The sequence below is a fragment of the Rathayibacter iranicus NCPPB 2253 = VKM Ac-1602 genome (assembly GCF_003149025.1).
Lineage (GTDB): Bacteria > Actinomycetota > Actinomycetes > Actinomycetales > Microbacteriaceae > Rathayibacter > Rathayibacter iranicus.
In genome coordinates this window covers 1-57069 of sequence record NZ_QGDV01000001.1, presented here as the reverse complement: position 1 = coordinate 57069, position 57069 = coordinate 1, and the positions used below count along the sequence as shown (strand labels likewise).

The window sequence follows — 57069 nt, the reverse complement described above, 5'->3', positions numbered from 1 at the left end:
GGCGGTGAGGGACTGCTCGCGATGCAGGCGCGGGCTGTCGCGTCGATCCGACGTCATGACGCGGCGGTGGCCAAGGAGCACGGCGCCGACGCGGTGTGGGCGGCGGTCAGCCACGGGGACCCGATCAAGGCGATCCTTGCCGACGCGCTCGGGATGCACCTCGACCTGTTCCAGCGGTTGAGCATCGGGCCCGCGTCGGTGTCGATCATCCGTTACGGCCAGGGACGGCCCGAGGTCGTGGCGATGAACACGGAAGCGGGCGATCTGGGATGGCTGAGGGTCGCCTCGACCGAGGCGACGGTCGGCGGAGGCGCCGGGCACGACTAGGGCGCGGAAGGTCTGCTCGTGCGGAAGGGGCACACCGCAGAGGGGGCAGTCTCAGCACGACCACGTCGCCCTCGCACGAGGGTGCATCGTTGCCCGCTCGTATCAGAGATCCCGCCTGATACGTCAAAGAATGGCGGCGCGAAATTTTACCCGGCCAATGGACAGGGATCTGTTCACCCATCAGCGGGGAGTAGTCGCCGCACGCTTCGCAGGTTCTCGCCGCTTTTCCCGCGGATTATTGCCGCCTTCTCGCCGCCTCCCTCAGCAAGCGAATGCGCACTGAGTCGATACTCATGCCACGAACACGGTTCCTTCCTCTCGGAGGCGATAGCGTCACGCATTAATCAACCGCGCACAGGACCCGCGACAGACACGCCCTCTGCTGCGCAGTTCACGAAACCCGAGAAAGAGAACCATGACCGTGACCCGTTCTTTACGCCGCCGAGTGGCACTTCTCGCCGCCCTCTGCGTGATGGCGACGCTCACGTCCCTCTGGACGACCACTACGGCGGCGAACGCCGTCGATCTTCGCGATCAGATTCCCATTGTGGCAGGCACGGGATTGGAGCTACAAGGCGGCCGTCAGTGTGCGGTCGGCGCTGTGCTCAAGTCCAGAAACTGGATGTCATTCGCGACGCCATACAGACAAGCGACCCGCTACGCCGTCATGGCGAAGCACTGCGTCTGGGTAGGAGCAGAAGTGGAACTCTGGGGCCGGAACGTCGGCACGGTGACCTGGGAATCGCCGACCTACGACTTCGCTCTCGTCACCATTCGACCGTCGACCGCGCAACGTCCGGTGTGCTCCGGCGCCTCTCAGCTGCACCACTGCACCATTCCCGCCGCCACACCGAGAGCAGTCGGCAGGATCATCATCGACAGCCCCTCGGGGCCGCGGTCGGTGCCGATCTCGGGTATCGGAAGTCCCACGCCCGGCGAGCGCTTCTGCACCAGCGGCTCCATAACCAACGTCAACTGCGGATTCCACCCCGCAGGCGTTCCGCCAACGGGGTGGGAAGCCGGCCAGCTGGCGGCCCGATCGACCAACGGCCGAAACGTCGCGCCGGGAGACTCGGGAGCTCCAGTCATGAGCATTGGCGGCACGCTCTACGGAATCGTCATTCAAGCCGGGTACCCCCTCCACCGGGATCTTTTGGCCTATCTGTCGATACACGCCATCTTCCAGGACCTCGACAACGCTTACGCCATCGCGCCAGCCTAGGGACCGCGCAGGTGGGATAAGCGCTGCCGCCCACGGGCGACAGCTATCCCGTGGCGGACGAACACACCTCAGAAAGGCAGTCATGACGTTCACGCGTTCCGTGAGTCGCGCAGTGGCGCTTCTCGCTATTCTCTGCAGTGCGGCTCTTGCGCTCCTTGGTCCGGCCACTCCCGCAGCACGCGCCCAAAGCCTTCGTAATTCAGATCCCGATCGTGGCTGGTACGGCACTGGGGCCGGTCGGCGCTCGCCATCGCACCGTGGGTGCGGTCCTCAAGTCCAGGACGTGGATGTCACTCGTGACGCCGTTGAGACAAGCGACTCGCTGTGCCGTGCTGGCCAAGCACTGTACCGGCGTCGGAAGGGAAATCAGAGTCGGCGGGGAGGTCGTCGGCACGGTGACCTGGGCCTCGCCGACCTACGACGTCGCACTCGCCACGATTCCTCCGTCGATGGTGCAACGTCCTCGATGCGCCGGAGCGTCACAACTGCACCATTGCACCATTCCCGCCGCCACACCGAGAGCAGTCGGCAGGATCATCATCACCAACTTCGCGCGACCAGAGGCGGTTCCGATCTCGGGTACCGGAAGCCCCTCCCCCGAAGAATTCTTCTGCACCAGCGGCGCCGTGAGCTTCGTCAACTGTGGCTATCTTCCCACCGGCGTTCCGCCCGTCGGCTGGGGAGCCGGTGAACTGGCCGCGCGAGCCACCAATGGTCGAAACGTCATTTTCGGAGATTCGGGAGGTCCCGTCATGAGTATCGGTGGCACGCTCTACGGAATGATCGCCTTGGGCGGCTATCCCGTTTATCCGGACATGATGGGCTACCTGCCGATAGAGACCATCTTTCAAGACCTCGGTTATGAGTACAGCCTCGCGCCCGCTGAGGACTGTAGCTCTTCATCGAACGACCGACCAGCACTCAACAGAAAGGCGTCCCATGCAGTCCCTCCGACCACTGCGACGCAGTACGGCACTCCTCGCGGGCGTCTGCGGCATGGTCGCTCTCGTGACTCTCGGTCCCGCTGTACCGGCCGTGCACGCACAGACTCTTCGCGACCAGATTCCGATTGTCTCCGGCACCGCCCTGGAACTGCCGGGAGCCCGATGGTGCAGCGCGGGTGTCGTGCTCGAATCGCGTAGCTGGATCTCACGGGCCTCACCTATTGCTCGCGCCACTCGCTATATCGCACTGGCTCAGCACTGCGGCTCGCTCGGGAATGCCATCAAGGTCGGCGGTACTGTCGTCGGCACAATCACCTGGGTGTCACCGGTCGATGACCTCGAGATACTGACGGTGCCCCCGTCGACCGTGCAGAGGCCCGCCTGTATCGGGGCGTCTCAGCTGCACCACTGCACCATTCCCGCAGCGACACCGAAAGCGCTCGGCCGGATCGTTCTCGGCAGCGGAGGGCGCGAACAACCGGTTCCTGTCCATGGCGCGGGAATACCGGCGGTCGGCGAACGCTTTTGCACCAGCGGCGCCGTCAGCTTCGTCAACTGCAGTTACCGCACTATGGATGTTCCGCCGGCAGCGAGGGGATTCGTACCCGCGACTGCGCGGAGCGACAACGGCCGCACTGTCGCTCCCGGAGATTCGGGAGGTCCGGTAGCGAGCATCAACGGCACAATCTACGGCATCATCCTTTTTCAAGGACATGACGAGCACGCGGGCACAATGGGATATCTCCCGATAGACCTTATCGCGCAAGACCTCGGCTACGGCTACGATCTCGCACCGGCGTAATGGCGGAGCAGGCGACCGATGACACATAGTAGGGATTTCTTGAAGACAATGACCCGATCCATTCGCCGCGCAGTGGCACTTCTCGCTGTGATGTGCAGCTGCGCGAGTGGCGCAGCCCTCCCTCCTTCTGCCCCCGCGGCGAATGCTCAGAGTCTCCGCGACCAGATTCCGATCGTGGCTGGTTCGGCACTCGAGCTGCCGGGCGCTGGTCAGTGCACCGCAGGTGCTGTACTCAGATCTCGAACGTGGATGTCGCTCGCGACGCCGTTCAGGCAAGCAACCCGTTATGTCGTGCTAGCCAAGCACTGTGCCTCCGTGGACGATGAAATCGAGGTCGACGGCCAGAGTGTCGGCACGGTGACCTGGGTATCGCCGACCTATGACGTCGCGCTCGCCACGATTCCACCGTCGACCGTCCAACGTCCGGTGTGCGGCGGAGCGTCGCAACTGCACCACTGCACTATTCCCCCTGCCACGCCGAGAGCAGTCGGCAGGATCATCGTCACCAATTTCTCTCAGCCACAGGCGGTTCCGATCTCGGGTATCGGCAGCCCCTCCCCCGAAGAGCGCTTCTGCACCAGCGGTTCCGTGAGCTTCGTCAACTGCGGCTTCCGACCCGCCGGAGTTCCGCCTGTCGGATGGGGAGCCGGTCAATTGGCCGGCCGGACCCATAATGGTCGTAATGTCATGATCGGAGACTCGGGAGGCCCCGTCATGAGCGTTGGCGGAACGCTGTACGGCATCATCAACCGAGGCGGGTATCCCCGATACCCGGACATGATTGCCTACTTGCCAATAGAGACCATTTTCCAGGATCTCGGATACTCGTACGACATTGCGCCGGCGTAGGTCCTGCGCCGCCGACACATACTCCGATTTAACGATGACGAGAAGGACACCTTTCAATGAAGCTCATTCGTTCACTACACGGCGGCATCGTGTTCGTCGCCATCGTCTGCGTCCTTGCGGCTCTCGGCCCCGCTGTTCCGGCCGCGAATGCACAATCCTCACTGCGCAACCAGATTCCGATCGTCGCCGGCACCGCCATCGAGCTGCCGGGAGCACGATGGTGCACCGCTGGCGCAGTGCTCGAATCGAGAAGCTGGACATCACTCGTCGCACCATTTGCGCGCGCGACCCGCTACGTCGTCATGGCGAAGCACTGCGCCGACATGGGAGAGGCGATCAGGGTCGGCGACGCCGAGGTCGGCACAGTCACCTGGGAATCGACGACGTACGACGTCGAAATAGCGACTGTACCTCCGTCAGCGGTGCAACGGCCTGTCTGTAGCGGAGCGTCCCAGCTGCACCACTGCACCATTCCCTCCTTCACGCCGAGAGCAGTCGGCAGGATCGTCCTCAATCGTGGAGTGGTGCCGCAAGCCGTTCCCGTGACCGGCACAGGAATTCCGGCAGCAGATGAACATTTCTGCACCAGCGGCGCCTTCAGCTGGACAGACTGTCGCTTCCGAATTGTCGACAATCCCCCGAATACGCGGGTCGTCGGCCAAGTCACGGCCCGCAGCCTCAGCGGCCGCGGCGTCGTCCCGGGAGATTCGGGAGGTCCGGTAGCGAGTATCAACGGCACGCTCTACGGCATCATCATCGTTCAAGGGACCGGTGCGAACACAGGCCTGGTGGGGTACCTGCCGATAGAGAGAATCTTCCAAGACCTCGGCTATTCCTATGACATCGCGTCGGCCTAGTAATGGAGTCAGGAGTGTGCAGAACTGCCGCGCCTAAGTCGCCGACGCTGCCATTCCCCGAGTGACGCCGGGTGACGCCCTGGGCGCTAGAGCAACCACTTCATGCACCTGTACGGTGACGATTGATCATCAGAAAGAGACGTCTATGACTAGACTCCGTTCACTTCGTCGCACCGTCGTGGCCCTTCTCGCAAGCGTCTGCGGCAGTGTGGCTCTCGTGGCCCTCGGGCCCGCTGCACCGGCCGCGCAGGCGCAGTCGCTCCGCGAACAGATTCCGATCGTCGGCGGGACCGTCCTAGAAGTGCCGGAAGACCGATGGTGCACCGCTGGCGTGGTGCTCAAATCGAGGAGCTGGCTGTCACTAGCCTCACCCGTCGGTCAAGCGACCCGTTATATCGCACTGGCCAAGCACTGCGCCCGCCTGGGAAGCGACATCTCCGTCAGGGGCACTGTCGTCGGCACAGTCACCTGGGTGTCATCGAGATACGACCTCGAGATAGTGAAAATCCCCCCATCGACGGTGCAGAGGCCCGTCTGCACGGGAGCATCGCAACTCCACCACTGCACCATTCCGCCCGCCATCCCGAAAGCAGTCGGCCGGATCATCCTCCTCGACAGCGCCGGCCGCGAGCAAGTCGTTCCGGTCCGCGGCAAAGGACTCCCGGCGAACGGTGAGCGCTTTTGCACCAGCGGGGCCATCAGCTTTGTCAACTGCAGCTTCGAAACGGTCTACGTCCCACCCAGCGCGCGAGACATGCTCCCCGCGTGCGCCCGAAGTCGCACGACGCGCTCCATCGTCGGTGGAGACTCGGGAGGTCCCGTGGCAAGCACCGACGGCAAAATCTACGGAATTATCCTCCTCGAAGGTTATGGCCCGAAGGCGGGCCTGATGGGGTATCTACCGATCGATCTCATTTTCCAGGATCTCGGCTACACCTATGACCTCGCACCGGCGTAGCGGCAGAGTTGGCCGGTCGCGTAGACGAGGGACGCGACGCCGAGACGACACAGGGCGGCCTCTTCCCCCCGAATGAGGGCGCCACAACGTGCCTACCCCGTCCCTGCGGGAGAAACGATGAGGGGCGAGCCCCCGTCTGAGCCAACACTCACGCGACAATCACGCTGCCCTCGGAACCCAGGCCTCACAATGTCTCGTCACTCTCCGTGACAGAAGAGAACAAGCCAAAGGGCATTCATGACAGTTTCGCGTTCACCGCGCCGCGCCACGGCTATTCTCGCCGGTATCTGCGGCATAACCGCTCTCGCGACTCTCTGTCCGGCTCTCCCTTCGGCGAACGCTCAATCCCTTCGCGATCAGATCCCCGTTGTCGCCGGAACAGCGCTCCAACTGCGCGGTTATGGCTGGTGCACCGCGGGCGCTGTGCTTGAGCCCAGAACCTGGTTGTCGCGTGCAACCCCGATTGGTCGCGCAACCCGCTATGTCGTCCTGGCCAAGCACTGCGCGGGCATCGGGAGTGCCGTCGTGGTCGGCGGTCAGGTCGTCGGCTCGGTGACCTGGAGATCGGCCACCTATGACCTCGCGATAGCGACGATCCCGCCTTCCCAGGTCCAACGACCGGTCTGTAGCGGAGCATCCCAACTGCACCACTGCACCCTTCCCGACGCTACTCCCCGAGCAGTCGGCAGGATAGTCCTGCACAGCGGGCCGCTTCCGGCCACCGTTCCGGTTCCCGGTTTTGGCGTCCCGGCCGTCGGCGAGTTCTTTTGCACGAGCGGCGCCATGAGTTTTGTCCTCTGCGGATTCTCCTCCGTTCCTATTCCGCCGATATCATGGCCGCCTGGCACAGTAGCGGCCGGCACCTACGACGGCCTCATGCCCATCCCCGGCGACTCCGGCGGGCCCGTCGCGAGCTATAGCGGCAGGCTCTACGGCATCATCATCTCGGCGGCAATAAACGAGTACCGGGGTACCCTGGCGTATCTGCCCATTCCTCTCGTCCTCCAGGAACTCGGCTACATCTACGGTCTGGCGCCGGCCTAGCGGTGGCGCGGATGGCGATACTCTCATCGCAAAGAGAGCCGCGACTCTTTCACTGAATCAACATTCATGCCTCCGACAGTCGCCCTTACCCCTGCCGCGCTAGAGTCACTCACTCCCGCTCGTGAATCGTACGAGATTCCGGGACGACGAGCTACTCCACCGACACAAGGCTGTCGCTCACAGCCACAAGGAACCCCGATGCGCGTCACTTTGTCAGCACGCGGCACAGCAGCGCTCGTCGCCGGAATCTGTATTGTTGCGCTGCTCGGTCCAGCCATTCCTGCTGCGAATGCCCGATCCCTTCGCAGCGAGATTCCGATAATGGCCGGGACCGCACTCGAACTCACGGGCGCTCGTCGGTGCACCGCGGGGGCGGTGCTGCGCTCGAGAAGCTGGATTTCACGCGCAACGCCTATCTCACGGGCGACCAGGTACATCGTTCTCGCCAGGCATTGCACCGACCTGGGGAATCCGATCAGAGTGGGTGGCGAGGTCGTCGGTTCGGTGACCTGGGCGTCGCCGAATTACGACCTCGCGATCGCGACGATTCCGCCCTCAACGGCCCAGCGACCGCTCTGCGGCGGAGCATCCCAGCTGCATCACTGCGTCATTCCTTCGGCCACTCCGAAAGCCGTCGGCAGGATCATCCTCAATGATGGATCGGCGCAACGAGCCGTGACGATTCCCGGTACCGGAGTCCCGGCCGTCGGCGAACGCTTGTGCACCAGCGGCTCGGTGAGCTTCGTGAACTGCGGCTTCCGTATCGTCGACGTTCCTCGCAGCGACTGGAATCCAAGTGCAGCGGCCACCCGGACCTTCAACGGCCGCAACGTCATCTTCGGAGACTCGGGAGGGCCCGTGGCGAGCATCGGCGGCAGGCTCTACGGGATCATCCTCTTCAGAGGGGAGCCAGCGCATCCGGGGATGATGGGATACCTGCCGATATATGTCGTCTTTCAGGACCTCGGCTATTCCTACGAACTCGCGCCGGCCTAGCGGTGGCACCGGTCAACTGTGGATTCGAAATCACGGAAACTCTGCCTCAGGGCTTTCCACCGGGTTCTGAACTCGCCCGGCCCTGCGCCAAGCACCAATGGCCGACTGTACGGCATCCTTCTGCGCTGGGGACTGCGAACCTCTACAGGCATCATGGGCTATTTGCCGATTCCGCTCATCCTTCAAGATTTAAGATACAGCTACGACCTCGCGCCGCCATGATGACAGCGCCGTTTCCCTCTACCGTGCGCCACACCGGCGCTTTCGGTGCCACAATCTGTGGCGCGCACCACGTCGACCGAGTCCTCCTGCGGCTTTCACCTCATCCCTTTATTTCCCTCAGACGCAAGAAAGACCAGATATGAGATCTCCCTCCGCAGCGCGCCGCACGGCCGCGCTCTTCGTCGCCATCTGTGGACTCGCCACCGTCGTGACCTTCGGTCCGGCCGGGCCAGCAGCGACGGCGCAATCCCTCCGCGACCAGATTCCGATCGTCGCGGGCACGGCGCTCGAGGTGGAGGGCGCACGGTTCTGCACGGCGGGCGCCGTGCTCCGGGCCACAGGTCTGCTCTCCCGCGCCTGGCCCATCGCGAACGCGACCCGCTACGTCGTGATGGCGGGACATTGCGGCACAGTAGGCGAGACCGTCAAGGTCGGTGACGCCGTGGCCGGCACCATCACCTGGGTCTCCTCGGACTACGACCTCGCACTCGTGAAGATCCCGCCCTCTACTGTGCAGCGGCCAGTCTGCAGCGGCGCGTCTCAGCTCCACCACTGCTCTATCCCGCCCGCCACTCCGCGGGCCGTCGGCCGGATCATCCTGAACCGCGGCTCGACCCAGCAAGCCGTTCCGGTTCCCGGTTTCGGCATCGCCGGAGTCGGCGAACACTTTTGCACCAGCGGCGCCGTGAGCTTTGTCAACTGCACATTCGAAATTGCCTCTGTCAAGTCCTCCTGGCTCTCACCGGGTGAACTAGCCGCGCATACGACCACCGGCTTTTCCCTCCAGCCCGGGGATTCGGGTGGGCCGGTGGCGAACATCAGCGGCAGACTCTACGGCATCATCATCTCCGGAGGAGAAGATGACCACGCGGGCGTCTTCGGCTATATCCCGATGTCCACCATTTTCCACGACCTCGGATACGACTACGAACTCGCACCGGCTTAGCAGAACCGCCGAACGTTCGCGCCTGGCAGCTACCGAATGTCAAGCCAATACCTCGAGAAAGGCCGGTCTCCGGCGGTCTCGCCCGTTCGACGCGCCATGTCCCCGACTACCTCCAGGAAGGCACGAGTGACCACAATCCGCTCCGCGCGTCGCTCTCTCGCGAGGCTCGGCGGAATCTGCGCCGTCGCACTTCTCACACTCCTCGGTCCAGCAGCGCCCGCCGCGACTGCGCAATCCCTCCGCGACCAGATTCCGATCGTGGCGGGAACCTCCCTCGGAGTGGAGGGAGCCCACCGCTGTACCGCGGGCGCCGTCCTCCGCTCCAGCAGCATGATGTCGCTCCTGACACCGGTGGCGCGTGCGACCCGCTACGTCGTTCTGGCAAAGCACTGCGCCGGCCTGGGCGTCGAAGTCACCGTCGGTGGTCAGGTCGTCGGCACGGTGACCTGGCGTTCGGCAACGCACGATGTCGAGATCGTGACGGTGCCCCCGTCGATGATCTCCCGGCCCCTCTGTAGCGGCTCCTCCCAGCTCCATCACTGCACCATCAGCAACCCGACCCCGAGAGCGGTCGGGCGGATCGTCCTCAGCAACGGCGGCCTTCCCGAGGCCATCCCCATTCTGGGGACCGGCGTCCCGGCTTTCGGCGAGCGCTTCTGCACCAGTGGTGCGGTGAGCTTCACCAACTGCTCCTTTGAACTCGAGGAGGACGTGCCGGCCTTCGGGTGGGCGCCGGATGAGATGGCGGCCAGGACCTCCAACGGCTACAACGTCATCGACGGAGACTCGGGAGGTCCCGTCGCGAGCACGGGCGGCACGCTCTACGGCATCATCCTCGTCGGAGGGCGGGGTCGGATCGCGGGGATCATGGGCTACTTGCCGATCGACGTCATCTTTCAGAACCTCCGATACCGCTATGACGTCGCTCCGGCGTAGCGGCAGCGGCGATCTCACGCCACCGATCCGCGACCGCTCGTAGACTCGAAACATGCCCCCGATAGTCCATGAATTCGACTGGCCCGACCGCATCGTCGTCGGAACCATCGGCGCTCCCGGCTCGCGTTCCTTTTACCTCCAGGCCAAGGCGGGCCCCCGCGTGGTCAGCGTCGGGCTCGAGAAGCAGCAGTCGGCCCTGCTCGCCGAGAAGGTCGACGAGATCCTCGATCAGCTGATGACCGCCCAGGGCAACCCGGTGAGCGTTCCCGCGGGCACTCCTCCCGAACTCGTCGACAACGATCCGCTCGATCAGCCGGTGGAGCCGGAGTTCCGGGTCGGCGGGCTCAGCCTCGGCTGGGATCCGTCGACCGCTCAGATCGTGATCGAGGCGTACCCGCTGACCGAGGCGGACGAGGACGCCGTCGACGAACGGGAACCCACCGAGATGCTGCAGGTCAAAATCCCCGTCGGCACGGCGCGCGCCTTCGCCAAGCGCACGCTCGAGGTCGTCGGGGCCGGACGTCCGCTGTGCCCGCGCTGCGGCGAGCCGATGGACTCCGACGGGCACGCCTGCCCCCTCCTATGAGCACCGCCGGAGGGCTGGACGGCGAACTGGAGCTGGCCGGCCGGATCACCGTCGCCTCCAACGCGACGTTCCTCGCGCGGCTCGGCGACGCATCGGTTGTGTACAAACCGGTGTCGGGTGAGAAGCCGCTCTGGGACTTCCCCGACGGCGTCCTCGCCGGGCGCGAGGTCGCGGCGTACCTCGTGTCGGAAGCACTGGGCTGGAACGTCGTGCCGCACACCTGGCTCCGCGACGGACCGCTCGGGCCGGGGATGGTGCAGCTCTGGCAGGACATCGATCCGGAGCAGGGTGCGGTGGACGTGGTGCCGGCCGGCGCGATGCCCGAGGGGTGGCGGCACGTCTTCGACGGCAGCGATGAGGACAACCGCGAGATCTCGCTCGTGCACGAGGACTCGACGGCACTGCGGAGGATGGCCGTCTTCGACGTGGTCGTGAACAATGCCGACCGCAAGGGTGGGCACGTGCTGGCTCTGCCGGACGGGCACCGCTACGGAGTCGACCACGGGCTGACGTTTCACGCCGAGCACAAGCTGCGAACGGTGCTGTGGGGCTGGATCGGCGAGCCGCTGCTCGAGGAGGAGCTGACGGCGCTGGCGTTGCTGCGGCGGCAGGTCGACGGATCGCTCGGCGCCACCCTCTCGGAACTGCTGACCGAGGACGAAGTCGCCGCGTTCGCGAAACGCTGCGAGCGGCTCGGCTCCTTTGGGCGGTTCCCGGGTCCCCGCGGAGACATGCCGGCGGTTCCTTGGCCGCTGTTTTAGACGGGGATGTTCCCTACGAAGGATGAACACGATCGGCGCACCGCGAACACGCGGGGTCTGAGAGCCTTCGAGCGAATCCTTCCTTCGTTTGGAACGGCAGTCCCCGCTCAGAAGCTCCAGCCGCGCCCGAATAGCTCGTCGCCGACAGCCCCCGGCCCAGCCTCGCGGGCGCCGAGGTACGACGACACCACGGCGGCACCCAGGTCATCCGCTTCCGGATTCACCACGGAGCCGCCGACCCGGCTGGCGAGCGAGTCGATGAAGCGGGCGAGCCCTGGGTCCTCTCCCAGCCGGAAGAACGTCGTGTGCGCACCGAGGCGGGTGGAGGCGTCGAGTTCGCGGACCGAGACGGCGATGGTCACCGGGTCGGGCGGATAGTCGAAGAAGACGCCGCCGTCGGGCTCGAGGTGCGCGGTCGGTTCGCCATCGGTGACGATCAGGAGCACGGGCTGGGCGTTCGGGTGCTTGCGGAAGTGCCGGTTCGCCAGCAGGAGTGCGTGGTGCAGGTTCGTGCCCTTGTCCCACTCCGCGTCGAGGCCCACCAGCTGCTCGACGTCCATCACCTCGGCGCGTCGGCCGAACGCGACGAGCTGCAACGCGTCGTGGCGGAACCTGCTGCTGATCAGGGTGTGCAGAGCGAGAGCCGTGCGCTTCATCGGAACCCAGCGGCCGTCCATCGCCATCGAAAACGAAGTGTCGACGAGCAGAGCGACGCAGGCCTGCGTGCGAGCCTCCGTCTCCTGCACCTCGACGTCGCCGATCTCGATACGCACGCCGGAGCCGACCGAGCGACCCTCGCCTGCCGTGCGGGTGAGGGCGTTGGTCACGGTACGAGGGATGTCCCAGGCTTCGGTGTCGCCGAACTCCCAGGCGCGCGTCGCTCCCGAACGCTCGCCGGCCGCGCCCGCACGCCGAATGTCGCGGGCACCCTGGCGACCGGAGACGGTCTCGGCGATGTCCCGCAGTAGAGCCTTGCCGAGCTGCCGCATCGCCTTGGGGCTGAGCGCAAGGCGTCCGTCGGAGCCGCGGCGCAGGGTTCCGGAGTCGCGCAGCGCGCGCTCGAGGCGCTTCAGGGTCTGCGCGTCGACCGCGGCATCCTCGCCGAGGCGCTTCGCGAGCAGGTCGAGATCGAGGTCATCAAGGGGGGACCGTTCGGACTGGGCGAGCTGGTCGGCGAGCACGTCGAGGTCGGCCAGTTCCTGGAACACGCCGGTCCCGTCGCCGAGGCCGAGGCCCTGCTCGCCGTCCATCCGCTCGGAGCCGCCCCAGTTCTCGCCGGGGCGAAGCCCGCGCAGGGTCTCGTCGAGACGGCCGAGGGAGCGCATCAGCTCGGGGGTGCCGAAAGCCTGCTGGGCGAGGGCGTCGAGTTCGGCGCGCTGCTCGGCGGTCATCGAATTGCGCATCCGCTGGGCCGCGGCCGCGCGGGCGGCGAGGGCGTCGATCAGCTCCTCGACCGACTCGGGGTTTTCGGGGAAGTACTGGCCGTGCTGCGCCATGAAGGCGGTGAACTGCTCGACAGTCTCCTCGCCTCGGGAGTGTGCCTCGAGCAGCTCATTGAGATCGTGGAGCATCGCGTCGATCGCGGCACGGTCCTCGTCGCTCGCGTTCTCGAGCGCCTGCTTCATCCCCTCGAAGCGCTGATCGAGGAGTTCGCGGCCCAAGAGCTCACGGATCCGCTCGAAGTCGGCGCGCGCTTCGGGGCTCTGCCAGCGGTAGTCGCGGAGCTCCGAGACGGCCGCGGCTGGCGACGGCGGGAGACTGTCGAGCTGGATCTCTGCGAACGCGCGGTCGCTGTCGTCCAACTGCGCGTCGCGGGCGAGCTGCTTGCGCTCGGCGAGCACGGCCCGATCGAGCAACGCGCGAATCTCGCGGAGAGTGCCGTCGAGGTTGTTCTTCTGCGTCAGTTCCCGGCGACGCTCGGCCACTCGGGCGGCCAGGTCGTCAAGTCCCTCACGGTCGCGGCTGCCGCGGCGGAGAAATTCGCGCAGGGCGCGCTCGGGCGAGGTGCCGCCCATGACGTCTTCGCCGATGGCAGCAAGGGCCTCGGCGAGGTCGACCGGAGGGGCGAGCGGATCGGGTCCACCGTCGTACTTCGCGTAGCGCGCGTCGCGCTTGAGCCGCCGGTTGCCGCGCGGAGCATCAGCCATAGACGGCCTCGCCCCCGCCGGTCTCCTTGCTCAGCTTGCGCGACAGGTAGAGGCCCTCAAGGGCGAGCTCGACGGCTCCGGCCCGGCGCCCCTCCCCCACGGCGCCCAGGCGCTCGGCGACCTCGTCGTACACTCGCGCCTCGCCCAGCAGGGGCAGTCCGGCCAGGAACTCGCGCGCCGTCACCTGCTCGCCGGTGGTGACCATCGCGCCGTTCTCGACCGCCTCGACCAGCGGGCCGAGATCGACGCCGCGCAGGTGCGCGCGCACGGTCTCGGCGGTGGCCTGGCGGAGGAGGTGATCGAGGATCTCGTCCTCGCGCCCCTCCTCACCCGACTCGAATTCGATTTTGCCGCCGAGCACGTCGACCGCGGTCTCGAGGTCGATGGGGCGGGCGACCGCCTCCTTCTCACCGCGGCGGGTGGCGCGGTGCAGGGCGGCCGCGGCGATGGTCTCGGCGCCGGCGATGGCGAAGCGGGCGCTCACTCCGCTGCGCTGGTCGACGGAACTCGACTCGCGCAGGGCCCTTGTGAAGCGGGCGAGGATCTCGATCAGCGCGTCGGGCACGGTCGCGACGAGGTCCGCCTCCTGCCGGATCACGGCGATCTCATCGACCAGCGCCGTCGGGTAGTGGGTACGGATTTCGGCGCCGAAGCGATCCTTCAGCGGGGTGATGATCCGGCCGCGGTTGGTGTAGTCCTCGGGGTTGGCGCTCGCGACGACGAGCACGTCAAGCGGGAGGCGGAGGACGTAGCCGCGGATCTGGATGTCGCGCTCTTCCATCACGTTGAGCATCGCTACCTGGATGCGCTCGGCGAGGTCGGGGAGTTCGTTGATCGCGACGATGCCGCGGTGGCTGCGCGGGATGAGGCCGAAGTGGATGGTCTCGGGGTCACCGAGGCTGCGGCCCTCTGCCACCTTCATCGGATCGACGTCGCCGATGAGGTCGGCGACGCTGGTGTCGGGGGTGGCCAGCTTCTCGACATAGCGCTCCTCGCGCGCCTTCCACGAGACGGGCAGGTCGTCGCCGAGTTCGGTCGCGCGGCGCCGACTCGCGGTCGTGATCGGCTCGTACGGGTGCTCGCCCAGCTCGGAGCCGTCGATGACGGGTGTCCACTCATCGAGCAGGCCGACGAGGGTGCGCAGGAGGCGGGTCTTACCTTGGCCGCGTTCTCCCAGCAGCACGATGTCATGGCCGGCGAGCACCGCACGCTCGACCTGCGGGATGACGGTCTCGGTGAATCCGTGCAGGCCTGGCCAGGGGTCGCGGCCCTCGCGTAGAGCGTCGAGCAGGTTGTCGCGGATCTCGGTGCGGAGGTTCTTCTGCACGTGCCCGGAAGCGCGAAGTTGGCCGAGTGTCTGAATCGTGGGACGCATCACGCCGACAACCGTACGCCGCGGGTGCGGCGCATGGTTGTGGTCCGGCGGATTCAAGTGTCAGCGTCAGAGCGCTCAGCGCGCGAGCCGCGGGGCCGCCGCAAGCAGGCTCCGCGTGTACTCCTCCTGCGGAGCGGCGAGGAGCGACGCGGCCGGCCCCGACTCGACCACGCGGCCCTCCCGCATCACCGCAATGCGGTCGCTCATGTGCGCGATCACTCCGAGATCGTGCGAGATCAGCAGCAGCGCGAGGCCGTGGCGACGCTGGAGGTCATCGAGCAGATCGAGGATCTGCGCCTGCACCGACACATCGAGGGCCGACACCGGCTCGTCGCAGATCAGCACGTCGGGGCGGGTGGCGAGCGCCCGGGCGATGGAGACTCGCTGACGCTGGCCGCCCGAGAGGGTGCGCGGCGAGCGTCGCTCCAGCGCAGGATCGAGCCCGACGCTCGTGAGCAGCGACGGCACCGAGTCGGCGCCCGCGTCGCGGAGGAGGCGGCCGACGCTCCAGCGCGGGTCGAACGACGAGAGGCTGTCCTGGTAGACGGCTCCGATGCGGAAGCGGCTAGAGCGGCGCGCGCGCTCCGTCGCCGATGACCACGGCTCGCCGAAGAGCTCGACGGCCCCAGCGTCGGGTCGCCGCAGCGCCAGAAGAAGCCGAGCCACCGTGCTTTTGCCTGATCCGGACTCACCGACGAGGCCCACGGTTTCGCCGCGCCGCAGCTCCAGATCGACACCGTTCACCGCGGTCCTGACGCCTCCACCGGGCAGCGGGAAGCGGGCGACGAGGCCGCGGGCGGCGACCACCACCTCGCCGGCCGCCTCGGGCGGGAGCACCGGGGCACAGGAGTCCGTCAGCCGCGATCCGCGCGGCCGACCGGCCGGGACGGCGGCCACCAGCGCGCGAGCCTCGGCGCTGCGGGGCGCGCGCAGCACCTCGGCCGCGGGCCCCTCCTCCATCACGCGACCGTCGGCCAGCACGAGGATGCGGTCGGCGAGCCCCGCGACCACGGCGAGGTCGTGCGAGACCAGCAGCAGGGCGCGGCCCCGGGCCTTCTGCTCGGCGAACAGTTCGAGCACGCGCGCCTGCACGGTCACATCGAGCGCGGTGGTCGGCTCGTCGGCGACCAGCAGCGGCGGATCGAGGGCGACGGCCGCGGCGAGCAGGGCGCGCTGGCGGAGTCCGCCGGACAGGTCGCCGGAGCGCTCGCGCATCCGCTCGACCGGGTCGGGCATGCCGACGCTCGAAAGCGCCTCCGCCGTGCGCCGGGCGCGCTCGCTCGCAGGTAGCTGGCCATGTAGGCGAAACACGTCGCCGATCTCGCGACCGATGGGCCGGAGTGGATCGAGCGAGAGCAGGGCGTCCTGGGGGACGAAGCCGACGTCGCCTCCGCGCAGGCGACGCAGGGCGCGCTCGCCGGCACCGATCACCTCGGTGCCGCCCACCCGCACACTGCCGGTCACCGCTCCTCCGCTCAACCCCAGCAGTGCTCGGGCGGTGACGCTCTTGCCCGACCCCGACTCGCCGACGATCGCCACGCACTCCCCCGGCTCGATGCGGAACGAGACTCCGTGCACCACCTCGACCCCGTCGAACGCGATCCGCAGGCCCTCAATGACGGCCGTGCTCACCGCGCACCCCGCAGTCGCCCGCCGAGCACCGTCGTCGCGATCGTGGTCAGCACGATTGCCAGGCCTGGGAACACCGTCAGCCACCAGGCGCTCGCGAGATAGGTACGACCCGCCGAGAGCATCGCACCCCACTCCGGAGCGGGCGGCTCGGCACCGAGGCCGAGATAGCTGAGCGCCGACGCCCACACGATCGCCTGGCCGATGCCGAGCGTCGCCAGCACGGCGAGCGGCCCGAAAGTGTTCGGCAGCACGTGGCGCAGCAGGATGCGGGCCGGCGGGTGCCCGAGCACGCGTGCCGCTTCGACGTATCCGGAGTCGCGGATGCCGAGGAGCTGCGTGCGCAGGATGCGGGCGTACCCCGGCGCGGTCGAGAGACCGACCGCGATCGTCGCGGGGACGACTCCGGGACCCGTGACGACAATCACGAGCAGCGCAAGCAGCAGGGCAGGGAAGGCGAACAGCACTTCGAGGACACGGCCGATCACGGCGTCGACGGCACGACCGCCGAACGCCGCGATCACGCCGAGCAGAGCGCCCAGCACGAGCCCGATGGCCGTGGCGCTCACGCCGATGAGGAGGGAGGCACCGGCACCCGAGATCAGCCGACTCAGCACGTCGCGGCCGGACTCGTCGGTGCCGAGGAGGTGGGCGGCGGACGGCGGTGCGAAGGCGTCGCGGGGGGCGACAGCGAGCGGATCGGCGGGGGCCAGCAGTCCGGGCGCGACGGCGGCGAACAGAAGGAGGGCGACGAAGACCAGCGCCAGGACCTCGGCGGCGCGGACTCGCGCGGCACCCCGACGCAGCGGACGGGCAGCGCGCAGCTCGAGTTCGCTCACGCGACCGCCTCCCGCCGGGCAAGCCGCGGGTCGATCACGCGGGTCAGGACGTCAGTGGCGAGCGTGATGACGATGTACGCAAGCGCCGTCACCAGAACCACTCCGGTCACCACGGGCACATCGCGCACGGTCACCGCGGCGAGCAGGGTGCGGCCGAGGCCCGGGCGAGCGAAGATCGTCTCGACCACGACCGCCCCGCCGATCAGGTAGCCGAACGCCCAGCCCGAGAGCGAGACGCCCGGCAACACGGCGTGCCGCAGGGCGTGGCGCAGACGGATCCCGAGTTCCCCCTCGCCCCGCGCCCGGGCGGCGAGCACGAACGGCGATTCCAGGGCGTCGAGGAGGGAGCGACGCATCACCTGCCCGAGGAACCCCGCGAGCGGTATCGCGAGAGTGAGCGTCGGCAGCACCAGCCCGGCCGGGGCGTTGGTGCTGACCGGGGGCAGCCAGCGCAGCGCCGTCGCGAAGACGGCGATCAGCACGGTCGCGAGCCAGAAGTGCGGCAGGGCGGCGGCCGTGAGTTCGAGGCCGGACCCGATCGCGGCAGCGAGGCGACCACCCCGCGTCGACCACAGGGCGGTGGCAAGCGCGAGGAGCCAGGCGACGCTCAGGGCGAGGGCGGCGAGGAGGAGAGTCCCCGGCAGCTGCTCGCCGAGCAGTTGCGCGACGGGAGTGCGGAGGGAATAAGACATGCCGAGATCGCCGCGGGCGAGCCGACCGAGTTGCACGAGGTACTGGACGAGGAGCGGCCGGTCGAGGCCGTACTGCTCCCGGACTGCGGCGAGCGCCTCAGGAGACGCCTGCGAGCCGGGACCGCCGAGTATCGCCTGCGCGGGATCGCCGGGGACGAGTCGGATGAGGAAGAAGACGGCGGTCGCGACAGCCCAGAGCACGACCAGCGCGCCGCCGAGGCGGAGGAGCGTGCGACGGATCATGGACACATCTCCTCTCTACTGTGGTGCCGACGGCTGCCCCGATCAGCATGAGGGGCCGTGCTGATCGGGTAACGCGCCGCGCCGACCTCACCAGACCTCGCCGCAGGGTCAGGCCCAGGCGTTCGCGAACCAGGGCGTCGACACCGTGTCGAGCGCCACGAGGCCCTGCACGGACGAGCGGTGGAGGTAGTGGTTCTGCTGGTCGTAGAGCGGCAGGATCCAGTAGCCCTCGAGGACGATCCGCTGGGCCTGCTGGTAGAGGTCGGCGCGGGCCGCTTCGTCGGTCGTCGCATCCGCCTGGTCGAGCAGGGCGTCGAGGGCCGGATCGTCGACCTGCGCGTGGTTGGCGAAGTAGCCGCTCGGCGCGGGAGTGATCCCCGACGACGAGTACAGGATCCGCAGCACGTCGGGCCCGACCTTCGTGTACGGCGCGCTCACCAACTCGTACTCGTTCGAGCCGAGCGCGGTGTACCAGCTCGAAAGGTCGAGAAGACTGATCTGCACGTCGAACCCGAGCACCTTCGCCGAGGCCTGGACCTGCTCGAATAACGACTGCTCTGCGGGGATCGACTGGTTGGTGCTGACAGGGAAACGCAGGGTCAGGGGCTTCCCGTCCTTCTCGCGGATACCGTCACCGTTCGAGTCGACCCAGCCGGCCGCGTCGAGCAGTGTCTCGGCGGCGGTGACCTCGGAGTCGGAGCCAGCGTCCTTGAAGCGGGCAGCGTCGGAGTAGGCGGTTGCCTCGCGGCTCGACAGCGGAGAGTAGGACCGCGCGGCGGTACCGAAGAACAGCGAGTCGATCGCATCGTTCACGCCGACTCCGCGAATAAACGCCTCCCGCACGGACTCATCGGTGAACGGCGCCTGGCCCGAGTTGAGTTCGAGGCGGTTGACCGAGCCGGGGCGCGGCGCGTCGAGTTCAACCAGGTCGGACGTGCCGGCCGCGGCTTTGAGCGTGTCGGGCTGAGCGTTGTCGATCACGTCGACCTCGCCCGCCTGTAGTGCGGAGTAGCGGGTGGCGGAGTCGGGGATGAAGCGCCAGGTGATGCTCGCGAGGTGTGCGGGGCCCGCATGTCCGTCACCGGTGGGTCCGGCCGACGCGTCGTAGGCCTCATTGCGGGTCAGGGTCACGTGGTCCTGCTTGACCCACTCCGAGACGGTGAAGGGGCCGGTGCCGACCGGTGCCTCGCAGTTCACTGCCTCGCCGCGGGCAATGCCGGCGGGCGATTCGATCGCCGTCCACGGCTGGGCGAGCGACTCGAGCAGCGCACTATCGGGAGCACTGAGGGTGAAGCGGGCAACAGTGGGCGAGACGGCGGTGACGGAGGCGACCTTTGCGACGGCGAGGTAGCCGGTGGACGACTTGGTCGCCGGGTCCTGGAGGTGCGCGATGTTCGCGGCTACGGCCTCGGCGTCCAGCGGCGTGCCATCGGTGAAAGTCAGACCCTCGCGGAGGGTGAAGTCGTAGCTGAGAGCGTCGTCCGAGACGGTCCACGACTGAGCCAGCCACGGCGTGATGGTGCCCTCCGCGTTGCGCGACACCAGCGACTCCAGTACCTGCGTGGCGAGCAACGCCTGCGGATAATTGCCGCCGACGTGCGGGTCGAGGCAGGTGGGTTCAGCGTCACCGGATGCGTAGGTCAGGGTGCCCCCGTCGACCGGCGTGCTCGAGGAGCTGGGCGACTCGGCGGTGCAGCCGCTGAGCAGGAGCGCGGCGGCCGCGACGGCGGCGGGGAGGACGAGGGAGCGGGTGCGACGCAGCGGCATGACGGCTTTCGTGAAGGGTAAGCGGGGAGCGCCCGTTTCTTGCGCGGGAGCCAGCAAACGGTAGCAGGAGTCCCGGCCTGACGGTGGACGGTGGCAGGATCCGTGACACCCCGGCCCCTCCGGTCTCGCTGGGGGCTCCGGTGCGCCACCTCATCCTCGGCGCGCGTCATTCCCCATTTGAAGATGAGATCGAGCGCTCGGGCAGCGAAAGGCGTCCCTACGCTGGCGCAATGCTTCCCCATGAACCTCACGTCAGCAGCCGGCGGAACGTCCTCGCCGCCGGCGGTCTCAGCGCCGCGGCGGTCTTCGCAGCTGCCCCCTCGGCCTCCGCAGAGACGAGCGGCGGAGGGTCGTGGCGGGAGGATCCGATCGACCCCGGCGTGATCCATGTCCTCGGTGCTCGCGGCTACGAAGACGCCAACTTCGCTACGAACAACAAGGCCTTCGCCGAAACGTGGCAGGAGGTTCTGCGCCGACAGCGCGAGGAGAGCCGCGGCGGCCAGATTGTGCGAATCCCACCGGGCGTCTACTACATCGACCACTGGGACCTCTCCGTCGTCTGGAGCGATATCGGGAGCGCCTCAGAACGCGAGGCAGATCGTTCTGGATCCGCATCGTGGTTCTTGAACGTCACCATCCAGGCCGAGGGCGTCGTCTTCGTCGTGAAGAAGTCAGCGGGAGAGACCTACCAATCCGTCTCTGGGCCGGCCCCTGTTCCCGAACCGGTCATTCGGGTGGGTTCCCGAGAGGGCGGGCGGGCGCAGAATCTCCTCAAAAAGGTCTCCATCATCGGCCTGCGTATCCAGGCGTACACCAGCCCCAGCGCGAACCTTAATTCGATTCAGCGTCTCGGGATCCTCATCGAGCACTGCCAGCAGTTCACGATGGATCGCGTCTGGATCAGCCTGCTCACCCTCGGCGGTATGTCCCTCGTCGGGACGATGGATTGCGCGTTCTCGAACGTGCAGATCCTCTGGTGCGGACGCGACAGCGACGAAGTCTCCGCGAAGAGGTACGGGCTCACCATCACCGGCTCGGCTGAGGCCGCGCGGGCCGACAATCCCAACGCCCTGCGTCTGACCGGCATCCACATTGAGTTCTGCCCGTTGCTCCTGCTCATCGATGGCGAGGCCCGCCATATCGACTTCTTTGCCTGCAAGTTCGAACAGTCGGCGCCGTCCCGCACGTCGCCGGTCGTCCTCGGCGGCGTCGATGGAACCGGCGGCAGAGGATCCGTCCTCGAGATCGGCTTCCACGGGAGCACGTTCGTCGGCTCGTACTACAACAACAAGTCCAATCCGAATTCCAACGTCTTCAAGGTGCAGCAGCCTCCCTTCGTCTCGGTCGAGGAACGTTCCTACTACGGAGACGACTCGACACCGCAGAAGAACGTCTTCGCAGCGGACTCCGCCTGGCGTACGCACACGGCAGTGTCGTTCGCCGGCTGCCACTTCACCACTCCCGATGGCGCTGGAGCGCGGTGGTTCCGCGGGGCGAACTCGTCGTTCACCGCCTGTGACTTCTCCGGATGCGCGAATGTCGGCGACGAGGCGCCCTCGATCGACATGGGCGACAACGTCATCATCGACGGGGGTCGCTTCGCACTCGCCGCCTCCGTCAACGACAAGTTCGGCAACGGCCGCGCCTCCACGATCACTGCGGCGGAGGGCCTGCGCAACGATCTCTTCCGGTTCCGGGGCAGCAGTGCCAGCGTCTCGAGACCGATCATCTTCTACCCACCACCCGCGGCGGACGGGCAGCGCGTGCCCGGCGTGCTGGTCACCCTCGCTGGTGGCGACCGCACCCGGCGCAACATGCTCACCGGATACCGGCCGGTCTATGGACAGGCGCCCACACCGACCCGGTACGAGGCCTCAGTCGAAAAACGTTTGAACGACAGGCTCGAAGTCGATTCGATCTTCGTCGACCTCGCCGCGCAGCTGACCGGATCGCAGGGCAACCCGCCCTCCGTCTTCGGACGAAGCGCTGGCACCCTGATGACTGGTGTCTACGAAGACTTCCTCGACGCCTATGCCGGTCAGCAACTTCGGCTCGTCGTGGGGTGGGGCCAGCATGTCGACCTCGTCCACTCCGATATCCTCGTGCTGCACGGCGGCAGGAATCGGACCGCCCCCGAAAAGACGTGGCTCACGTTCGACCGGGTGGGAACATCCTGGATCGAACTCTAAGTCAGCAGGTCATCCCGCTGAGCAGGCCCTGACCCAGGGCCTGCTCACAGTCGTGTTTGAGCTGGTGAGGAGTAGTTTCGCTGGGCGTTCGGGAGCTCTGGCATGGTATCGGTGGGCGTGAGGGATATCGGTGTGGCCGGCGAGGCGGAGGAGCCCGATGGCGGGCGATCTGATCGTGGCCATGACGCGGGGCGCCTGGCCGGTGCGGATCTCGGAGTGGTCCTCGTCGTCAGTGACGTCGCGAACCCAGTGCAGCCAGTTCTCGATGCCCCAGTGTCCTCGGATCTGCGCGGCCAAATCGAGGGCTCGGACGGTCGGCGTCCCGCCGCGATGCTAAGTATCTCGAGAGTGTCACCGGCCGCGTCCTGGACCCATTCTCCGATCGTTCGCGAACGATCGCGACCCCGCGATCCCGACCGCAAGAAGCGAGTCCACGCAATGCCGGACAGCGCGGCGCTGCCGCGGATCAGGGACCGTCATGAGTAGTTCCAGCAACCGAGGGCGGACACAACCCTCACAATTCGGCTCCGCGGACACGGACATGACAGGAAAAGAGGCATGTCAGGCGTGGTCGTTTCGCGCGGATCGTGAGCGTGAGAACTTTCGTCCTTACCGCGAACGCCACGCCTGCCCCGACACCCCTCACGCTCGGCGTGTCAATCCATAAAAACCCCGATCAGCAACCTCACCTACGACAACCTCACCACAACCGTGACGAGGCCCTGGGTTCAGGAACCGTAAAGTGATTCGGACGAGTCCTGTACGCGAATGCCAAATGCGCCGTTCGCGACGTTCGCGATCGGCCCAACGGACGCTTCGAAATGCATTTCGGCCCAGGCGGGTCCATCCGGCCCGGCGGTCTCGCGGTTAATTCCTCCAGAGACGGAGCAACTCCCTAGCGAATTGTTGCAACCAGCCCCCCGGTAATCTCGGACCTTATCCGTCGTATAGTCGATGCGGAAGGAGGCATTGCTGACGACATCATTGATTTCGATCTTACAGTTGTTGTACCATCCCTCACTGAAGCTGCATTCGCTGCTCTGCGGGTCGATAGCCTGTGTTGAGAACTCAGCCTTCGGTGTCGGGTTCTGCCGTTCAGTCCATCGTCGCGAGCCATCGCTGAAAACGCTGACGTACCGGGTGAATCCAGCACGCTGTTCCTGGAACGTCGAAACCGGGATGGATGAACTGATCTGGGATTCAATCGTATGCCCCCTGCTCAGGGTCGCGAGCAGATCATTCTGTGAGTCTGCGGGTATGCCGACATCCGCCATACTCACCCTGACGGTGGCGACTTGCGCGGCAGTTAGCTGGTCGATGGGAGCTTCGTCGGCGGCTGCGACCGACCCAAAGGTGACGCAGGTGAAAGCTGTCAGTTCTACAAGACCACGGCGCGCTCGTCTCACTAAGGCTGCACGGTGCATAATTATCTCCTCCGGACGGTCAACCGATTACCTTCTGAGGCTTACGCTGCCACAAACCTCGGCGATACCTCAACTGATTATTCACTCAGATTGTCTCGGGTCTTCCTCTTCGACAGGCGTCGATTCATCAGCAGTTTTGCGACATAGCACACGGCGCCGATGACGACAGCAAAAACAACGACGAGAATGACTACCGTAAGGAGAAGGTTTGCGTTTCCGAACATCAGGTTTTACTTTGACTTTCTCTCGTGGAAGAACGTTTGCGCAAGATGAAAAATTTGTGAGAGATCTCGTAGGTACCCACCGGGGATTATCCCTATACGTCCTATCGGGTCTCCGATATCGGACTTTGTTAGTGAACACTATGCACAGCGAGCCACCTCCGCAAAGCGTTCTTCGCCGGGTGCAGCACTGGGAGCGGTCGGTGACCCCACGACTCCGTCCACGCCTAGGGCCTCGTCACAGTCGTGTTTGAGCTGGTGAGGAGTAGTTTCACTGGTCGCGTGTGACGAGGCCCTGGAGGCGGACCGGGCCGGGACGCCGCTACGGTGACCACATGACCGACCGCGCCCCGACGATCCGTGACGTCGCGGAGCGGGCCGGAGTGTCGTATCAGACAGTCTCGCGGGTGCTGAACGACAGCCAGCAGTTGCGGGCCCACACGAGGGAGCGCGTGCTCGCGGCGATCGAGGACCTTGGCTTTCGGCCCAGCCCAGCCGCCCGCGCGCTCGCGACGAGCCGCTCCGGACTGATCGGGATTCTCGCTGCCGAGAGCCACAGCTTCTATGGGACCGCTACCGCGATGGCCGCAATCGAGCAGGCGGCACGCGATGCGGGCTATCGCGTGCCCGTGGTCAACGCGGCGCCGGACGCGGAGTCGCTTGCCGGCGGCCTCGCACACCTGCAAAGGGAGTCGGTCGAGGCGATCATCATCCTCGCCCCGCAGGAGCGTGCGCTGGCGGCGATCAAGAACCTCGCCATCGGCGTCCCCTCGGTGACGCTCGGCGCGACGGGCCGGGGAGCCGATGCCCTGCTCCTCGTCGATCAGGCCGCAGGCGCCCGGCTCGCCACCGAGCACCTTGTCGGCCTTGGCCACTCGCGCATTGCGCACCTCGCGGGTCCTCAGCACTGGGTGGAGGCGCAGGCTCGGATCGACGGCTTCAAGACGGGGATGAGCGCGGCCGGCCTCGCACCGGCGGCCGTGGTCGAGGGCGACTGGAGCGCCGAGTCCGGCTACCGCGTCGGACTGCGGCTCCTGGACGCGGTGCCCGACCTGACCGCGGTGTTCGCCGGGAACGACCAGATGGCGCTCGGGCTCCTCCACGCGTGCGCCGACCGGGGCCTGCGCGTGCCCGAGGACCTGAGCGTGGTGGGATTCGACGATGTGCCGGAAGCCGCGCACTATCACCCGCCGCTCACCACGATCCGGCAGGACTTCGCCGAGGTCGGCCGCCGCACGATCGGCGTCGTGCTGGCGGAACTCCGCGGCGAGACGGCCGCGGTCGACAGCCCGGTGCCCCCTGTGCTGGTGACGCGCGCATCCACGCGGACACCGCGCAGCTGACGACATCCCTCCGCCGCACCGGTCAAACGGGCCGCCCGTGACCGATCGACCGCCAGTCGCGGGATGAGGCCGGTTGCCGATGGTGGGTCCTTCGCTTACGCTGGATCGGGCTTTGTGAACGGTCACATGGCTTGAGCGAGGAGCATGATGGACCAGCGCAGGCCAGCCGACGCGATCAGGAGTGGCGCCACCGCCCTCGGCATCGAACTCGGCTCCACCCGGATCAAGGCGTGCCTGGTCGACGCGGCAGACCCCTCCGTCGTTCTGGCCGTCGGCAGCCACGAGTGGGAGAACCAGTTCGTCGACCGCCGCTGGACCTACTCCCTCGACGCCGTCCACGCCGGCCTCCAGGCCGCCTACGCCGACCTCGTCGCGGACGCGCAGAAGCGGCACGGCGTGCCACTCACCTCGGTCGGAGCGCTCGGCGTCTCGGCAATGATGCACGGCTACCTCCCCTTCGAGGCCGACGGATTACCGCTCGTCCCCTTCCGCACCTGGCGCAACACCAGCACCGGCCCCGCCTCGGCCGAACTCACCGAGCTCTTCGGCGTGAACATCCCGCTGCGCTGGTCGCTCGCGCACCTGCACCAGGCGGTCCTCGACTCCGAGCCGCACGTCGAGCGGATCGACTTCCTCACCACCCTCGCCGGCTACGTGCACTGGCGCCTCACCGGCGAGAAGGTCCTCGGAGTCGGCGACGCCTCCGGGATGGTTCCGACCGATCCGACGACCCGCGACTACGACCAGCGCGTCATCGACCGCTACGACGAGCGCGCCGCCGGCGCCGTGAAGCCGCTGCGCGAACTGCTGCCGACCGTACTTCCCGCCGGCGCCGACGCCGGCTCGCTCACCGCCGAGGGCGCGCTGCTGCTCGACCCGACCGGATCCCTCCAGCCAGGCGCCCCGCTCTGCCCGCCCGAGGGCGACGCTGGCACCGGCATGGTCGCCACCAACTCCGTCGCCCCGCGCACCGGCAACGTCAGCGCGGGAACCAGCATCTTCGCGATGGTCGTGCTCGAGGGGCCGCTGGGGAGCGTGCACCACGAACTCGACCTGGTCGCCACGCCCGCCGGCGACCTCGTCGCGATGGTGCACTGCAACAACGGAGCCAGCGAGCTGGCCGCCTGGGTCGGTCTGTTCTCGCGGTTCGCCGCCGCCTCGGGCGGTCCCGCCGAGAGTGACGCCGTCTACGGCACCCTCTTCGCCGAAGCGCTCGAAGGCGAGGCCGACGCGGGCGGACTGCTCGCCTACAACCACCTCGCGGGCGAGCCCATCGCCGGGTTGGTCGAGGGCCGCCCGCTCGTCGTGCGTACCCCCGACTCCCGCCTCACTCTCGCCAATTTCATGCGCGCGCAGCTCTACGGCGTGTTCGGCACGCTCGCGCTGGGCATGCGCGTCCTGGCCGGCGAGGGCGTCCGGATCGACGCGATGTTCGCACACGGCGGCATGTTCCGCACCGCAGGAGTCGCGCAGCGCTTCCTCGCGGGCGCACTCGACGCGCCCGTGTCGGTCGCCGCGACCGCGTCCGAGGGCGGCCCGTGGGGCATGGCCGTGCTGGCCGCCTACCGCCTCACCGCCTCCCGCCCGCAGAACGCAGTCGCGCTGGACGAATACTTGACCGCTCACGTCTTCGGTGACGCCGGCTTCGAGACCGTCGCGCCCGACGCCGACGACGTCGCCGGCTTCTCCGCCTACCTCGAGCGCTACCGCGCCGGCCTCGCCGTCGAGCAGACCGCCGTCGAGACCCTCACCGACACCCTCACCGACACCCAGGGAGCCACCGCATGACCAGCCAGATTCCCGCCGTCGAGGAGGCGATCGCCCGCGTCCGCGAGGACGTCGCACGCCTGCACGCCGAGCTCGTCCGCTACGGCCTGGTGATCTGGACCGGCGGCAACATCTCGGGCCGCGTGCCCGGCGCCGACCTGTTCGTGATCAAGCCCAGCGGCGTCTCGTACGACGACCTCGCGCCCTCGACCATGATCCTCTGCGACCTCGACGGGACCGTCGTCCCCGGCACCCCCGGCAGCGACCGCAGCCCCTCGAGCGACACCGCGGCGCACGCCTATGTGTACCGCGAGATGCCCGAGGTCGGCGGAGTCGTGCACACCCACTCCACCTATGCGACCGCCTGGGCGGCCCGCGCCGAGCCGATCCCCTGCGTCATCACGGCGATGGCGGACGAGTTCGGCGGCGACATCCCGGTCGGCCCGTTCGCGATCATCGGCGACGACTCCATTGGCCGCGGCATCGTCTCAACGCTCGCCGGGCACCGCTCTCGCGCGGTCCTGATGCAGAACCACGGAGTCTTCACCATCGGCAAAGACGCGAAGGACGCCGTGAAGGCGGCCGTGATGGCCGAGGACGTCGCGCGCACCGTGCACCTCGCGCGGCAGGGCGGCGAACTCGTCCCGATCCCGCAGGAGTCGATCGACGCCCTGTTCGACCGCTACCAGAACGTCTACGGACAAAACCCCACCGGAGCTATCGCATGAGCCGCAGCATCATCCCCGACCTCGCCACCCGCACCGTCTGGTTCCTCACCGGCAGCCAGGACCTCTATGGCGAGGACACCCTCCGCCAGGTCGCTGAGCAGTCGCAGGCCGTCGTCGCGCAGCTGAACGAGTCGAACTCGATCCCGGTCACGATTGAGTGGAAGCCGGTGCTGAAGAGTTCCGACGCGATCCGCCGCACCATGATCGAGGCCAACTCCGACGACTCCGTGGTGGGCGTCATCACCTGGATGCACACGTTCAGCCCCTCGAAGATGTGGATCCACGGCTTCGACGCGCTCGCCAAGCCGCTGCTGCACTTCCACACCCAGGCGAACGTCGCCCTGCCGTGGCAGGACATCGACTTCGACTTCATGAACCTCAACCAGGCCGCGCACGGCGACCGCGAACACGGCTACATCCTCAGCCGGATGAGCGTGCCCCGGAAGACCGTCGTCGGCCATGCGAGCGACGCCCGCGTCACCGAGTCGATCGGCATCTGGTCGCGCGCGGCGGCCGGCTGGTCGGCCTCGCAGAGCATGAAGGTGGCCCGTTTTGGTGACAACATGCGCAACGTCGCCGTCACCGAGGGCGACAAGACGGAGGCTGAGATCCGCCTCGGCGTGAGCGTGAATACCTGGGGCGTGAACGAGCTGGTCGAGCGCGTGGACGCCGCGTCCGCCGCCGATATCGACGCGCTCGTCGCCGAGTATGTCGAGAGCTACGACGTGGTGCCGGGGTTGCTTCCCGGCGGCGAGCGCCACGAGTCGCTCCGCTACGGCGCCGCGGTCGAGATCGGCCTGCGCTCGTTCCTGGAGGAGGGCGGCTTTGAAGCGTTCACCGACAGTTTCGAGGACCTCGGCGGGCTGCGTCAGCTCCCCGGCCTCGCCGTGCAGCGTCTGATGGCCGACGGCTACGGCTTCGGCGGAGAGGGCGACTGGAAGACGGCGGTGCTCATCCGCATCGCCGCCGTCATGGGCGCCGGCCTGCCCGGCGGTACCAGCCTGATGGAGGACTACACCTACGACATGACGCCCGGCGAAGAGCTCATCCTCGGCGCGCACATGCTCGAGGTCTCGCCGTCACTCTCGTCCCAGCGCGCCTCGCTCGAGATCCACCCGCTGGGGATCGGCGGCCGCGAGGACCCGGTGCGGCTGGTCTTCACTGCCGACGCGGGCCCCGCCGTGGTCGTAGCCCTCAGCGACGTCCGCGAGCGCTTCCGCCTGGTCGCGAACGCGGTCGAGACCGTCGAGCCGCCTCAGACGCTCCCGCACCTGCCCGTCGGCCGCGCCGTGTGGAAACCCGCGCCGGACTTCGGCACCAGCGCCGCCGCCTGGATCACCGCCGGCGCCGCGCACCACACAGTGATGACCACGCAGATCGGCCTGGAGGCGTGGGAGGACTTCGCCCGCATCGCCGGCGTCGAGCTGTTGGTCATCGACGAGTCGACCACCCTCCGCGGGTTCGAGGCGGACATCCGCTCGAACGCGGCGTACTACCGGCTGGCACAGGGGCTGTAGGAGTCGGTCGGCGACGGTGTTCTTCCACACCGTGAAGCCCTACGACGCTCCAGGGTCCCTCGACGAGCTGGTGTGCCCCGCGGGCGGTGTTCTGGAACTCTCTCACCACCTCTACTGGGGCCGGAGCCCACCATGGATATCGATTCACCGGGTGGTGTGGTGAAGGCGTACCAGGCGGTCCTCTCCGAGGGCAGCGCGCGCGATCAGGTCGCGCCTGAACCGTGGTCTTCTGCTCGGAGTCTGGCCGGACCTCGCTTTCCCCGATCGGGTGCGGGTGCTCGGGGAAGAACAATTCCCTGCGCTCCACCGCGGACCGGTCTAGGCTAAATCTGAGGAGGGGTCGAAATGAAATTTAGAGGTCAGGTGCTGTCGGTCGCCGCCCTGCTTGAGCTTCCAGACGATCAGCCCGCTCCGCGCAACGAAGTTCCCACTCTGCGCATCGTGCACAGCGCGGCCGGCAACGCCCGTCATGCAGCGCAGCTCATTGCCGAGGGCGAGCCGCTGGACGTCGGTTGGAGATTCGGGATCCTGCAGACCCTCGATGACTACACGTCGACGTTCAAGCGCGGAGGCCCCGTTCTCGGGTCGGTGGTCTTTTCGGACACACCTTCCCCCACAGGCGCCCGCGAACTCGACGCGGCTTTCGCGGCTCTGGCTGACCATTTGGCCGAGCGTGACCGCTGGGAGCCGCCGGCGTGGACTCTCGATCCGGCACGTCGCGTCGCATCGTGGTACCCCGATGTGCCCAGCATCTTCCGCGAAGAGGCCGAGCGGGACAGCCCCCGAGCTTTCCGTGAGCGTGGAATTCTGATCACAGGACGCTCTTTGGCTCGAGCATGATTGGAGACGGGCCGCTCGACGCGGCTCAGCTCCGTGCGCTCTTCCAAGAACTCTCTGACCGCCTGGAAGATCGCGGCCAGCAGGCGCAACTGTTCGTCGTTGGTGGCGCCGCGATGGCACTCGAGTACGACGGGAAGCGGGTGACGCGCGACGTCGATGCCGCGTTCGCCCCGACTTCGGCGGTCCGTGAGATCGCCGCAGAACTCGGCGAGCTTCACGGTCTTGAAGCGGACTGGATTAACGACGCCGCAAAGGGATTCCTCCCCGGACAGGACGAGGATGCACGAACAGTCTTCGACTCCGAGTCCCTCCTCGTCCAAGTCGCGTCACCCCAGTACCTCCTTGCAATGAAACTCCATGCAGCGCGGGGCGAGCGGGATCTCTCCGACGCCGCGACTCTCTACAACGTGGCCGGGTACACGACTGCCGAGGAGGGTGCAGCGCTCCTTAGTCGCACGTACCCCGTCGAGCAACTCCTCCCTCGCCACCGGTACATCGTGGATGACGTCGCTCATCGCGCGAGCCAGCAGCGAGCCCTCCCTGACTCCTTCACTCCTTGAGTCGACCAAGCTGCTGACGAGGATCTTGCGGGCCCACTCGGCAGGCTCGCCACGTGCGCTGCACCGGGCGGCCTCGTCCCCGTCGATAGGATCCGCAACGCCAGCGTCTACTCGGACGCCACGATCGACACCCAGCTTCAGGGCCTGCAGGCCCGCTTCGACACCTAGACTCGAGTAATCCGCCGTTCCCTGGTTGAGAAGGATGCACACCGCCGCGGGCTGTCGCTGTGACGGCCGAGCGGCTCTGGTGCCGTGTCGTGAAGGGCCCAGCGCCTGAGGACTGCCAGATGTGGACGGGTGCGATCGGGGATGACGGCTGCGGTCGTTCGCCCGCACCGTCTCCCCCTGAGCCAATTCCGGGATCCGCTCCAGGCCGTGTCCTGCCGACGCGAGTTGCAGTCTGCGCCGGTCTTCGCACGCGCTACGGACACACAGTCCCTGCGTGCCGCTCGCTAAGTGAGATGCTCCAGCCATCCTTGCTGGCCCCGAGCACGTCTCGCAGGGAGTCGCACCGCGTCGTGGGCCGCATGCGCCATTTCACACTTGCATACTGCGCAAGTGTGAAATGATGTCGGAGATACGCAACGAGGAGGAGTCATGAACGACCACGGTCCGCACGTAAGTAAAGAAGCTCTCCGCGAAGCCTTAGAAGCAGCCCGACAAGGCGCCCAGGCTGGGATTCGGCCCGCGTGGTACCCCATCGGCCTGGGGCTGTCTCTTGCAGTGGCGTTGGCATCGTTCGCCGTGCCGTGGCTGACCATTACCGGCGTCGTCTTAGGAGGAATCATCGCGCCCCTCGCGCTGGAGCAGCTTGCCCGGCGAAGCACGGGAGCATCGCCCGTCAAGAGCTATTTCGCCCCCGGCACGCGCATGGTGACGGTCGCTTTCGTCCTCGTGTCGGCCGCGCTGTGCGCAGCCTCGCTTTTTCTTCTGAAGACGACAGGCGAGACGACCTACGTGCTTGTGGCGGCAGTGGCGCTGGGTATCGTGACCGCATTGTGCACCTGGCAGGTCGGACGCTCGCGAAGATCGGCTCTGGCTGTCGACCCGTCAGCGCGATGACGCGCGTGCGCTTCGATTCGGTCATCCACCCCGAACAGCGAATACGCATTTGCGCCTTTCTTTTTCCCAACGATGAGGTCGCCTTCTCGGTCATGCGGGAGGCGCTCGGCATGAGCGAGTCGGCACTGAGTCGGCAGGTCAAGATTTTGGTCGAGGCCGGCTACGTGTCGATGACCCGAGAGACCGGAGTACCGCGGCCCCGATCCTGGGTGGCGCTGACACCCGAGGGACGGGGGGCGACGAAAGGCCACCTGCAGGCGCTCCAGCAGATGGTCGCCGATAGTGACCAATGACCCGTGGCGCAGGCCACCGGGTCGCGACCGTTGCGTACGCAATCGAGGTTGAGAGCGCCGATCGCGCCGCATAAGCCCCGAATCCGCGCTCTCCGCCTCGGTTACGAACACTCTTGCGGTCGCGGCAGGCTGGCGCGACCTGCACAACGGAGGCTGAGAGTCGTCACCGGCGCTCCAAGCCCCGATCCCGAGCGCTCATCCTTCGCTGTGCGGACGGCTCCGCGGTGGTCCGAGGTCGAGTGGCCCGGGTGATGGCGCCTTCGTAGGGAGCCCAGCCGCCAGAATCCGCTCCACCATCCCGACAGCTCGCTCGGGCAGCGCATCACCCGGGTAGAACTCCTCGTACAGCTCCTCGGCGGCGTCGAGTGTCGCGACCTCGCACAGACTCAGCAGCTGCCGGATGTCGTCCGTGTCGCGGCCCGGGCGGAGGTGGAGCGAGTCGAGGTCCTGCGTCGTTGCGCGGTCGAAGTGGCGCAGGGCGAGCGCCGCTCCACCCACAAGGCGGATGCCTGCTTCCTCTCGCGCCTCGTGCAGGAGGGCGACGAGGTCGCGGAGTCCCGCCAACAGATCGCTCCTGTCGAGTGCCGTCGCCATCGTCAGACGCTCGCGAACGTGTCTCGCCAGACGAGGACGCCGCGCCGAAGCAACTCCTCCGGCACATCGGACTCGGTCGGGATCGGATCGGCGGGATCGACCTCGAGCGTGCGAGGCTCCTTCAGGTGCCGTCCGGGGTCGTCCACCCAGACGGGCAGCGGGACCCGCTCTTCGGCGAGGCGCCAGGCCACGAGCCCGGCGAGCGCCGCGTCCCACACCGCGCTCCTCGTGGATTCCGGCTGAGCGAGGCCCAGCACACCGCGGACGAGACCGCGCTCGGCCACCAGGTCGTCGTTGAGTTGCAGGAGGACGCGGAGCGCCCGCCTCTGATCGCCGGCGGCGAGGTTGTCGCGGATGCCGACAGCGGCTTCCGCCGCATCGTCACGGTGCGTCGGCGCGGAGTAGAGCCGATGCCCGGCACCCGCCAGCAGCCTCTCGACGGTGCTGTACGCGGCGTCCCGGCCGCTCTCAGCACGGGAGACTCCGGCCTGGTCGAGCCGCGAGCGTGTGGCGAGCTGCTTCTGAGTCAGCCCCCGACTCGTGCGAGCAGCTCGAAGGAGTGTGCCGATCACCGCGCCTCCCTATGTCGTAGACGCCATATTATGGCGCGCCCGGTGCGCAGGGCCCGTGCAGCCGGTTCAGGAAGCGACGTCCGCGACCGAGGTAGGAAGCGCGGATCCGCCCTGTACGGCGCCGGATCGGATGTCCCGGCCTCGGTTGCAGACAGGTTCGCCTGCACAACGAAGATTGGGAGCCCCGAAAGGCGCCCGCGGGCCGGGATCCTCTCAGTCTTCGTTGTGCAAGCTGCCTGCCGCGCAGGCGCAGCGCCGTCAGTCGCGCGCGCTCGAAAACGCCGCGTCGAAGGCGTCGGCCGGCGGCGTGATCGCGTTCAGCTTCCGCACGAAGGCCAGCGCTTCGGGCGCCCCGTCCAGGCGGTCCATGCCCGCGTCCTCCCACTCGACGCTGGTCGGGCCGGTGTAGCCGATCGCATTGAGCGCGCGGAAGACCGGCTCCCACGGAACCGCGCCGTGGCCGGTCGAGACGAAGGTCCAGCCGCGGCGCGGGTTCGCCCAGGGCAGGTGTGAGCCGAGGACGCCGTTGCGGCCATCGAGGTTCGTCACCGACTCCTTCACGTGCACGTGGAAGATGTGGTCGGCGAAGTCGAGCACGAAGGCGACGCTGTCAAGCTGCTGCCAGACGAAGTGCGACGGGTCGAAGTTGAAGCCGAACGATGCGCGATGGCCGATCGCCTCGAGAGTGCGCTTGGCGGTCCAATAGTCGTAGGCGATCTCGCTCGGATGCACCTCAAGGGCGAAGCGCACGCCGACCTCCTCGAAGACGTCCAGGATCGGATTCCAGCGGTCGGCGAAGTCCTGGTAGCCGGCGGCGACCCACTCGTCGGAGGCGGGCGGGAACATCGCGACGCCCTTCCAGATCGACGAGCCGGAAAAGCCGTTGACCTGCGTTACGCCGAGCGCGGCGGCGAAGCGGGCGGTGTCCTTGAGGTCCTGGGCGGCGCGCTGACGGACGCCCTCGGGATCGCCGTCGCCCCAGACCCGGTCGCTCAGGATGTCGCGGTGCCGCGCGTCGATCGGGTCGTCACAGACCGCCTGGCCGGTGAGGTGGTTCGAGATCGCGAACACCTGGAGGCCATGAGCGGCCAGAATGTCCTTCCGGCTCTGCACGTACTCCGTGTCGTCCCAGCGCGCTACGTCGATGTGGTCGCCCCAGCAGGCGATCTCGAGGCCGTCGTAACCCCACTCCCCCGCGAGACGCGCCACCTCCTCGAACTCAAGGTCGGCCCACTGGCCGGTGAACAGGGTGATCGGTCGCGTCATTGCGTGTCCTCACTCGGGTCGACGCCGCGGATGAGCCCTTGGGGACGCCCGGACGGCTGATTTGAAGTTCCACGCAACATATCAGGAGCACCCCGACGGAAGGAACGGTCATCCGACCACCCGCGGCGCCTGAGAGACTGCGCACAGGCCACTGAACCGCGCCGCAGGTCCTGCGGCTCGACGTCGTCCTCGGGGCTGCGCCCGAAGTTGCGCAGCAGCGCATCGTCGTCGAGCGAGACGAGAGAGGCGCGGTTGAGGCGGCGGGAGTCGAATAACCAGCGTTCAAGGCGGGTCCCCGACAGCGTGGGAAGGGTCGGCATTCGTCGCTGATCGAGATCTCTCACTGTACTCAGGTCACGAGGGACGATAGGAAGAGAGATATGAATTCACCCCGGGTGATCCATGTCGATTGACGGGGGATCTGACGTGGCCGACGAGCCGTCGATACTCCCCCGAATACAGCGTCGGCGAGGCGGGCCTGCCCGGTCTCCGGGTGCACCGCCACGCTGCGGATGGTCACCGCGGCCCGTCGCGACCGGTGTGTCGCTCGATGGCGAGACGGTCCCGACGGGGCCGTCCGACAACCCGACCACCCCCGAGAACACTGGAGTCCTCCGTGCACAGCACCATTACCGTCGACCTCGACCGCCCCGGCGCCACCATCAGCCGCCACCTCTACGGCCACTTCGCCGAGCATCTCGGCCGGTGTATCTACGACGGCTTCTGGGTCGGCGAGGACTCACCCATCCCTCACGAGGGCGGGATCCGCCTCGACGTGGTGGAAGCCCTGCGCGCCCTCGACATCCCTAACCTCCGCTGGCCCGGCGGCTGCTTCGCCGACCGCTACCACTGGACCAACGGCATCGGGCCGCGCGAGCAGCGCCCCGGCCTCATCAACACACAGTGGGGCGGAGTCGCGGAGGACAACTCCTTCGGCACCCACGAATTCATGGCCCTCTGCGAACTCTTGGGCGCCGACGCCTACATTTCGGGCAACATCGGCTCGGGGACAGTGCAGGAAATGGCCGACTGGGCCGAGTACCTCACCGGTGCCGGACAGTCGCCGATGGCCGACCTCCGCCGCTCCCACGGCCGGGAGGAACCGTGGACAGTCCGCTTCTGGGGCCTGGGCAACGAGACGTGGGGCTGCGGCGGCAACATGCGGGCCGGCGCCTACGCCGACCTCGCGCGGCAGTTCGGAACCTTTGTGCAGAGCGGCAACGACACTCCGCTCTACCGTGTGGCGGCCGGAGCCGACGGCGCCGACACGCACTGGACGCAGACGCTGATGGAAGTGATCCCCGAGATGGAGGGGCACCCGTTCTCCTCCGTGCCCTGGGAGTCGGTCTCGGTGCACTACTACACGATCGGCGGCTCCTGGAATGCGAAGGGCAGCGCCACCGACTTCGACGCGGACGCCTACTGGAGCACGATCGTCGCCGCCCAGGGGATTGAGGAGTTGCTGCGCTCACACGCCGCGGTGATGGACGTGCACGACCCCGAGAAGAAGTACGGGATGGTGCTGGACGAGTGGGGCACCTGGTGGGATGTGGAGCCGGGCACGCACCCGGGGTTCCTGTTCCAGCAGAACACCATTCGCGACGCGATGGTCGCGGCCTGGCACTTCGACGTCTTCCACGGCTTCGCTGACCGGCTGAGGATGGCGAACATCGCGCAGACGGTGAACGTACTCCAGGCGATGCTGCTGACCGACCCGGATGGCGGCGAAATGGTCCGCACCCCGACTTATCACGTGTTCGAGATGAACAAGGGGCACCACGACGCGACCGTGCTACCGACCACGGTCGCAGGTCCCACCCACGCGGTCGGCGGTCGCGAGATTCCTGTCTCCTCCGCCTCGGCCTCGACGAAGGACGGGCGCGTGCTCGTCTCGCTGACCAACGTCGACCTGGACGCACCGCTCGAGATTGCCCTCGACGTCCGCGGCGGGAGCATCGCCGCAGCGACCGGCCACCTCCTCACCGCCGACCGGCCCGATGCCCATAACCGCCCGGGCGCCGCCGACGAGGTGAGCCCGGTGACCCTGGACGGTATCGAGACCACCGCGACGGGCCTGCGCGTGACGCTCCCACCGCACTCGTTCGCGACCGTGACGCTGGAGCTCGCGTGATCGCCGCGCCTCTCCCGAGCCTCGAAAGTCCAAAAGTTGTCGCACTCGGCGCCAAGTGCGACAACTTTTGGACACTCGCGGGTGGTACCACTGTCGACGTGGAATGACGGCCGCCGTCGAGCGTGGCAACTCGACAGCCTGACCGGCACGTTCTTCACCTCGGTACAGATCGAGCGTCCTTCGCCGATCCTTATAGGTCCTGCTCGCCGCACATACTGACCCCCCTGACGGGGGAGGCTGGCACGGCCTCGTGCGCCCAATTTGTGGGTCGAGACTTCCACACTGGAAGAGCCCGGATTACTTCAGCGGATCGACCGATCCCTCCCGCACGACAAGAGGATTTTCCATGAACGACAAGATCGCAGAGTCCACGCAGACCGACTCCACTCCGACCGAACCCCTGCGCACCCTGCGCCGACGCACCATCCTCGCCGGTGCCGTATGGAGCGTCCCGGCCGTCGGCGTCGCACTCGCCACTCCAGCCGCCGCCGCAGCATCGGCGACGGCCACCGGAACAATCGTCTTCGACCCCAATCAGTACCGCGGTACGCGAGCCAACGACCGCGTCAAGTTCACTCCCCTGACCGGGCTCATTACGGTTTCCCGCGGGTCTCTGCCCACCAGGGTGTTCATCAACTTCTCCGACCCTAGCCCGGGACGCGTCGACCTCCGCCGCGACGCGGGCCGCTACACGACGGTCAATCAGGCGACCGGCCGCTTCCAGTTCACTGGCGTCTACAACGCCATCGTGGGCGGCGACAACCCGTTCGGATTCGCCTACGCGGGTGTCGAGGAGGCCGACTCGGGCGGCATCACCTTCGGCTACGCCACCGCCGAACTTATCGGCTGAGGAGCCAGCGCGCTCGTCGGGCTGTCGCGGTCGGCCGGCGACAGTGCCGGATTCTGACCACCGCCGAACCCCGAATCGAGCGGTCGTGAAGGGGCATCCCGCGCCGGGACGCCCCTTCACGTCGGCGAGGTGTTCGTTACCGAGGCTGAGAATGCGCAATCGCGCCTAAAGACACGGAATCAGGGCTCTGAACCTCGGTTGCGAACGCCGAGTCCCCGACCGTCAGCGGCCCGCCACGTAGTGACTCCGGATCTGCGTCGGCGTCAGGAGTGTCGAGTAGATCGTCGCGAAGCGGAGGCTGCCGGAGAAGTGCGCCGCGCCCACGTTGGGCCAGACGCCGCCGAGAACGTCATAGCCAATCGTCCAGGTGCCGACGAAGGCCTCGGACGTGCGGGGGTCGGTATTCGACGCGACGAGCACACCGTCGAGCCAGAGCGCGAGGCCCGACGTCGGAGACAGCGTCGAGACGACGTGATGCCAGTCGCCGTCATCGACGGCCTGCGGGCTCGTTATCGTCACGGCTTCGCCGTCATCAACACCGAATACCAGGTGACCGTCGGCGCCGATGGAGGTGTGCCGGGCGTACTGGTCTTCGGGCGCTGTCGCTCCAGTGCTGAAGCTGACGAGCGTGCCGCCGGCCACCGTGGTCGCAAACCAGATCTCCGTGCTGACGCTCGGCCCCATCATCGACCGCGGCGTGCTCAGGTACTGATCCGTGCCGTTCAGGATCCACGCGCCGCCGGGGTCGCGTGGGCAGGCCCGCGGCGTCGCGTCCGAGCTGACCATGGGGGACTGTGCCTCGCCGGTCGACCGATAGGTGCCGGGCTCAGCGCCCGAGGCGGTGTCCGGAGCGTCCGTCGCGCCGCTGGGCTGCGCGAGCGTGTACGAGAAGAGGGCACGCGCGTCGTCGTCCGCGGCGGCGGATTCACACGTGAAGAAGGCTGCGCTGCCCACCGTATTGTTCGGGTTCCGCATCGAGGCGGTGAAAGCGCCCGAGGTGGCCGGAACGGCGACCAGGACGCTCGCCAGCACGGCGACGGCGAGCGTCGCGCCGACGGGGACGCTGCGGTGGCGATGCCCGCTCACGCCTCCCTCTCCGTCTCGAGCGATTTCGCACCGGCCGGGCCGTCGACGCGCGCAATCACGAGCAGGCCGTCCACGGGCAGGCCACCAGCAGGCAGTCCGCCACCGGGCGACACGCCCGGAGTTCCGTCCGACCCTTCGTTCCACCGGTGCACTTCGGTGCACTCCGGCTCCGCGGGCAGCCCCACGACCAGCGTGTACAGCACCGGCAGCGCACAGACGAGCACGTAGACGACCCACCCCCAGAACGGCAGGTGCAGCGCGGAGGAGAGGGCGTACGTGTCTGCGTCACCTCCGCTGTCGTGCGTCGGAATCTGCATCCGTCCGACCTCTCCTGAGGTCAGGTCGACAGGATCGGCGCCCTCGGCGCTGACTTGGATCGGGAGGACCCCGGTCGAGACGAGCGTCGCAGTCGTCGTCATCCCGTCCACCGCTGCCTCGAGGACGACGATCCCCACCAGCGGTCGCAGCACGAAGACGGTGAAGGAGACGACGAGCGAGAGTCCGAGGATCCGAGTCGCGGCCCGCTGCGTGGAGGGGGTGAGGCCGCGGGTCGGCAGCCAGATGACGAGCGAGCCGACGAGCAGCATCGGCAGGGCCCGCAGGAACCAGCCGACGACCGGGAAGGTCGCGGTGACGACTCCGACGAGCTGGTCGGAACCCGTGGCCCACGGGTCGGCCGAGCGGTTGACATCGCCCCGAGTGCTGAGCGTGCCGTCGTCATTCACGGCGACGACCCGGTGAGTGTAGGTCGCGTCTGGCACCCCGGCGGGCTGAAAGCTCACGACGTCGCCGACCCGGACGTCTTCGATCGCGGTCGGCTCTGTGAGGACTAGTGAACCGACGGGCGCCGCGGCTCCCATCGAGGGCGTCTCGACGACGAACCAGCGGCCTCCCGAAAGGTGGAAGAGCAGCGCCGCGCTCGCCAGCGCGATCAGCAGAGCGGTCGCCCCCCAGCGGAGGACGGTGCCGAGGGGGACGCGATGGCGGCTGCGCGTCTCGTCCTGTAGCTCCTCCAGCCGGGGGGCGACGGTGATGAGGGTCATTGTCTCCAGCTGCTCCCGCGCGGTGCGAGTAGGGCCGTTCCGAGCGGAGAAGAGGATCAGCTCGTGAAGGTCCAGGTGAGCGGAACCGAGGCGGACAGACCCTGATAGGCGTTGGTCGCCGATTGATCGAGAGTCACGTCGATCGTGAACGGCGTGCTCGTGCCGGGGGCGACCGGCGTGGTGTTCAGTTTCTTGACGGCCGACCCGGCGAGGCTCGCGGCGGTACCGGCGAAGACGGTGGACGATCCGGACGAGATCGACACCTTCACCTTGTCGCAGAAGTCGGTCGCTGCGCCCGAGCCGACAGACGCAACGTTGGCGCTCTGCTCGCAGACCGCGCCAGGAGCCAACGTGAACGTGCGGGCGGCGGCGGTGCCGACATTCTTGAGGGTGACAGCGGTGGAGACCGTCTGCCCGGGAACCATCGTGGTCGATCCGCCGAACTCGTTGATCGTCGAGCAGGTAGCGGTATTGGTGCTGAGCGAGCCGCCGTCGGTGCTGACGCAGGTGACCGGGTTGGAACCGGTCGTCTTCTCCTCCATCACCAGCGAACCGGACGCGGCGGCATTGCCCGCGTTGGAGAGTCCCGCGACGAAGCCGGACAGCGTTCCAGACATCGAGACGGCGAGGAGAGCGGCTGCTGAGATGCTGGTGGCGAGAGGAAGGGCAGCGAAGCGGACGCGCTTACGCTTTGGGGAGACGTGGTTCGACATGGCTGGGCTCCTGATGGGACGTGACGGTGAACTGCTGCGCACTCCGGGTGGGCAGGAACTCGATTGATAGACAAGTTACTTGATAACAAAGCTACACGCCAGTCGTGGTTTTGCTGCCCGCTCCGAGGACGCACCGGCGGCCCGTACGATGACGGAACCGCTAACCCCGAGAAGGCCCGATGACCCCCGAGAAGCCCACCCGGCACGAAAGAGACGACGACGCGCCCGCTGTGCAGTTGCGGCACGCCCTCCGCCTGCTCGAGAACGCCCAGCAGCATCTACGCGCGAGCACGGCGACCGCCGTCGGCGTCGGCATCTCCGAACTCACCGCGCTCGAGGTCCTCGGCGAATCCCCCGACCTCACACCGAAGTGGCTCGGCCTCGAACTCTCGCTCTCCACTGGAGCCGTCACCGCCCTGCTCGACCGTCTCGCGACCGCCGGATACGTCGACCGCGTCGCCAATCCGCACGACCGCCGCAGCGTGCTCCTGCGCCTCACCGACTCCGGCACACTCCTGCTCGCACAGGTCGACGAACGCTACGACGAGGTGAGCGCCCAGGTTCTGGAGGCGTCGCCGAGCCTGGGCGGCGTCGCCGAGGATCTGGCTCGTGCGGCGGCGGTCATCATCGCGCACACCATCCACTGACTGCTTCGAAGGCGGCACCGCATCCAGGATGCGCTCACTCGCGGTAGGCGGCCGCAGCACAGTCGAAGCCGACGAGCAGTCGGTCGAGGTTCGAGAGCGTGAGAGCCATCGCAACCTGCCGGCTGGGCGACGCGATCCGCAGGTCCCCGCCGGCCTGGCGCGCGATCTTCAGCGCACTGACCAGGGCGCCGAGGCCCGACGAATCCATGACCCGCACCTCGCTCAGCTCGACGACGATACGCGGGCTGCCCGCGTCGACCGCGCGGCGAACGGCGGCACGCAGCTCCTGCGCGGAGGAGGCGGTGAGCCGATCCCCGACGTTTAAAATGGTGATGTCCGGCTCGATCGTCTCGGTCGTGATCGTCACTACGGCGTCCTTCTCGGAGAGGTCGGGAGGGCAAGGCAGGCGGGCGGATCATCCGCTCACCGCCACGTCACAGCGACGGCCGTGTCGTCGTGCGGCTGGGCGCTCGACCGTCCCCGCGTTCCCTTCACCCCGTCGCAACGCCGGTCCTGGCGCGTTACTGCGACGACCGTAGCGTCCGCGCCGAACGCCCGTGGCGAGAAGGGCCGGGCGTCCCCCTCTCGGGGTGGGCGCAGACGCGGGCGCGCTCTGGGACGCCGACGGCCAGACGACGGCAGTACAGCACGTCGGATCACGCGAAGCAGCACGTTGGATCACGGCAGCACGGCACAGACCACGGCAGTACAGTGCGGGAGTCGGTCACTCACCCAAGGAGCCTCCATGCCACCTCCCTCTCAGGCGACGAGCGCACAGTCCGTCTCCGATCGACTCGGCTCCTCCATCAAGGCCGCTGAACAGGTCCTCGTAGCCGCGAAGAGTCGTGCCCTGCGGCCTTTCGGATTGACGGTGCCGCAGTACGCCACACTCCTCGCCGTGCACCTCACACCGGATCAGTCCGCCGCCCAGCTCGCTCGGTCGGCGATGGTCGCTCCGCAGACGATGGCGACGATCATCGGCAATCTCGAGTCGAAGCGACTCATTCGCCGCGAAACGTCACCCCTGCACCGCCGCGTGCTCATCACTCGGATCACGGCAGCAGGAACGAGTCTCGTGACCGAGGCGGATGCGGCGGCGAAGGCCGTCGAGGAGGAACTCGCCGGCCAGTTCACTCCCTCCGAACAGGTACAACTGCGGCAGTTACTCCAGCGCGCGATCGACCATCTGCTCACGAAAGCGTGAGGTTGCGCCACGGCGGGTAACAGAGTCCTGCGCTCCAATCTGCTCCATCGAGGGCACGGCGCCCCTCGCAGAGGCGGCCACAGTCCTCTCGCGGATCGAGGCAGGCCAGACGACGGGCACGCGGGTGCTGCTCCACCCGGTCGGCTGACCTCCGAGATGCCGCGGAGTACCCGGAGTACCACTCGACCGCACTCGTCGCCAGACCTCCCGGCGGTAGCGGAGGCTCGGTAGCGTCGCCCTGGCCGGATCGACCACCGGAAACCACGACGAGAGGAACGGGCGATGACCAGCACCAGCGACATAATCAGGACGCACCCGGAGGAGCGGACCGGCGTCGATCCGGACATCCTCACCGCCTGCATCGACGTGTGTTTCGAGTGCGCGCAAGTCTGCACGGCGTGCGCCGACTCCTGCCTCAGCGAAGAATCGGTGGCTCACCTGGTGGCATGCATCCGCACCGACCTCGACTGCGCGGATGTCTGCGGAGTGACCGGGGCAGTGCTCTCGCGCCGCGGCGCCCCCGGCTCGGCCGCCGTTCGCGCGCTGGTCGAGGCGTGCCTGCTCGCGTGCCGCGCCTGTGCCCGACAGTGCGAGCAGCACGCGAGCATGCACGAGCACTGCCGGATCTGCGCTGTGACCTGCCGCCGCTGCGAGCAGGCGTGCGAAACCTTGCTCGCAGCACTCTGACCCGCGGGCCGTCGATGGACAGCACCTGACGCTCGGCCGTCACCCCGTCAGGAGCGGGCTTTCTGGCCGAGGTGTCCCACGGAGCCACGTCGCCGGCCCGTGACCAGGAAGCACGACGTCCGCGTGGTCGACCAAGCGGCGCACGAGCCGGATCGACCGCGCCAGTGCGCGGGAGTCTCCTGTCGGCTGAATCGCCCGCGCAGGCGCCGACCCGAGATACGCGTCGCCAGTGCACATCAGTTCGCTTCCCTCGCCGAATAAGAACACCTGCGAGCCAGCAGTATGACCAGGCGCAGCAACGGACTCCACGCGAAGCTCACCTGCTGTCACGCGCGAACTCATCGCGTCGCGCACAACGCTCGGCATCACCCGGGGGTATCCGCGAAGCACGCTTGGCGGGAAATCGGCAGGAAGACCAGCCTCCGGCTCCACCAGCATCTGCTGGTCCTTTTCGCCGACGAACACCGGCACCTCCATCAGGTCGGCGATCGGTTGCGCATCCCACGAGTGATCCATGTGACCGTGTGTCAGCAACACGGCGTGCACAGTTAGCCCCAAGCCGCGGCTCATCGCCGTACACCACTCTCGGCTGCCTTTGCCTGGATCCACGATCACCGCGTCGCGACTCTCCGACGCAAAGAGCACGTATGCGTTCGTGTCGAACCCCGCTCCGAAACTCTGTGATACGAATTCGGTACTCACCCAATCCTCGCCGAACTTCGATGAAACTCTTTGCGCCCGCCTTCACGCACCCATACGCCTGTCCCCACACTCTCGAGCATCGCCAGATCGGTCGGATGATCGCCGAAGGCAATGCACTCGGCCGGGTCTATTCGGCGTTCAGCACAGTACGCGAGGATGGCGTCCGACTTCGCCGGACCAATCATTGCTCGCGCTACGGAACCCGAGTACGTATCACCGACGAATGTCATCTCTGAACAGAGAACATGGTCAGCTCGAAGTTCCTTCGCTAGAGGATCAAGCACCACATCGAATGAACCCGAAACCAGCACGATCTCGAATCCTTTGGATCGAAGTTCGTCGATCTCCGCCACAACGGGCTCGATGTAAAATCCCTCACCCCGGGAGGCCGTCGTGAACCACTCCTGGCCCGCGAATCGCACCTGCCGACGAGACAGACCCTTCCACAGAGAGTAATACGACGCATTAACCAACTCTCTCGGCGCGTTGAGCGGCAGAGAACCAACGAACTCATCCCACACAGGAACGTCGCCCCGCATATCATGAAAGTAGTTCAGAAATTCGCGCATGCTTTTTACAGAAACGATGGTCTCATCGACGTCAAAGAACGCCGCCTTACGCTGCGACCAATTTGCTCGAACTTCACTCATGAGTGATTGATGATTCGATCGGCCAGCATCCCCAGCGTTTCGTCGGCAACGATCTCATCCAGCGATAGACGCACGCCGAAGAGTTGCTCAATCTCGAGAATGAGCTCCACGGCGAAAATAGAATCCACATCCAACTCCGCCAATGTCGAGGCTTCGCCCACTCGTTCACTAGGCAGATCGGAATAGGTTGAAATGATTCGTTTGAGAGCTAGTAGCACATCGGTCATTATTTGTACTTTCTTGTTTTTATGTGGATAATTGTGGCCAGGTCAGCGCGACGGCACCCCAGGTAGTTCCTCCACCATAGGCAGCGAGAACCATACGGTCACCCGCTCGCAATCGCTCCTCACGCTCAGCCTGCGCCAGGACGAGAGGTATAGAGGCAGCGGACGTATTTCCGACCTCAGCAATATTCGTCACCGCAACCGCTGAGTCGAGCCCAAGTTTCTTGGCCAACGCCGCAGTAATTCGAGCATTCGCCTGGTGCGGAACGAGAGCGTCAAGATCTCCCAAAGCCCAGCCTTGCGCAGACACCACGGCGCGCACCGCCTCTTCCATTCGAGTGACGGCATCCAAAAAGACGGCCGTTCCTTGCATGTGAAAGAACGGACTCGCAGGCACACCCGATAGTGCTGCTGCCGAACCGCCGCCGGGAATCCGAATCAGGTCCGCCTTGCCGCCGTCGCTTCCCAGGATGCTCTTCCCGACGACCCCCGGTTGCAACTCATGAGTCCGCTCGAGGACTACCGCCCCCGCTCCGTCTCCAAAGATTGCAGCTGTCGTGCGATCCGTAGGATCAAGAATCGTACTAAAAGTTTCCGCTCCAATGATAAGGACAGACGCAAACCTCCCTGTCTCGACGAGCGAGGAGCCGACGGAAAGCGCATACACAAAACCGCTACAGACCGCTGAAATGTCGAACGCGGGGACGCCCGTCATTCCCAGCCCTGTCGCTACAGCAGGAGCCGTGCCTGGGCACGGATAGTCTGGAGTCGTCGTCGCGAGAATGATCATGTCGACACGATCGCGATCAGCCTTGTGAAGCGCCGCCCGCCCAGCTCGCACGGCCAGGTCGCTTGTCGACTCCGTCCTACTGTGGCGACGTCGAGAAATACCAGTGCGCTGAACAATCCACTCATCAGACGTATCGAACGTCCGTGCTAGATCGTCGTTAGTCACGATATTCTCAGGAAGCGCTTGTCCGATTCCGGTCAGGAGTGCATACATGAATTATCTCTCGTCCTCCGAGTGGTGATACGCTCGACGTGGCCGTCGGGGCGAACAGTTAACAATCGAGGAAGCGCGCCGAGACGGCGACGAACTCCGAGTGATACATCGCCTCCGTACAGGACACTTCCGTACAGAACACTTGCGTCCTCCTGCGGCGGGTTCACAGACCGGCTGAACCGACCTCGCCAATCAACCACACCACCTCGTAGCGGATCCACGACGTATGGCGTCGGCGAACCGTCATCGGCCAGGGGGAACCGCGTCGGAAATCTTCGACCAGAAAGCGAGCCGCGTGCAGATGTCGGGTAGGACGTATCCAGTTGCCCGAATCCAGCAGCCATGCGGTCGGCGACGCACGGTATTCGAGAGCCGACCGAGTATAAGACTCGGAGAGACGTTCGCCGGACGCGCCGGTCAACAAGCCCGAGTTGCGTCAAGTAGGTGCTTCGCCGCGCGCTCTCCCGATAATCGTGCATTCGCTCTCGTTCGTAACTGTCCAGTAAGCCGTCCGGCGCCGATCCGGAGATCACTTCAGCGAGCTTCCATGCGAGATTCGCGGCATCCTGCAAGCCCGTGTTCATTCCTTGTCCGCCAGCGGGACTCACCGTGTGGGCCGCATCACCAGCAAGAAACACGCGTCGCTTCCGGAAGTGCTCGGCATGCCCACAACGCACGTCAAATACCGAAGAGTGAGCAAAATCGCGCAGATCGGTCCGGACGCCTGCCCTCGCACGAAGGAGACGAACGAAATCCTCTCTTCCCGGCGCGATCCGAGTCTCGGGAGGAACGCCCACAGCAATTCTGAACCGTGAGGCGCCGAAAGGGACGAGCGCGAGGGCGCCGTCGCGCCCGTAGTAGTAGGCAACATCAGCTTCGTTCAGGCTGGCGTCTATGGGGACATCCGTGATTGCGAATCGGATCGCGCCGCCAGACCTCATCAGACGTATGCCACTGCGATCCCGAATATGACTATGAGCGCCATCAGCGGCCACGACCCAGTCGGCGGTCATCTCTCTCACGACGTTTCCCTTGTGGAGACATCGGAGCGAGACACCGTGTACGTCCTGACTGACATCGACGACCTCGACCTGCCTGAGAACCTGCACGCCGACCTCGACGGCTCGACTCTCCAGAATCCGCTCAGTAATGGGTTGAGCAAGACCGATCCCGAATGGATATGACGTTGTATCGATCCGACCGAAATCGAACGCCGCAAAAGAGCGGCGGGAGGTGTTCAGAGTGATGCGCGATAATCGATGGCCTGCTTCCAGGATCGCACCCGCGACGCCCAGTCGATCAAGCAATTCGAGCTGCCGCGGCCAGATCGTGGTAGCTTTGCTCTGCACACCACCACCTTCTCGTCGGTCGAGCACCGTGACCTCCACACCACGCAATGCGAGATCGATCGATATCGCCAACCCCACCGGACCAGCCCCGACGACGACCACTTGCCGTCGCGCCGCCCTCACTGGACAGACTCCGCTGCGATAAGCGTCAGAGTAAACCCGGCGCCGACACTCAAAAAGAGCCTCACCGAATCGTTGTCATCGTCCTTTTCGGACTCCGAAAGGTTGGCGATCGTGTCGCCCGCTCCTAGGTGGCCGGTCTGAGCGGCCAGATGACGTATGGAGAGACCGAACTCTTCCTCTAGCACAGGACGATAAGCACTATCTATTGTGTCGGCCCCAACCCGCGGTACATAAACTTGCGAGACCGCCGGGTCGCCGACGGGCAGGTCGATCTGAGCGTGAATCTTCGGAATAAGCGACCGAAGAGCGGAAGCGAAATGTTGTGAGAGTGATTCCTTTCCATGACGAGCAAGGAACGCCCGCTTGTGTGGCCGAACGAGATGTGGCACAGGCTCGTCGCTCACCGAGCCGTACAACCCATCCGCCGGTCGGTGCATGCTTTCTAATTCTGACAGTGCAATTGTCTGCGACGCCAGAACCCGCATGAACGGACGTCGGCGTGCCGGACCACCAAAGAGGCCAGCTGTTGCACCATCCCCATATATGACGCCGTAGTCCCCGCCCCATCGATCGAAGGACGCGTCAGGAAAGCGGTCAGCGGTGCAGACAATGACCATTGCATCTGGAGCTGATGTTGCAAGATATCGCTGCGTAAGATCAAGAGCGGTGCCACTACCATTACACATAGCGGAAATACCGATAGGTATTGCATTCGTCGCGCCAATACTCTGTGCGATGTAGTGGGCCGGCGACCAAAAGCTCGCCCCCTGGAAGAAGGTTGACGCGTAGAAAATTGCCGAGACATCTTCCGGACGGACTCTCGCTCCGGTGAGGGCATCAGTGCACGCCCGAATAGCCATGTCCGGCGCACTCAGGTCGTGCTCAACCGGTACCTGAGAGACGCCACAGGCGCTCCGATTCTTGCTCGGAAGCACTCCCCTCGCCTCCGCATCTTCGGCGAGTTCTACCGACGTGGGTAGATACGTGGCCAGCGCCGCAATAGTCATCGGAGGGACTGTGCTCGCCACTAGCAGGCCTCCCCTTCTTCTCGCACCGCTATCCTGTATTCCGTGAGAATCTCCCCGTCAGAGTCGCGAACATCACCGTGAAAAAAACGGCGGTCTTCGTCGTTGCGAGAGAGCAGCGAACGCAGCCTGACCACCACGTCGGTCTCGATGAACCGGTGGAAGACGAGGGTCCCCGACAGCAGGCGCGGCGATACTCCTACTTGGAGCGCCGCAGCCTGGCGCGCAGCCTCGAGAATGACCATTCCCGGCACGTGGTCCTGTCCGTGCTCGAACATGCTCGGGTTGGAAAAGTGCGGCTCGACCACACACTCGAGGGTGTCGGCACCGGTGATCGTCGGGTCACTGATGACGATGTTCACGGGGTTGAGGCGTCCGACCGACCGCGCAAGGATCTGATTCACTGCAGTAGGTTCCACAGCGGGCTCGCTCACGCCCCCGCGGATCACAGAACTCTCTCTCAGGGCGGAATACACAGAAGGTGAGAGGAAGGTGGTATCGTAAGAAACTCGGCCAATGGTCATCCCGTTGTGGACGAGATCGACATCCATGCTCACGGCGAGGGGGATGCCACGTCGATGACGTTCGATAGACGGGCGCGACACCAAGGTGACGGTTCGTCTCTCTCCTAGCTGATCGGCACTTATTTCATTGATGTCAAAATCGAGCCGATTGAGCACAAATTTGTAATTGAGCGGCACGCTGAAGTATTCATGAGCGATGCAGGACGCGGTCTGGCGAACCATCTCGATCAGCACCAGCGGATCGGCACCTGATTCGCGGCCCAGATGGTCATTGAAATAGAGATTGCTTCGAGGAACCTGACCGGTTGAGATAAAGAGATCGCCCTGCTTGACGACCTGGCCGACGAGGAATATCTCACCGATGGTGTGTCGATGGGCGAATTGTGCGGAGACGCTACGATCGGAGGGATCTCTCCCAGACAGTGTTGTCTCTTGTGCCAGAGTCAATTCCGTGCTCCCGATGCCGGAGGAAGAGCGTTGAGTACTCCGCTCCACTGGTCCCCGAGATCGACCTCTTCTGCAAGAAGATTCTCCTCCAAATGCGCTTTGCGCTGGCTTCCGGGGATGATCGTTATGTGGTCTCCTTGAGCGAGTACCCACGCCAGAGCGACCTGTGCTGCTGTGTACCCAAGAGATTCTGCGCAGGCGCGAATGGTCTCGACGATGCCGGCGTTAGCATCCATTGAGCTTTTTTGGAATCGGGGGTGGTTCCTTCTCCAATCGTGGTTCGCCAGGTCTTCCGGCGACACGACTGCACCGGTCAAATAACCTCGTCCGAGCGGGGAGAAGGCGATAAACTCGATCCCCTTTTCCTTGCAGTAGGGAACCACTTCGTCCAGGGCTCCGCGACTCCACAGGGACAGTTCGGACTGAACCGAGGAGACTGGATGAATACGTGCGGCCCGCTCGATCTCATCGACGCCTACTTCCGAGAGGCCCAGCGAGAGGGCCTGCCCGTCCGCCGCCAGCCCAGCAAGCGCTTCCCAACTGTGTTCGAGTGAAACGTCCGGGTCGACTCTGTGAAGTTGATACAGGTCGATGTACGACGTGCGAAGCCGAGTGAGGCTGGAATGGAACGCGTCGACAAGATGCTTCGGCGAACCGTTCCGTCGCGTCTCACCTTTCTCAGTGACGACGAGACCACCTTTTGTGGCGATTCGCACCTGGTCTCGGTATGGGCTCAGCGCATCTCCAATCAAGGTCTCGTTCGTGAATGGGCCGTATTGGTCCGACGTATCGAAGAATGAGACGCCGAGGTTAACGGCTTCGCGTAAGAAATTTATCTTATGAGAACGCTGAAGAGTTCTGTCCTCATACGCCCAGCTCAGACCCATGCACCCCAATCCTATGCGGCGGCGCGGGAAGTCGTTCTGATCGATGTGTGACATGGCATGTCGTCCTTTCATCTTGAATAGCTACTCTTCTGTGCCGACAGCGACGGCGACGACGGTAGATGGCGTGAGGTCCCGCGCAAATGAGCGGTCGATTCGAGGGATGGTGGCCCGTTCTGTGGGCCATGCCGTCCACGTCGGGAAATCAGAAGATAGTCCGTGTCCGCGGGCCTTTGCAGCCGCTTCTTTCAGCGCCCAGATACTGAGAAGTGCGGTACCGCGCACGTGCGGAGGTAAAGCCTCGACGGCGGCAATTTCCCCTCTGCTACAGAAAACGCCACCGTGAGTCGCTGACTCCATCGGACGTTGTCGCTCTCGTTCGATGTCCACGCCGATCGGCTGACGCCCAAGTGCGAAGGCCCACATGCCCGGGGCGCGACTGAAGCTGACAGTGAGGGCGCTCGTACCCCTGACCACCGGTGCTCCCGTGGCCAGCCGCGCGAGGGAGAGCCGACCACTTGTGGCAACGGGCAGAAGCCCTGCCAAGGCTAAGGCCATCGAGCGCGGTTCGGCGTCTGCGCCGGACCTGCCCCACACGGCGACGAATCCCATCTCACGCCAGATCGCCCTCACTCCTCGGGTCGACAAGGAGTGCGCCGCGGACACCCATTGAGTGCGACGGCGATCGCGGAGACCTCCGGTCTTCACGCCTGCGACTTCCCGGTCCGAAGGAAGCCGATGAGCACGAGGACAGCGATCGCGATGCAGACGGCCGCGTTGAGAAGCATCGCGCCGCTGAGAGCGGTCCCCGAGGTCGCCGCCGAGCCCAGCCCCTCTGCCGAGGCGATGACGGTGACCGCCGCCGCAAGCACGGGTGTTCCCAGCGCGAGTGCGACCTGCTGACTGGTCGACGTCAAACCCGTCGCGAGTCCTTGCTCACCGTCGGGAAGACCCGAGGTGGCCGTGACGGTATAAGCGATGATGCTCGCGATATGACCCAGCGTGGCCACAGCCAGACCGAGGCAAATAATGAGGATCGACCCTGAATGATCGCCTGCGAGGGCAACGATGACCGTTCCCGCGCCCTGAACGACGAGTCCTCCGACCAAGACCCGAACCTGGCCGACGGCGCCGATCAATCGTGGTACGAAGAGCGCACCGACGACCGCGACGATGCCGATGATTGCGATAACAGCACCCGTTATCACGGGATCGAGGCCGAGAACGAGTTGCAGGAACAGTGTCGTCAGATAGGTGAACGACGACATCATCCCGAACGTTGTCAGCCCACCGAGGTTCCCCCACCGCACGTTCTTGCGCTTGAGAACGGCAAGAGGGACAAGGGGGTGAGAGCCGCGCAGCTCAATGAGCGCAAACAGGACAACGAGAATGAGCGCGGCAGCGAAGAGCATCAGAGCACCTGGATCACCGAACCCGCCGATCGCAGCACTGGACACCCCGAGCACGAAACAGGACAGGCTGAGAGTGATCGAGAGTGCTCCTGCAAAGTCGAGCCTCGTCTTGACCGCCGGACGCGATTCTGGGAAAAGGAACGGAGCGAACACGAGGACGAAAACAGCGACCGGCACATTGATCCAGAACGCGGCCCTCCACGAGAGGGACGAGGTGAGCGCACCACCGAGTAGCGCCCCGGTCGCGAAACCAGCAGAGAGGAGTGCGCCGTTGAGACCCAGAGCGCGGTCGCGCACGGGGCCTTCCTTGAAAGTCGTGGTGAGAAGAGCGAGGGCAGTCGGAGCCGCGGCGGCCGTCGCGAGACCCTGGAGGACACGAGCGACAATGAGGACCCATGCTTCTGTCGCAACCGCTCCAAGGACGGAACCGGCAGCAAGGAGCAGCATCGCCGCGAGGAGCACGCCTCTGCGTCCGGCGAGATCGCCGAGACGCCCGAAGAACAGGCCGAGGCCTGCGGCGGGCAGGGTAAATGCAGTAACGACCCACTGAAGATCGTTCAGCGGGATCCGAAGATCAACGCCGATGTCAGGAAGTGCGACGTTCAGTACCGAGAAGTCGACCGCAAGCATGAACGTCACGCCCATGAGGACGGTCAGCCGCCACCGGTCTCGAGGGGCCATCCGTGTATCTCTCGGGTCGGCTGTGCCGACAACAGGTTGCGAACCACTACTCATAAAAAATCTCCTCAAGGTGAGTGCGGGTCGTCACAGTACTCGGTCACCTGACAGGGCTCTGCTTATGGCAGAGTCCGTCCAAAAAGTGGCGCACGAGGGATGATCGACGGGGAGTGCGTCGCACCTGGGTCCGCATCAGCAGCGGGGCGACCGTTGATCTGGCCGCCATCGAGGAAGAGCAGTCGTTCACAGTCGGCGCCCATATCGCTGAGTATCGTTCGGGAGAAACAGGAGGTCATCATGAACGGTTCGTCCACCGGTGCGTTCGGCACCGCCAACCCCATTGAGAGCATCTGGCGCGCGATGGAGCAGGCCCGCTCCCGCCTGGAGAAGCGCGTCGGCTCCCGCGTCGGCCGCGGCGACGTGCGCGCGGCAGTGCTCGCGCTCCTCGCCGAGCAGCCGATGCACGGCTACCAGATCATCCGCGAGATCGAGGAGCGCAGCGGCGGCGACTGGAAGCCGAGCCCCGGCTCCGTGTATCCGACGCTGCAACTGCTGGCCGACGAGGGCCTGATCTCGGCCGACGAGCAGAACGGCCGCAAGACCTACTCGTTGACCGAAGCCGGCCGCGCGCAGGTCGCCGAGTCGGGTACCTCGGTGCCCTGGAACGACTCCGACCACGTCGACTTCGGGGCGCTGCCCAAGGCAGGCATCGAACTCGCCCAGGCCGCGGCGCAGGTCGGACGCTCGGGCTCCCCCGAACAGATCCGCAAGGCCGTGGCCGAACTCGAGGACGTGCGTCGCCGCCTCTACGCGATCCTCGCGCAGGACTGAGCCGGGTGACCTCGGTCAGCCCGGACGCTGCGGGCGGCCGGGCACGGGAGGACCGGCGGCGCTACCGCCGGATTCTCCGCTTCGCCGCATGGCATCTCGCGGTGACCTGGCTCTTCGACCTGCTCCTGCCGCGCATCGGCCTCTCCCGCATCGCCCTGCGTACGCGACCGGGCCGGATGAAACGGTTCGCCCGCAGCTTCCACGTGCTGGCGGTCGAGCTAGGCGGTCTGATGATCAAAGTCGGCCAGTTCATGTCGTCGCGCCTCGACGTCCTCCCGCCCGAGATCACCCGCGAACTCGAGGGACTGCAAGACGAGGTACCGCCCGTGCCGTTCCCGCGCATCCGCTCGCTGGCCGAAGCCGAACTCGGGATGCCGCTCGAGCGCGCCTACGCCGGCGTGGAGGAGTCACCGGTCGCCGCCGCCTCACTCGGCCAGGCGCACCGCGCGCTCCTTTCGCCAGCGGACGCCGCCGACACCGGGCACGCGACCGCGATCATCAAGGTCCAGCGACCCGGGATCGACGCGGTCGTCGAGGTCGATCTCGCCGCACTGCGCCGGGTTGGCGGCTGGCTCAGCCACGTGCGACTCGTCTCCGACCGCGTCGATGCGCCCGCGCTGGTCGAGGAATTCGCGGTGACGAGCCTCGAGGAAATCGACTACCTCCAGGAGGCGGCCAACTCCGTCCGCTTCGCCACCGTCTTCGCGGACGACGCCCGGGTCGCGGTTCCCGACGTGGTGTGGGAGCGCTCGACAGGCAAGGTCCTCACGCTCGAGGACGTCACGGCGATCAAGATCACCGACCACGATGCGCTGTGGGCGGCCGGCATCGACCCGCGCGACGTTGCTCCGGTCTTCGCCGCCGTGATGTTCGATCAGCTGTTCACGAACGGCTACTTCCACGCCGATCCACACCCCGGCAACGTGTTCGTCACTCCGACGCCCGGTGCCGAACTGCCGTGGCGGCTCACTTTCATCGACTTCGGGATGATGGGCGAGGTGCCGCCGAGCACGAGGGCGGGCCTGCGCCGGATGCTCATTGCCGCGGCCTCCCGCGATGGCAAGGGGCTCGTCGACGCGGCTCGTGCGGTCGGCGTCTTGCTCCCCTCCGCCGACTCTCGCGAGCTAGAACGGGCGATGACGCAGCTCTTCGCGCGGTTCGGCGGGATGGGCTTCGCGGAGCTGCGGGAGGTGGATCCGCGCGAGTTCCGCGACTTCGCCGTGCAGTTCGGCGACGTCGTGCGCTCGCTCCCGTTCCAGCTGCCCGAGAATTTCCTGCTCGTGATCCGCGCCATGTCGCTGACTTCGGGCGTGTGCAGCGCGCTCGACCCGGCCTTCAACCTCTGGGATTCGGTCGAGCCCTACGCGCAACAGCTGATCCAGGAGGAGCGAGGCTCCGTCGTCCAGGACGTCGGCCGACAGGCGGTCGACACGCTCGGCCTGCTCTGGCGCCTGCCGCGCAAGCTGGACGAGCTGACCGACCGGCTCGAGGACGGCACGCTCGCCGTTACGGTGCCGACAATCGAGCGCCGCCTGACACGGATTGAGGGCACGATCCGCCGCGTCGTCTCGGCCGTGCTCTTCGCGGGTCTGCTGGTCGCGGGAGCCGTCGTGCGGTCGGAAGACGGCGGGTTCGGCGCGCTGCTGATGGGCGTCTCGGTGCTGCCGCTGCTGCACGCGCTCCTGGCCCGCGGGCCGCGCGGCTGACGCGCACCAGGCGCGGCCCTGATCGGCGGCACCGGAGATATGGTGAGCGTCGCGAAATCGGCCGACGCTCCTGCAACAGCCACCCTGGTGTGCTCAGAGCATGTACTCGACGTTTGCTACCACCGCGTCCCTCGCCCGACGCCGCCGCACTCTCGCCGCCGTGATCGGCCTGGTGGTCGTGCTCCTCGTCGCCGTGATTGGAGCAGTGTCAGTCGCCGCGACGACGCAGCGGAACAATTCACCGCTGGCTGCGCTCGTCCCTGTCGGTGAGCCTGGCGTGGAGGACGGATTCGTCGACGACGCCGCACCGATCTCTCCGTTCGACGACGACCTTCCCGCGATCGCGCGACTCCGCCCTGCTCTCCGCACGGCGATGCAGGCCGCCGCGACCGACGCGCAGGCCGATGACGTCTCCTTCGTGGTCACGAGTGGCTGGCGCAGCGAGCGCTACCAACGGGCTTTGTTCGATGACGCCGTCCGCACCCAGGGCAGCGAGGAGGCGGCGAGCCGTCTGGTCGCATCCGTCACCACGTCTCAGCACGTTTCGGGCGACGCCATCGACATCGGCCACACCGACGCGGACAGCTGGCTGACGCAACACGGTGCCGACTACGGGCTCTGCCAGATCTACGCGAACGAGATCTGGCACTTCGAACTCGCCACGACACCCGGCGGCGACTGCCCGGCGCTGCTGCCAGACGCCAGCTGGGGCTGAGGGCGGGCCGCCGACGGCCTCAGCCCTGTAACAGGTCTCGGATCGAACGAGGCGCACGATGCCCGAGGAGGTCACTCTCCGCCGCTCCTCCGCCGACGATTGACGGCACTCATCAGCAGATAAAGAGCGGAGATGATCACACAGCATCCGGTCGCAACGCCGAGCGTCTCCCACAGAGAGAATCCCTTCGTGATGGACATGACAGTGATCGTCACCGCGGCGACAACAACACCCGCAGTCACCCCCTGCCTTATTTGCAGCGGCGGCTTCATGACGACACGCATTCCGGGTATCCGAGCTGCTGAAGGTGGATGCGCATCTCGTCGCCACACAAGCCATTACTTGCGATGTAAGCCGCTGCTGCTGCAAGGACCGCCGTGGCACTCGCGCAGAGAGGGACTCCCACGCCCGGAATCGCGCACAACCCCACAGCCAATCCCCCAGCGCCGCCCGATGCCACTACACCTTGGTCTACTCTATTCAAATCCAAGTAAGGTCCGGTCACGTCCCACCCTCCACTGAGAAAAGAAACTGCGCCAACTGGCGACGTGGTAGAGAACACAGGGACCACCGTGGTGATGGTGATCCCACCACCCAAATTGTAACTCGTAACAGTTTTCCCTCCTTCGGTATGCGTCTCTCGCGGAAGAGGAGAATCGGCGAGCGAGTCGACCACAGCATCACTCGTCGCCTGATCGAGTTGCGGGACAGCTTGGACAGACGTCGATGGCGCACGAGGAGACGACAACTCCGCCGCCATCGCCGACGGTGACATCGCGACGATGCCGAGCACGAGCGCAGCCGAACTCATGACGAACTCAGGCAAGGCTCCTACCGATATCCGTCTTTTCTTCATCTTCATCGTGCCTCGATTCCGTTATTGTGCTGCAAGCGCGCTTCGGTGAGATTCAATGACAGGCTCGCGTCCACTCCAATCGACGATAACTGTCGATCGAGTCGATGTGAGCACGCCAAAGGAAGCACTGTCACCAAGGCTATGGCGATGAGCGCCGCATATTCTTCGCATTCGCTCGTAGGATCCGCAGTTCGGTCAGTTCCGAAGCCGGCCGGAATCGCGACCAGCGGCGCGCACGCGGCAGGCGCGCGCGTGGGCGTACAACGGGAGACCAGACCCCAGGACAGGACCAGCCATGTGCCCGGCGTCACGCGGGTCAGCTGCCCGGGACCGGCCGATCGAAGGCCACCAACAGGTCACGGAGCGCGCGTGCATTCGGCAGACCGACCTGGCGAGCGATCCGCTCCCTGTCGGCCCTCGACACATGCGAGTAGGTTCGGAGGAGATCCTCCGCGGCGTCAGCCCTCCGCATCCTAATGTCCCGCGTGGGTGTGCTGCCGATAGCGGCGAATGCCATTTGCAGACGCCGCTCCGTGACAGATATTGCAGTCGCGAGAGTCGCGATCGAGAGTCCCCTGTCGTCCAGCTCGCACCGGATCATCCGCCGAGCATCGACGACGAGACGCCGATCAGACGGGCTGATCCGTGCGGGCAGATCGTGATCGGTGTCCTCGAGAAGATCGGCGGCGAGAGCCTCGACGGCGACGACGAACCGTCGGCTCATACGCCGGCCCGACTCGTCGAGACCAGCGAGGATCTCGTTGACGAGTACAGAGAGCAATCGAACGGCCCTGACAGTCCGGGGGACGAAAGAGGAATCGTTGAGCAGCTGGGGAGCTATTCGACCGCCTGATCCCTTCCCGAGCTCAATCTCGATGACCGCCACGGGAACGGTGCTCGCGGTCGAGATCAGGCTCGCCGACCGGTATAGCACGGCATCCCCCTTCTCCAAGATGTGGTTCTCGCCCCCGTTACTTTGTTCATGCCCGCTGGGAAGTGGTTCTGGTGGGTGGCCTGCTGGGCTCGGCATGATCGTGTGCCCCCTGTCGTTCGTATGATCT

At 66.2% G+C, this 57069-nt stretch carries 55 protein-coding genes (1 of these 55 only partly in view); 29 read left to right on the top strand and 26 right to left on the bottom strand.

Features of this window, described 5'->3' with window-relative positions:
• The 12 genes from B0H03_RS00275 to B0H03_RS00230 all read left to right on the top strand — a co-directional run.
• On the top strand, positions 1–327 hold the end of the coding sequence (locus tag B0H03_RS00275) for an MSMEG_4193 family putative phosphomutase (protein WP_104266141.1). Its footprint begins 354 nt before the window's first position; only the last 327 of its 681 coding nucleotides appear in the window; its start codon lies beyond the left edge, outside the window; it ends in the stop codon at positions 325–327.
• Positions 328–742: 415 nt separating this feature from the next.
• Entirely contained in the window at positions 743–1549 is an 807-nt protein-coding gene (locus tag B0H03_RS16070; protein ID WP_127844066.1) for a chymotrypsin family serine protease, read from the top strand.
• A 939-nt stretch (positions 1550–2488) separates the two neighbouring features.
• Positions 2489–3295 carry a chymotrypsin family serine protease gene (locus B0H03_RS00270; RefSeq protein ID WP_104266140.1) on the top strand — a complete coding sequence of 269 codons (807 nt, stop codon included), beginning with the start codon at positions 2489–2491 and terminating at the stop codon, positions 3293–3295.
• A 315-nt stretch (positions 3296–3610) separates the two neighbouring features.
• Positions 3611–4144: a hypothetical protein gene (locus B0H03_RS00265; protein WP_127844065.1), complete on the top strand. Its 534-nt coding sequence runs from the start codon at positions 3611–3613 to the stop codon at positions 4142–4144.
• A gap of 56 nt (positions 4145–4200) precedes the next feature.
• Positions 4201–5001: a chymotrypsin family serine protease gene (locus B0H03_RS00260; protein WP_104266138.1), complete on the top strand. Its 801-nt coding sequence runs from the start codon at positions 4201–4203 to the stop codon at positions 4999–5001.
• 145 nt (positions 5002–5146) lie between these two features.
• Complete coding sequence (locus B0H03_RS00255; protein WP_104266137.1) at positions 5147–5959, top strand: chymotrypsin family serine protease; 813 nt, start codon at positions 5147–5149, stop codon at positions 5957–5959.
• Between the two features lie 237 nt (positions 5960–6196).
• A complete protein-coding gene (locus B0H03_RS16065; RefSeq protein WP_127844064.1) occupies positions 6197–7003 on the top strand; it encodes a chymotrypsin family serine protease in 807 nt (268 codons plus the stop codon).
• A 480-nt stretch (positions 7004–7483) separates the two neighbouring features.
• Positions 7484–7999: a chymotrypsin family serine protease gene (locus tag B0H03_RS00250; RefSeq protein WP_104266135.1), complete on the top strand. Its 516-nt coding sequence runs from the start codon at positions 7484–7486 to the stop codon at positions 7997–7999.
• Positions 8000–8360: 361 nt separating this feature from the next.
• On the top strand, positions 8361–9167 hold the full coding sequence (locus B0H03_RS00245) for a trypsin-like peptidase domain-containing protein (RefSeq protein ID WP_104266134.1): 807 nt from the start codon (positions 8361–8363) through the stop codon (positions 9165–9167).
• 126 nt (positions 9168–9293) lie between these two features.
• Complete coding sequence (locus B0H03_RS00240) at positions 9294–10103, top strand: chymotrypsin family serine protease (protein WP_104266133.1); 810 nt, start codon at positions 9294–9296, stop codon at positions 10101–10103.
• 52 nt (positions 10104–10155) lie between these two features.
• Positions 10156–10689, top strand: coding sequence for a DUF3090 domain-containing protein (locus B0H03_RS00235; RefSeq protein WP_104266132.1), 534 nt, complete (start codon positions 10156–10158; stop codon positions 10687–10689).
• Complete coding sequence (locus B0H03_RS00230; RefSeq protein WP_104266131.1) at positions 10686–11450, top strand: SCO1664 family protein; 765 nt, start codon at positions 10686–10688, stop codon at positions 11448–11450. The genes B0H03_RS00235 and B0H03_RS00230 overlap by 4 nt, the downstream gene beginning before the upstream one ends.
• Before the next feature lie 107 nt (positions 11451–11557).
• Here the strand turns inward: B0H03_RS00230 and B0H03_RS00225 are convergent, their stop codons facing one another.
• The 6 genes from B0H03_RS00225 to B0H03_RS00200 form a co-directional block, all read right to left on the bottom strand.
• Positions 11558–13597, bottom strand: coding sequence for a vWA domain-containing protein (locus B0H03_RS00225; protein ID WP_104266130.1), 2040 nt, complete (start codon positions 13595–13597; stop codon positions 11558–11560).
• Positions 13590–14972: a MoxR family ATPase gene (locus B0H03_RS00220; protein WP_104266129.1), complete on the bottom strand. Its 1383-nt coding sequence runs from the start codon at positions 14970–14972 to the stop codon at positions 13590–13592. Before B0H03_RS00220 ends, B0H03_RS00225 begins: the two co-directional genes overlap by 8 nt.
• Before the next feature lie 75 nt (positions 14973–15047).
• Positions 15048–16604, bottom strand: coding sequence for an ATP-binding cassette domain-containing protein (locus B0H03_RS00215; RefSeq protein WP_104266128.1), 1557 nt, complete (start codon positions 16602–16604; stop codon positions 15048–15050).
• Positions 16601–17440, bottom strand: a complete 840-nt coding sequence (locus B0H03_RS00210) for an ABC transporter permease (protein ID WP_104266127.1) — start codon at positions 17438–17440, stop codon at positions 16601–16603. The genes B0H03_RS00215 and B0H03_RS00210 overlap by 4 nt, the downstream gene beginning before the upstream one ends.
• Positions 17437–18375, bottom strand: coding sequence for an ABC transporter permease (locus tag B0H03_RS00205; protein ID WP_104266126.1), 939 nt, complete (start codon positions 18373–18375; stop codon positions 17437–17439). The genes B0H03_RS00210 and B0H03_RS00205 overlap by 4 nt, the downstream gene beginning before the upstream one ends.
• A gap of 108 nt (positions 18376–18483) precedes the next feature.
• A complete protein-coding gene (locus tag B0H03_RS00200) occupies positions 18484–20142 on the bottom strand; it encodes an ABC transporter substrate-binding protein (protein WP_104266125.1) in 1659 nt (552 codons plus the stop codon).
• Between the two features lie 230 nt (positions 20143–20372).
• On the opposite strand from B0H03_RS00200, the gene B0H03_RS00195 reads away from it, so the two are divergent.
• Positions 20373–22331: a hypothetical protein gene (locus B0H03_RS00195; RefSeq protein WP_127844063.1), complete on the top strand. Its 1959-nt coding sequence runs from the start codon at positions 20373–20375 to the stop codon at positions 22329–22331.
• 728 nt (positions 22332–23059) lie between these two features.
• Here the strand turns inward: B0H03_RS00195 and B0H03_RS16060 are convergent.
• A complete protein-coding gene (locus tag B0H03_RS16060; protein WP_127844062.1) occupies positions 23060–23755 on the bottom strand; it encodes a hypothetical protein in 696 nt (231 codons plus the stop codon).
• A 556-nt stretch (positions 23756–24311) separates the two neighbouring features.
• Here B0H03_RS16060 and B0H03_RS00185 point away from each other — a divergent pair.
• The 8 genes from B0H03_RS00185 (at position 24312) to B0H03_RS00145 (ending at position 32086) form a co-directional block, all read left to right on the top strand.
• Positions 24312–25319: a LacI family DNA-binding transcriptional regulator gene (locus tag B0H03_RS00185; protein WP_104266122.1), complete on the top strand. Its 1008-nt coding sequence runs from the start codon at positions 24312–24314 to the stop codon at positions 25317–25319.
• Positions 25320–25463: 144 nt separating this feature from the next.
• Positions 25464–27107, top strand: a complete 1644-nt coding sequence (locus B0H03_RS00180) for a xylulokinase (protein ID WP_104266121.1) — start codon at positions 25464–25466, stop codon at positions 27105–27107.
• Positions 27104–27814, top strand: a complete 711-nt coding sequence (locus B0H03_RS00175) for an L-ribulose-5-phosphate 4-epimerase (protein WP_104266120.1) — start codon at positions 27104–27106, stop codon at positions 27812–27814. Before B0H03_RS00180 ends, B0H03_RS00175 begins: the two co-directional genes overlap by 4 nt.
• Complete coding sequence (gene araA, locus B0H03_RS00170) at positions 27811–29331, top strand: L-arabinose isomerase (protein ID WP_104266119.1); 1521 nt, start codon at positions 27811–27813, stop codon at positions 29329–29331. The genes B0H03_RS00175 and araA overlap by 4 nt, the downstream gene beginning before the upstream one ends.
• A gap of 345 nt (positions 29332–29676) precedes the next feature.
• Positions 29677–30171 carry a hypothetical protein gene (locus B0H03_RS00165; protein ID WP_104266118.1) on the top strand — a complete coding sequence of 165 codons (495 nt, stop codon included), beginning with the start codon at positions 29677–29679 and terminating at the stop codon, positions 30169–30171.
• Entirely contained in the window at positions 30168–30731 is a 564-nt protein-coding gene (locus B0H03_RS00160; RefSeq protein WP_104266117.1) for a DUF6036 family nucleotidyltransferase, read from the top strand. Before B0H03_RS00165 ends, B0H03_RS00160 begins: the two co-directional genes overlap by 4 nt.
• A 597-nt stretch (positions 30732–31328) precedes the next feature.
• Positions 31329–31793, top strand: coding sequence for a hypothetical protein (locus tag B0H03_RS00150; RefSeq protein ID WP_109714828.1), 465 nt, complete (start codon positions 31329–31331; stop codon positions 31791–31793).
• Positions 31790–32086, top strand: coding sequence for a transcriptional regulator (locus B0H03_RS00145; RefSeq protein WP_104266114.1), 297 nt, complete (start codon positions 31790–31792; stop codon positions 32084–32086). The genes B0H03_RS00150 and B0H03_RS00145 overlap by 4 nt, the downstream gene beginning before the upstream one ends.
• Positions 32087–32281: 195 nt before the next feature.
• Here B0H03_RS00145 and B0H03_RS00140 read toward each other — a convergent pair whose 3' ends face one another.
• From B0H03_RS00140 to B0H03_RS00130, 3 genes are all read right to left on the bottom strand, one after another.
• A complete protein-coding gene (locus B0H03_RS00140) occupies positions 32282–32680 on the bottom strand; it encodes a hypothetical protein (protein ID WP_104266113.1) in 399 nt (132 codons plus the stop codon).
• Positions 32681–32682: 2 nt separating this feature from the next.
• Positions 32683–33252, bottom strand: coding sequence for a helix-turn-helix domain-containing protein (locus B0H03_RS00135; RefSeq protein WP_104266112.1), 570 nt, complete (start codon positions 33250–33252; stop codon positions 32683–32685).
• Positions 33253–33510: 258 nt separating this feature from the next.
• A complete protein-coding gene (locus B0H03_RS00130; protein ID WP_104266111.1) occupies positions 33511–34518 on the bottom strand; it encodes a sugar phosphate isomerase/epimerase family protein in 1008 nt (335 codons plus the stop codon).
• A gap of 616 nt (positions 34519–35134) precedes the next feature.
• Here B0H03_RS00130 and B0H03_RS00120 point away from each other — a divergent pair.
• Together B0H03_RS00120 and B0H03_RS00115 are read left to right on the top strand one after the other, a co-directional pair.
• A complete protein-coding gene (locus tag B0H03_RS00120) occupies positions 35135–36649 on the top strand; it encodes an alpha-N-arabinofuranosidase (protein WP_337189950.1) in 1515 nt (504 codons plus the stop codon).
• Between the two features lie 346 nt (positions 36650–36995).
• A complete protein-coding gene (locus tag B0H03_RS00115) occupies positions 36996–37499 on the top strand; it encodes a hypothetical protein (protein WP_104266108.1) in 504 nt (167 codons plus the stop codon).
• Positions 37500–37721: 222 nt separating this feature from the next.
• Here B0H03_RS00115 and B0H03_RS00110 read toward each other — a convergent pair whose 3' ends face one another.
• The 3 genes from B0H03_RS00110 to B0H03_RS00100 are packed head-to-tail and all read right to left on the bottom strand — an operon-like array spanning position 37722 to position 40341.
• Entirely contained in the window at positions 37722–38585 is an 864-nt protein-coding gene (locus B0H03_RS00110; RefSeq protein ID WP_104266107.1) for a LamG-like jellyroll fold domain-containing protein, read from the bottom strand.
• A complete protein-coding gene (locus tag B0H03_RS00105) occupies positions 38582–39628 on the bottom strand; it encodes a signal peptidase I (RefSeq protein WP_104266106.1) in 1047 nt (348 codons plus the stop codon). Before B0H03_RS00105 ends, B0H03_RS00110 begins: the two co-directional genes overlap by 4 nt.
• A 56-nt stretch (positions 39629–39684) precedes the next feature.
• Positions 39685–40341: a hypothetical protein gene (locus B0H03_RS00100; protein ID WP_104266105.1), complete on the bottom strand. Its 657-nt coding sequence runs from the start codon at positions 40339–40341 to the stop codon at positions 39685–39687.
• Between the two features lie 179 nt (positions 40342–40520).
• Between B0H03_RS00100 and B0H03_RS00095 the strand changes: the two genes are divergently transcribed.
• On the top strand, positions 40521–40988 hold the full coding sequence (locus tag B0H03_RS00095) for a MarR family winged helix-turn-helix transcriptional regulator (RefSeq protein WP_104266104.1): 468 nt from the start codon (positions 40521–40523) through the stop codon (positions 40986–40988).
• Between the two features lie 34 nt (positions 40989–41022).
• Here the strand turns inward: B0H03_RS00095 and B0H03_RS00090 are convergent, their stop codons facing one another.
• Positions 41023–41355: an STAS domain-containing protein gene (locus tag B0H03_RS00090; protein WP_104266103.1), complete on the bottom strand. Its 333-nt coding sequence runs from the start codon at positions 41353–41355 to the stop codon at positions 41023–41025.
• Positions 41356–41733: 378 nt separating this feature from the next.
• On the opposite strand from B0H03_RS00090, the gene B0H03_RS00085 reads away from it, so the two are divergent.
• Both B0H03_RS00085 and B0H03_RS00080 read left to right on the top strand, forming a co-directional pair.
• Complete coding sequence (locus tag B0H03_RS00085) at positions 41734–42192, top strand: MarR family winged helix-turn-helix transcriptional regulator (protein ID WP_104266102.1); 459 nt, start codon at positions 41734–41736, stop codon at positions 42190–42192.
• Between the two features lie 282 nt (positions 42193–42474).
• Positions 42475–42879 carry a four-helix bundle copper-binding protein gene (locus B0H03_RS00080; protein ID WP_104266101.1) on the top strand — a complete coding sequence of 135 codons (405 nt, stop codon included), beginning with the start codon at positions 42475–42477 and terminating at the stop codon, positions 42877–42879.
• A 39-nt stretch (positions 42880–42918) separates the two neighbouring features.
• Here the strand turns inward: B0H03_RS00080 and B0H03_RS00075 are convergent, their stop codons facing one another.
• From B0H03_RS00075 to B0H03_RS00030, 10 genes are all read right to left on the bottom strand, one after another.
• Positions 42919–43581, bottom strand: a complete 663-nt coding sequence (locus B0H03_RS00075; protein ID WP_104354033.1) for an MBL fold metallo-hydrolase — start codon at positions 43579–43581, stop codon at positions 42919–42921.
• On the bottom strand, positions 43578–44231 hold the full coding sequence (locus tag B0H03_RS00070; RefSeq protein WP_104266099.1) for an HAD family hydrolase: 654 nt from the start codon (positions 44229–44231) through the stop codon (positions 43578–43580). The genes B0H03_RS00075 and B0H03_RS00070 overlap by 4 nt, the downstream gene beginning before the upstream one ends.
• Positions 44228–44458, bottom strand: coding sequence for an acyl carrier protein (locus B0H03_RS00065; RefSeq protein ID WP_104266098.1), 231 nt, complete (start codon positions 44456–44458; stop codon positions 44228–44230). Before B0H03_RS00065 ends, B0H03_RS00070 begins: the two co-directional genes overlap by 4 nt.
• 19 nt (positions 44459–44477) lie before the next feature.
• Positions 44478–45458 carry a beta-ketoacyl-ACP synthase III gene (locus tag B0H03_RS00060; RefSeq protein WP_104266097.1) on the bottom strand — a complete coding sequence of 327 codons (981 nt, stop codon included), beginning with the start codon at positions 45456–45458 and terminating at the stop codon, positions 44478–44480.
• Positions 45443–46909, bottom strand: a complete 1467-nt coding sequence (locus B0H03_RS17305) for an FAD-dependent oxidoreductase (protein WP_337189949.1) — start codon at positions 46907–46909, stop codon at positions 45443–45445. Before B0H03_RS17305 ends, B0H03_RS00060 begins: the two co-directional genes overlap by 16 nt.
• 17 nt (positions 46910–46926) lie before the next feature.
• Complete coding sequence (locus B0H03_RS00050; protein WP_127844061.1) at positions 46927–47937, bottom strand: ketoacyl-ACP synthase III family protein; 1011 nt, start codon at positions 47935–47937, stop codon at positions 46927–46929.
• Positions 47938–47957: 20 nt separating this feature from the next.
• Positions 47958–48926, bottom strand: a complete 969-nt coding sequence (locus B0H03_RS00045) for an AfsA-related hotdog domain-containing protein (protein WP_160487184.1) — start codon at positions 48924–48926, stop codon at positions 47958–47960.
• Positions 48923–49867: an aldo/keto reductase gene (locus tag B0H03_RS00040; protein WP_104266093.1), complete on the bottom strand. Its 945-nt coding sequence runs from the start codon at positions 49865–49867 to the stop codon at positions 48923–48925. Before B0H03_RS00040 ends, B0H03_RS00045 begins: the two co-directional genes overlap by 4 nt.
• Before the next feature lie 27 nt (positions 49868–49894).
• Entirely contained in the window at positions 49895–50236 is a 342-nt protein-coding gene (locus tag B0H03_RS17360) for a 4'-phosphopantetheinyl transferase family protein (protein ID WP_419956880.1), read from the bottom strand.
• A 278-nt stretch (positions 50237–50514) separates the two neighbouring features.
• Positions 50515–51903, bottom strand: a complete 1389-nt coding sequence (locus tag B0H03_RS00030; protein WP_160487182.1) for an MFS transporter — start codon at positions 51901–51903, stop codon at positions 50515–50517.
• Between the two features lie 294 nt (positions 51904–52197).
• On the opposite strand from B0H03_RS00030, the gene B0H03_RS00025 reads away from it, so the two are divergent.
• From B0H03_RS00025 to B0H03_RS00015, 3 genes are all read left to right on the top strand, one after another.
• Positions 52198–52731, top strand: a complete 534-nt coding sequence (locus B0H03_RS00025; RefSeq protein ID WP_104266090.1) for a PadR family transcriptional regulator — start codon at positions 52198–52200, stop codon at positions 52729–52731.
• Positions 52732–52736: 5 nt separating this feature from the next.
• Positions 52737–54437: an ABC1 kinase family protein gene (locus tag B0H03_RS00020; protein ID WP_104266089.1), complete on the top strand. Its 1701-nt coding sequence runs from the start codon at positions 52737–52739 to the stop codon at positions 54435–54437.
• 100 nt (positions 54438–54537) lie between these two features.
• Complete coding sequence (locus B0H03_RS00015; RefSeq protein WP_104266088.1) at positions 54538–55152, top strand: D-alanyl-D-alanine carboxypeptidase family protein; 615 nt, start codon at positions 54538–54540, stop codon at positions 55150–55152.
• A gap of 71 nt (positions 55153–55223) precedes the next feature.
• Here B0H03_RS00015 and B0H03_RS00010 read toward each other — a convergent pair whose 3' ends face one another.
• Both B0H03_RS00010 and B0H03_RS00005 read right to left on the bottom strand, forming a co-directional pair.
• Positions 55224–55424, bottom strand: a complete 201-nt coding sequence (locus B0H03_RS00010; protein ID WP_127844060.1) for a hypothetical protein — start codon at positions 55422–55424, stop codon at positions 55224–55226.
• Positions 55425–56324: 900 nt separating this feature from the next.
• Positions 56325–56960 carry a helix-turn-helix domain-containing protein gene (locus B0H03_RS00005; protein WP_127844059.1) on the bottom strand — a complete coding sequence of 212 codons (636 nt, stop codon included), beginning with the start codon at positions 56958–56960 and terminating at the stop codon, positions 56325–56327.
• Positions 56961–57069: the final 109 nt, after the last annotated feature.

What these genes read in the sequence shown, in the direction of transcription:
- B0H03_RS00095 (WP_104266104.1), top strand. Translation starts at nt 40,521, where the DNA reads ATGACCCCCGAGAAGCCCACCCGGCACGAAAGAGACGACGACGCGCCC.
- B0H03_RS00180 (WP_104266121.1), top strand. Translation starts at nt 25,464, where the DNA reads ATGATGGACCAGCGCAGGCCAGCCGACGCGATCAGGAGTGGCGCCACC.
- B0H03_RS00065 (WP_104266098.1), bottom strand. Translation starts at nt 44,458, where the DNA reads ATGACCGATGTGCTACTAGCTCTCAAACGAATCATTTCAACCTATTCC.
- B0H03_RS00025 (WP_104266090.1), top strand. Translation starts at nt 52,198, where the DNA reads ATGAACGGTTCGTCCACCGGTGCGTTCGGCACCGCCAACCCCATTGAG.
- araA (WP_104266119.1), top strand. Translation starts at nt 27,811, where the DNA reads ATGAGCCGCAGCATCATCCCCGACCTCGCCACCCGCACCGTCTGGTTC.
- B0H03_RS00105 (WP_104266106.1), bottom strand. Translation starts at nt 39,628, where the DNA reads ATGACCCTCATCACCGTCGCCCCCCGGCTGGAGGAGCTACAGGACGAG.
- B0H03_RS00235 (WP_104266132.1), top strand. Translation starts at nt 10,156, where the DNA reads ATGCCCCCGATAGTCCATGAATTCGACTGGCCCGACCGCATCGTCGTC.
- B0H03_RS00175 (WP_104266120.1), top strand. Translation starts at nt 27,104, where the DNA reads ATGACCAGCCAGATTCCCGCCGTCGAGGAGGCGATCGCCCGCGTCCGC.
- B0H03_RS00200 (WP_104266125.1), bottom strand. Translation starts at nt 20,142, where the DNA reads ATGCCGCTGCGTCGCACCCGCTCCCTCGTCCTCCCCGCCGCCGTCGCG.
- B0H03_RS00160 (WP_104266117.1), top strand. Translation starts at nt 30,168, where the DNA reads ATGATTGGAGACGGGCCGCTCGACGCGGCTCAGCTCCGTGCGCTCTTC.
- B0H03_RS00010 (WP_127844060.1), bottom strand. Translation starts at nt 55,424, where the DNA reads ATGAAGCCGCCGCTGCAAATAAGGCAGGGGGTGACTGCGGGTGTTGTT.
- B0H03_RS00205 (WP_104266126.1), bottom strand. Translation starts at nt 18,375, where the DNA reads ATGATCCGTCGCACGCTCCTCCGCCTCGGCGGCGCGCTGGTCGTGCTC.
- B0H03_RS00015 (WP_104266088.1), top strand. Translation starts at nt 54,538, where the DNA reads ATGTACTCGACGTTTGCTACCACCGCGTCCCTCGCCCGACGCCGCCGC.
- B0H03_RS00185 (WP_104266122.1), top strand. Translation starts at nt 24,312, where the DNA reads ATGACCGACCGCGCCCCGACGATCCGTGACGTCGCGGAGCGGGCCGGA.
- B0H03_RS16065 (WP_127844064.1), top strand. Translation starts at nt 6,197, where the DNA reads ATGACAGTTTCGCGTTCACCGCGCCGCGCCACGGCTATTCTCGCCGGT.
- B0H03_RS16060 (WP_127844062.1), bottom strand. Translation starts at nt 23,755, where the DNA reads ATGCACCGTGCAGCCTTAGTGAGACGAGCGCGCCGTGGTCTTGTAGAA.
- B0H03_RS00060 (WP_104266097.1), bottom strand. Translation starts at nt 45,458, where the DNA reads ATGTATGCACTCCTGACCGGAATCGGACAAGCGCTTCCTGAGAATATC.
- B0H03_RS00165 (WP_104266118.1), top strand. Translation starts at nt 29,677, where the DNA reads ATGAAATTTAGAGGTCAGGTGCTGTCGGTCGCCGCCCTGCTTGAGCTT.
- B0H03_RS00140 (WP_104266113.1), bottom strand. Translation starts at nt 32,680, where the DNA reads ATGGCGACGGCACTCGACAGGAGCGATCTGTTGGCGGGACTCCGCGAC.
- B0H03_RS00115 (WP_104266108.1), top strand. Translation starts at nt 36,996, where the DNA reads ATGAACGACAAGATCGCAGAGTCCACGCAGACCGACTCCACTCCGACC.
- B0H03_RS17360 (WP_419956880.1), bottom strand. Translation starts at nt 50,236, where the DNA reads ATGTGGGCCTTCGCACTTGGGCGTCAGCCGATCGGCGTGGACATCGAA.
- B0H03_RS00230 (WP_104266131.1), top strand. Translation starts at nt 10,686, where the DNA reads ATGAGCACCGCCGGAGGGCTGGACGGCGAACTGGAGCTGGCCGGCCGG.
- B0H03_RS00030 (WP_160487182.1), bottom strand. Translation starts at nt 51,903, where the DNA reads ATGGCCCCTCGAGACCGGTGGCGGCTGACCGTCCTCATGGGCGTGACG.
- B0H03_RS00080 (WP_104266101.1), top strand. Translation starts at nt 42,475, where the DNA reads ATGACCAGCACCAGCGACATAATCAGGACGCACCCGGAGGAGCGGACC.
- B0H03_RS00100 (WP_104266105.1), bottom strand. Translation starts at nt 40,341, where the DNA reads ATGTCGAACCACGTCTCCCCAAAGCGTAAGCGCGTCCGCTTCGCTGCC.
- B0H03_RS00225 (WP_104266130.1), bottom strand. Translation starts at nt 13,597, where the DNA reads ATGGCTGATGCTCCGCGCGGCAACCGGCGGCTCAAGCGCGACGCGCGC.
- B0H03_RS00255 (WP_104266137.1), top strand. Translation starts at nt 5,147, where the DNA reads ATGACTAGACTCCGTTCACTTCGTCGCACCGTCGTGGCCCTTCTCGCA.
- B0H03_RS00150 (WP_109714828.1), top strand. Translation starts at nt 31,329, where the DNA reads ATGAACGACCACGGTCCGCACGTAAGTAAAGAAGCTCTCCGCGAAGCC.
- B0H03_RS00070 (WP_104266099.1), bottom strand. Translation starts at nt 44,231, where the DNA reads ATGAGTGAAGTTCGAGCAAATTGGTCGCAGCGTAAGGCGGCGTTCTTT.
- B0H03_RS00145 (WP_104266114.1), top strand. Translation starts at nt 31,790, where the DNA reads ATGACGCGCGTGCGCTTCGATTCGGTCATCCACCCCGAACAGCGAATA.
- B0H03_RS00195 (WP_127844063.1), top strand. Translation starts at nt 20,373, where the DNA reads ATGCTTCCCCATGAACCTCACGTCAGCAGCCGGCGGAACGTCCTCGCC.
- B0H03_RS00260 (WP_104266138.1), top strand. Translation starts at nt 4,201, where the DNA reads ATGAAGCTCATTCGTTCACTACACGGCGGCATCGTGTTCGTCGCCATC.
- B0H03_RS00220 (WP_104266129.1), bottom strand. Translation starts at nt 14,972, where the DNA reads ATGCGTCCCACGATTCAGACACTCGGCCAACTTCGCGCTTCCGGGCAC.
- B0H03_RS00085 (WP_104266102.1), top strand. Translation starts at nt 41,734, where the DNA reads ATGCCACCTCCCTCTCAGGCGACGAGCGCACAGTCCGTCTCCGATCGA.
- B0H03_RS16070 (WP_127844066.1), top strand. Translation starts at nt 743, where the DNA reads ATGACCGTGACCCGTTCTTTACGCCGCCGAGTGGCACTTCTCGCCGCC.
- B0H03_RS00130 (WP_104266111.1), bottom strand. Translation starts at nt 34,518, where the DNA reads ATGACGCGACCGATCACCCTGTTCACCGGCCAGTGGGCCGACCTTGAG.
- B0H03_RS00270 (WP_104266140.1), top strand. Translation starts at nt 2,489, where the DNA reads ATGCAGTCCCTCCGACCACTGCGACGCAGTACGGCACTCCTCGCGGGC.
- B0H03_RS00040 (WP_104266093.1), bottom strand. Translation starts at nt 49,867, where the DNA reads ATGTCACACATCGATCAGAACGACTTCCCGCGCCGCCGCATAGGATTG.
- B0H03_RS00050 (WP_127844061.1), bottom strand. Translation starts at nt 47,937, where the DNA reads ATGACTATTGCGGCGCTGGCCACGTATCTACCCACGTCGGTAGAACTC.
- B0H03_RS00245 (WP_104266134.1), top strand. Translation starts at nt 8,361, where the DNA reads ATGAGATCTCCCTCCGCAGCGCGCCGCACGGCCGCGCTCTTCGTCGCC.